This is a genomic window from Streptococcus merionis DSM 19192, from assembly GCF_000380085.1.
Taxonomy (GTDB): Bacteria; Bacillota; Bacilli; order Lactobacillales; family Streptococcaceae; genus Streptococcus; species Streptococcus merionis.
Map to the genome: position 1 here is coordinate 30,765 of NZ_KB904541.1, position 49,546 is coordinate 80,310.

The following is a 49,546-nucleotide window of genomic DNA, read 5'->3' on the forward strand; positions in this document are numbered from 1 at the left end:
GACTGAGCCCACAACCACTACTGAGTCGACGACCATGGCTGAGTCGACCACAGAGAGCACAACAGCGGCAACGACCAGAACGACTCGACCAGCGCCTAAGACTACAACATCTTCTACGACAGCGCAGACAACCACAACTAAGCCAAATATACCAAGAAATGGCGATAAACCATCTAAACCAAAACGGTCATTACCAAGCACAGGTGAAACGGTTGGTGTCCTTTCAGTAGCAGGATTGGCGCTCTTCTCGTTTGTTGGCCTTGCTTACTACCGCCATAAGAATTATTAGTGACTGAGGTTTAGTCCCTCATTGCTCTATGTGGTACTGAACTTCTGGATGTTTATCAAATTTATGGAGAGGGGTGGCAAAATAGGTTTCGATGAAATCATTTTGTTTCCCCCTTTTTTATGCAAATGTAGTTATATCACAAAAAAATATTAGCTAAAGGACTCAATTAAAAGGATAGTTCATGAAAACGAAATTTTTCTTAGAAAAGAGGAATCTGCAAGGATGCATAAGGTTAAGGTACTTTTAGGGACGGTTCTGCTCTTTTTAACACTATTGTTGACAGGACAGCCAGAGGCACAAGAACCTATCGTTAAACTCTCAGGCGGAGTGATGGTGGATGTGGCTAGGAGATATTACTCTCTAAACTCTCTGAAATCTATCATTGATACTGTTTCGGAGAATAAAGGAGACTTTGTTCATCTCCACTTGACAGATGATCAAAATTATGGGTTGGAGAGTCAGTTTCTCAATCAAACAGCTTCAAATGCAATCTATAATCAAGATGATCAAAGCTATACTAATCCTAATACGAATCGAAAATTTCTCAGTTATGGACAGTTGGCTGAGCTTAAAAGTTATGCGGGTTCAAAAGGCATCCGATTGATACCAGAAATTGACACCCCAGCTCATACAGGAGGGCTAAAGGCCTTGCTTCCCTACGCTGAGCCAGCAGTTACTAGTCAATTTAAGTGGGTATCTTGGGACGAAGATAGGCAACTAGATCTTGATGCAGCTACTACTCAGGAAGCTGTTAGACAGTTATATATGGAACTAGTCCGAGAATTGCCTGGCTTAGAGTATATCCATATTGGAGGCGATGAAATTTCTGGAGGACTTATACAAGGCCAGTCTTTCATTAGTCATGTGAATCAGTTATGCGACTATTTAGCAGGTCAAGGTATCAAAACTCAAATATGGAATGATAGCTTATCCCGTCAACTGCTACCTTCTTTAAATCGTAACGTTGAGATTGCTTATTGGGGGTATCTTCCTCACAGAAATCCAGATTTAGCAACAGCTTCTGACCTTAGTGATCAGGATTTTAAGCTCCTTAATTATAATGGGTATTATCTAGCTTTTGTTCCTAAGCCCTCAGAAAAACTTCAATCGGATGCCCTATTTGCAGCAAATGATATTCTAAAGACTTGGAATCTTTCCCAGTTTCATATGGATACGGGTGATTCCATTAATAGTTTAAAGAATGTCATTGGAGCGGCTTTTTCCATATGGAGTGAAGAGTCAGCTGGTCTGACTGACGAGGAGATATTTTCTGCCATGGGTAGTCCGATTCGAGCTCTTTTGACAGTTATCAATCAAGAAAATATAAAGAGAAACGAGAATACGACAACTACCACCACCGAGTCAATGACTGAGGCTACGACAACTATTACAACTGAGCCGACAACCCAATCAACCACAGAAAGTACGACAACTACTACAACCGAGTCAACGACAGAGACTACGACAACTGTCACAACTGAGTCAACAACTAAGTCGACCACAGAAGGCACGACAGAAACAACAACCCCTATCCCACCAATGCCTCAGCCTACAACGTCTCCTGAGACAAGTACAGCTACACATGCAACAACGACTAACCCAAGTACATCAAAAGATGGCAATAAACTGTCTAAATCAAAACGGATATTGCCAAGTACAGGTGAAACGATTGGTGTCCTTTCAGTAGCAGGATTGGCGCTCTTCTTGTTTGTTGGGCTTACATATTACCGTCACAAGAAGAATTAATTATTTTGAGTGTTCAGACACTAATGGATAGGTAAAGTATAGAAGAGTGGGAGAGACCACCATGATGGCTCCACCCTCACTCCCAAAGCGTGTAACTGTTGAAGATTACGTATAAAAAAGATTTTGATTTTTGAAATTCTTTATCATCTATTCTTCAAATTGATAAATTAAATATAAAAAGCGAACAAAACAGAATTCTGAGTATCAGAAAACTAATATTGTTCGCTTTTTATATTTAGGGTTGAACTTTTGTCCCAGGCTCCTGATGTTTTTAGTCAAAAGGCTTAATTGGACGGTTTCCGCCAGAGACAGGTATGCTAAATCTTACGAAAGGTATTTTAATCTAGCAAAATTCATCTAAAGTTTGGGTGCCTTCAAATAAGTATAGCAGAGAAGGGGCTTATCAAATCGAGCCTCCTTTTGACTTTTTTTGCTTTAATGGGAACTGAATCCTGCGCCGCTTCAGTCTTTCATATCATTTGACCCTTGCAAGTCGCCTGTGATACAATTTTAAGTACAGTGGAAACAGTGGTGGGAAATAGTATGGTAAAAAGAATGAGTTTCGTAATCACCAGCCTTTTAATTCTGAGTCTTAGCTTGGGAAACAGTAGGCAAGTTTTGGCTTTGGAAAGCCATTCTGAGTTGGAGCTTGCAAAGGAGATGGGGCAGGATTTGGAGGCTAAATACGCTCCAAAAGGTGGGTCGATTGTCGTTGATGCAGCGACTGGCCAAGTCTTATATGAACGTGAGGCTGACAAGCAGTGGCCTGTGGCTAGTCTAACCAAGATTATGACCCTGTACTTAGCTTATGAGGCATTGGAATCTGGTGAACTTTCAAGGGATATGACTTTTGAAGTCACTCAAAAGGATGTTGATATTTCTCAAATTTCTGCTCTTAGCAATAATACGATGGTTTTGGGAGCTCAATACACTTTTGACGAATTGGCCCAGCTGATGATGATTGTTTCATCTAACGCTGCGACCGTGCTGATGGCAGATACCATAGCGGGTGATGAGGGAGCTTTTGTTGATTTGATGAATGCTAAGGCTAAGGAGCTTGGCATGACACAGACGCAATTCTACAATGCTTCTGGCTCTAGCAATGAACTTCTAGGTGACTATGCCCCTGCTAATCAACCGAAAGACGGAGAAAATCAAGGGTCTGCTAGAGATTTTGCACTCTTAAGCTATCACCTGATAAAGGATTATCCGCAGGCCTTGAAAAACACAAGTCAGTACAATTTGAGTTTAAAAGAGGGTAGCGAGTATGAAGAAAGCTTTACAGCTCACCACCTTTCCCTAACAGGAGGACCGACAGCTTACGAGGGGACAGATGGTCTCAAGACAGGTTCTAGTGATAGTGCTGGTTATAATTTGGTGTCCACAGTTAAGCGCCAAGGGGTTAGGCTTATCTCTGTTGTTATGGGCGTTGGTGAGTGGCCTGATGACAAGGCTGAAGAAGCTCGCAATCGTCTCAGTAATGCTTTGCATGACGCTGTTTACAAAGAGTACACTTATCAGAGAATCTTGCCAAGAGGCCTTCAAACGATTAACGATAGAGCCATCGTTTTGGAAGAAGATCTCTATGCCATGGTCAGACGAGGTGAGGAGCTTGATTTTATTTTGGAGAATGGACAGGTAAGCCTAGATGATGACGTTGTTTACCTTAGCGAAGATGGTCAACGATCTAGCGTAGCTTACAGAAAATGGGTTGCTCCAAAACCTAATTTAGTTCAACTATTGCGACGTACTTGGCTAGGGATTACCTATCAATGGTGGTTGATCGGAACAGGATCGTTTATGTTATTGATTGTTGGGATTTACTTGTTACGGGGTGGCAAATTTTCAAGGAAAAGAAAAAGTAATCATTTTTGAGTTTCAAAGGATGTGAGTACTTTTTATACGAAAACGTCAACGATTACAAGCTTTGGAGTGAGCATGAAGCCACCATGGAGATGGAGGGTTGTCCCAACCTTTTTTCATTCAACGGTTAACAAACGAGACGCAATGATTAGGAGGTTGTATAAAAATATGGATAAGTTTTGTTAGCTAAAACAGTTAGATATTGGAAAGAAAATGAGCTTGAAACGGAAGAAGTTTTTAACTTAGGGATAGACTTTGACCAATATCTGAGCAGGTTAATCTAGACAAAAAAGTGAGAGGCAACGACAAAACACAGTAGAAGTTCTCATGCGTTTAGCGTGCCTTGGTTGCACGATACTTTAAAAAATATCAAAAGTTTGGTATAATGAGAAAAATGTTATTTATTGGAGGAAAATATGAACGGCTTAACACCGATTATTTTATTGCTGATGATGGGAGGGATGATGTTTTTCACCGCCCGTGGTCAAAAAAAACAGCAGCAAGCCCGTCTTGAAATGCTTAACAATGTGAAACCGGGTGACAAGGTGGTCACTATCGGTGGCTTGTATGGGGTGGTTGACAGCGTTGACACAGAGGTCAATACAGTCACCCTTGACATCGATGGCATCTACCTAACATTTGAACGCGCAGCCATTCGTACAGTAGTATCTGGTGGCGTTAGTGTAGAGAGTCTTTCACCTGCTGACCCAGCTGTGACACCAGCAGAAGGTGATTCAGAAGTAGAAGAAGGCTCTATCATCGAAGAATAAATGTAACAAAAAGCGCAGACTGCCCGTGTTTAGACGGTGGTCAGTGCTTTTTCTTTAGGAAAAGATGTGGTATAATGAAGAGTATTATACTATTTTCAGGAAAAGATTATGTTCAAATTTAAGATGAATCGCAAGTCTAAAGTGGAAGTGCCGCAGGTCGTACCGAAGCATATTGGGATAATCATGGATGGCAATGGCCGTTGGGCGAAAAAGCGGATGCAGCCTCGTATTATGGGACACAAGTCTGGGATGGAAGCCCTTCATAAAGTAGCAAAAGTAGCCAACGATATGGGAGTTCAGGTGCTCACGGTCTATGCTTTTTCCACTGAAAACTGGTCCCGTCCAGAGTCAGAAGTGACGTTTATCATGAATCTACCTGTGGACTTTTATGATAAATACGTGCCAGAATTGCACAGAAATAATGTCAAAATTCAGATGATCGGAGATACAGAGCGCCTGCCACAAGGGACTTTTGAGGCTCTCAAGAAGGCGGAGGATCTGACCAAGCTTAACACAGGCTTAATCCTGAATTTTGCCCTCAACTATGGTGGACGAGCAGAGATTATCAGTGCTGTGCAACAGATTGCTCAAGAGATTTTGGATGCCAAGTATAGTCCTGGAATGATTAACGAGCAACTTATTTCGGATCACTTGCAGACGCACACCTTACCGAGAACCTTACGAGATCCTGACCTTATTATTCGGACCAGCGGTGAGCTGCGCTTGAGCAATTTTTTACCATGGCAGGCAGCCTATAGTGAACTTTATTTTACAGATGTTCTTTGGCCAGACTTTGATGAGAAGGCCTTTAGAGACGCTATTTTGGCTTACAACAAGCGCCAACGCCGATTCGGTGGAGTTTAAACTAAGAAATAAAATGCACTAGAAAATCTGTTGGAGAATTGACGAGTTTGTGTCGGCGAGTAAGACGCTTTGGCTCAGGCTGAAAATGATCATTGTAACTGTGTGAATTGAGAGTGCGAGATCATTTCTTTTGGAACTGCGGTTTCCGCTTGATTTCCTGTTTTCTAAGTTTTGACAGTTTGACATTTGGTTTCAACCCCCAATGGTTTTTGGAACCAGTTAGAAGTTAGTTAGGGTAGCTAGGATTTTCATAGATATTGCGATATGACGTTTCAGGTGAGTGCAGGTCAAAGGCCTGTTCCTAAGCTATTTTTCGTATATTTAATCATAGATAGAACCTCTGTAAGAAGGTGGTGTAGGGGTTAGATGAAAAACTGAGAGAAGTCTCTCAGACTAAGGAGATTTGAAGATGAAGGATTTACAGAAACGCGTGATTTTCGGGGCTATCGCCCTAGCGATTTTTGTTCCAATTATGTGGATCGGCGGTGTCTTTTCACAGCTTGCTGTTGGATTTTTAGCGGTGATTGCTGTGACCGAGTTGCTTAAGATGCGTGGAATTGCACCTACCTCTGTTGAGGGGGTGTTATCCATGTTTGGGGCTTTGGTTCTGACCTTGCCGCTGGAAAACTATCTGCCCTTCTTGCCGGTGGGCGGAAACTATGCCGCTTTTGCTATTATTGTCTTCTTTGTGCTAGGAGCAACAGTTGTGCAGTTCGGCCAGTATACGTTTGACGATGCGGTTTATCCGATAGCCTCCAGCGTCTATGTGGGGATGGGCTTTCACGCTCTTATTCTGGCTCAGATGGACAGTCGCGCTAAACTTTTCTTTGCTCTCTTGCTGGTTTGGATCACAGATAGCGGCGCTTATCTCTTAGGACGTCAATTTGGTCGGCACCCCTTAGCGCCGCGCGTGTCTCCTAATAAGACTGTTGAAGGTTTTCTAGGTGGTGTTTTATCTGCGGTTATCTTTGCGGGGATTTACATGCTGATTTTTCCTGAGGTTAAGGCTGGCTATCATTATTTGATTATGCTGCTTTTAGTAGCTATCTTCTCAGCTTTTGCCCAGTATGGTGATTTGGTAGAATCAGCTCTCAAACGTCACTATGGTGTGAAAGATTCTGGGCGTGTGATTCCTGGTCACGGCGGGATTTTAGATCGTTTTGATTCTCTCATTTTTGTCTTTCCCATCATGCATTTCTTCGGTCTCTTTTAAGAAGAACAGAAAGGATAGGTAGTATTCTTTGATTTTAAATATTTTGGCTTTTATTTTTATCTTTGGCCTTATCGTGGTGATTCACGAATTCGGCCATTTCTATTTTGCCAAGAAGGCTGGCATTTTGGTCCGTGAATTTGCCATCGGCATGGGACCTAAGATTTTTTCCCATAGGGGAGAAGATGGAACCTTGTATACTATTCGTATCCTGCCTGTCGGAGGTTATGTCCGTATGGCTGGCTGGGGAGAGGATAGCACTGAAATAAAGACTGGTCAAGCTGCTAGCCTGACGGTCAATGAGGATGGTCTGGTAACACGGATTAACCTGTCTCAGAAGCAGGTTGACATGACTAGTCTGCCCATGAATGTGACCAGCTATGATCTTGAAGATCGACTTGAAATCACAGGCTTAGTTATCGATGAGACCAAGACTTATCCTGTTCATCATGATGCGACCATTGTTGAAGAAGATGGAACTGAGGTTCGAATCGCACCGCTCGATGTCCAATATCAAAATGCCAGCATACTTGGACGTGTGATGACTAACTTTGCCGGGCCTATGAACAACTTTATCCTAGGGATTGTGACCTTCACGATTTTGGTCTTTATGCAAGGGGGTGTCGCTGACACAAGCACCAACCAATTACGTGTGGTGGAAGGCGGAGCGGTCGCTGCGGCAGGTATTCAGACAGGGGACGCCATTACGCGGATTGGAGATTATCCGATTAGCAAATGGGAAGATGTCGTTGAGGCTGTCACACATTCTACGGAAAATACCTCAGATGCGCTGACACTTGATGTGACCTATAAGCATGATGGTCAGACCAAGACTGTGACTGTCACTCCCAAAAAAGAAAACGGTGCTTATTATATCGGGGTTCAACCTGGTATTAAGACAGGCTTGCTTGATAAGCTGGTCGGCGGTCTTAGCAGTTCTTGGCATGCAGCCTTTGCGATTTTAAATGCCCTGAAGAATATCATCGTCCGTCCGAGTCTAGACCAGCTGGGCGGGCCGGTGGCCATTTTCCAAGTCAGCTCCGAAGCTGTCAAGGGTGGGCTAGAGAGCATGCTGGAACTTCTAGCTCTCTTGTCAATCAACTTGGGGATTGTTAATCTGATCCCGATCCCTGCCTTGGACGGTGGGAAAATTGTGATCAATATCCTAGAAGCCATCCGTCGCAAACCGCTAAAAAAAGAGGTGGAAAGTACAGTCACGGTGGTTGGTGCCGTTTTCATGATTTTGCTTATGATTGCTGTGACTTGGAATGACATTATGCGCCTCTTCTAATCCCTTTTGAAAATCAAAAGAAGACCTGTTAACTCATCTTGAGAAACAGTTAAGAGAGACAGGCTTGCTCTAGCTCCCCCAAAAGTATGTGACTGTTGAAGATGACATATAAAAATCGTCATTTCGTTAAATCGATCGTGCCATCTTCACCTCAAAGTCTTGCAGCGAGTTTGACCTAGCTAAACCTTGTTTGTATTACTTATAAGTAATACAAACAGCAGAACTATAAACTAAAAAGGAAAACCATTCATGAAACAGTCTAAAATGCTGATTCCAACCCTACGTGAGATGCCAAGTGATGCTCAGGTTATTAGTCACGCACTCATGCTCCGAGCGGGTTATGTCCGCCAAATCTCAGCAGGTAGCTATACTTACCTACCACTTGCCAACCGTGTTATTGAAAAAATCAAGGCTATCATTCGTGAGGAATTTGATAAGATTGATGCGGTGGAAATGTTGGCGCCAGCCATGATTATTTCTGAACTTTGGAAGGAATCTGGCCGTTACGAAACTTATGGCGATGACCTCTTCAAGCTTAAAAACAGCGAGGGAACTGAGTTTATTATGGGACCTACTCATGAGGAAACCCTGACTGCCATTGTCCGTGACTCTGTCAAGTCCTATAAGCAATTGCCGCTGACCCTTTATCAAATCCAAGCCAAATACCGCAATGAAAAACGGCCGCGTAATGGACTCTTGCGGACCCGCGAGTTCATCATGAAGGATTCTTACAGCTTCCACGCGGACAATGCTAGCTTGGATGCTAGCTACTTGGATCACAAGAAAGCCTATGAAAATATCTTTGATCGGGCTGGCCTTGATTATAAAGCTATTATCGGTGACGGTGGGGCCATGGGCGGTAAGGATAGTCAGGAATTTATGGCTATCACACCTGACCGCACGGATTTGAACCACTGGGTGGTGCTTGACAAGTCTGTGGCTAGCCTAGAAGAATTACCAGAGGATGTACTTGAAGCCATCAAGGCAGAACTGCTCAAATGGTCTGTCTCAGGAGAAGATACGATTGCTTACTCTAGCGAGTCTGACTATGCCGCTAACCTTGAGATGGCAACAGACTTCTACAAGCCGAGTGGCAAGGTATTGGCGCAAGAAGAAATGGTTAAGGTAGAAACACCGGATTGTAAGTCTATTGACGAGGTGGCAGCCTTTCTCCAAATTGAAGAAGAGCAAACCGTTAAAACTATGCTGCTGATGGCGGATGGAGAGCCTGTCGTAGCGCTTCTGGTTGGCAATGATCAACTCAATGATGTTAAGCTTAAAAATCATTTGGAAGCAGGTGTACTGGAGCCTGCGACAGCTGAGGAAGCAAGAGCTTTCTTTGGCGCTGATTTTGGTTCGCTAGGTCCAGTTGGCTTGCCTGAAGGCACTCGTATCGTTGCTGATCGACGTGTTAAAGGTGCTCAGAACGTCGTTGTTGGTGCTAATGATAATGGTTATCACTACAAAGGCGTTAATCCAGAGCGCGATTTCACAGCTGAGTATGTCGATATCCGTGAAGTCCGTGAGGGAGAATTGTCTCCAGATGGTAAAGGTGTGCTCAAGTTTGCTCGTGGAATTGAGATTGGTCACATCTTCAAACTAGGCACACGTTATACAGAAAGCATGAATGGCCTGATCTTGGATGACAATGGCCGCGCGATCCCAATGATTATGGGCTGCTACGGTATCGGCGTCAGTCGTCTGCTATCGGCGGTTCTCGAGCAGCATGCCCGTCTCTTTGTTAATAAAACACCTAAAGGCGAGTACCGCTATGCTTGGGGGATTAATTTCCCTAAAGAATTGGCACCATATGACGTGCATCTGATTGAGGTTAACAGCAAGGATGATGCGTCAAATAGGCTCACAGCAACCATCGAAAAGCTCCTCCAAAAGGCGGGCTACCAAGTCTTGACCGATGAGCGCAATGAACGTGCTGGTGTCAAGTTCTCAGATAGCGATTTGATTGGCTTGCCAATCCGTGTCACTGTTGGTAAAAAGGCTGTTGACGGTATTGTTGAGGTTAAGATCAAAGCAACCGGTGATACTATTGAAGTCCACGCTGACAACTTGGTGGAGACCTTGGGTATCCTAAGTCAAGATAAATAAAGCGATGCAATGAGGTTGAGATAAAGTACTCGGCCTCGTTTCTTTTATCGTTTGTTCAGTCAACCCTGCGGGGTGAGGCAACGAAGTTACGACTTCTTATGCTTATTACGTCATCTTCAAAGGTTACATAACTTTTGTCGGTGAGAGCGAAGCCGTTTTAGTTGTCTATCTCACCCCCTTTTGGCATAAAGCTCAAGTTTTAGGGAGACCTAATAACATTGAGCTTATTTTTTTATTTTTTTGCCTAAAAACCCTTGAAAACACTTGACTTTTCGGGGGGGGGGGGGGGGGTAGAATAGTAGAGGTAGTTTAAATGCTAATACTCTTTGAAAATCAAAAGGATCCGTCGTCAACTCGTCTTGATGAACTTCAGTTCTATCTGCGACTTTGTTTCCTTGTCTACTTCTAATTTTCTTTGAGTATAAACATATAAAAGAAATGGAGTTTTTGATATGAGTAAAATTCAGAAATATCTACTATTGTTACTCACTCCCATAATGATATTTATGGGGTTAAGCACACCGCAGACTGTCAATGCAGATAGTGGCGTCGAATTGACCAAGGTTATTACAGATATATCCATTTGGGATGTCGGTAATGGTCAAACGTTAAATAAGGATGGTGCTGGTAATTATCAGCTGATCAAGGATAGTGCCTATCGCTTTGAAAGTCAATTTGACTTATCACATTATGATGGAAAGCTAAAGGATGGGGACTATTTTACCTTTACGATTCCAGCTCCAATTACAGTCGAAAACACTAATTTTGATTTAAAGGACAAAGAGACAGACGTAGCTGTCGGAGCAGCTGTTGTGACATCAAACGGCGAAGGCCAAGGTGGAACTGTTAAAGTCACTATGAAAAATTTGGCAGAATACCTCAAGAAAAAAGGAGGAAACCAGATTCAGGGTGTCAAAGGGACCTTTTATACTGAGTTTAAAGTCACACAAGTCTTAGATGGCAAAACCCTTTCTTATTCAGAATCAGAAACTTCGAAAGAAATTTCGCACACGATTTCAGTAAAAGAACGTGGAGAGAATGATTATACTGAAGGCATTAAAAAGGAAAACTTCGCTAAAATCCACGGGGTAATGAAAGAAGAGCATTGGGATTCTGCTATCTTAAATAAGAGCGGCGAGTACATGCATAAATGGACTCTCCGTGTCAATACAAATCAGTCTAGCTATGGGACGATTACCCTTAAAGACGCGGTTCCAGATGATTCTGCCCCTATGCAGTACATTCCAGAGTATATGGAAGTTCAAGCAGGTTATTTTGACTCTAGTCTCAATTTAAGAGGTAATAAGATTCTTAAAAAGGGTGAGGACTATGTGGTAGAGTACAATAGTTCCTATACTCAAATGACTTTAAAGATTTTAAATGCTTCTGCTAGACTAGCAGAAAATGGTAAACCTGCGACTTACAATGTTTATTATGCAACAACCTCTCCAGCCAATGGAACAAATGTTATCAATGAGTTGTCAATGTCTGGAGATGACAAAGAACTAACAACGAGCACAGAAAGAACAACAACGAAACATCGTGTCACACGTTCAACCAAGATTACAACAGGTGGAACCATTCAGCTTGACACAGGCTACCGAATTACGCTTTATAAAGAAGATGCTGAAACAGCACAGATGCTAAACGGTGCTGAGTTTGAAATTACCTCTCCAAGTGGCGAAAAAGAAACCGTTAAAATTGAAAAGGACGGTGTCGCTCAGTCGAAAGTTTATTCTGCTGAGGAAGTCAAAAAAGGGGAGTTTACGGTCGTTGAGACAAAAGCACCAAAAGGTTATGTTCTTGATCCAACTCCTTTTAAGGTAACGGTTGGTGAGAACGGAATTGTCCGTAGGGTAAAAAACACTAAGGAAAAAGTCTCTGTTCCTGTTACGAAAAAATGGGAAGATGGAGACAACCAAGATGGCAAACGTCCAGAAACTGTAACGGTTCAACTATATGCTAATGGAAAAGCCGTTGATGGACAAACCGTGACACTGAATGACGCAAATAATTGGACAGCCAAGTTTGAAAATCTGGCCAAGACAGATGATGATGGCAAAGAGATTAACTATACTGTTAAAGAAGTTGACGTCGATGGTTATACTTCTGAAGTATCAGGAGATGTTGCAAATGGCTATACCATTACAAATACTCATAAGCCTGAAGTAACTGAGATTTCAGGTAAAAAGACATGGAGCGACAATAATAATCAAGATAATAAGCGCCCAGACTCTATTACTGTTAATCTCTTAGCTAATGGCAAACAAGTAGCAACAAAGCAAGTAACGGCTGCTGATGAGTGGAAGTACAGTTTTAAGGACTTGCCAAAATATGATGCAGGTAAAGAGATTACCTATACCATTGAAGAAAGTCCAGTTGACGGCTATACCGTAGAAGTTAAGGGGTACGATATTTCAAACACTTACGCGCCAGCAAAAGTGGACATTGCTGGCACAAAGACATGGAATGATAACAATAACCAAGACGGTAAGCGCCCAGACTCTATTACCGTTAATCTCTTAGCCAATGGTGAAAAAGTAGCTAGTCAAGTTGTTACTGCTGACAACAACTGGGCTTACAGTTTTACCAATTTAGATAAGTACAAAGATGGCAAAGAAATTGTTTATACAGTCAGCGAAGAGCCGGTTGATGATTATACCGTAGAAGTTAAGGGGTATAACATCACAAATACGTACACACCAGAAGTGACTGAAATCAGTGTCGAAAAAGTATGGAATGATGCTGGTAACCAAGACGGTAAACGTCCACAAGCCATTACGGTTCAGCTGTATGCAAACGGTCAAGCACTTGTTGGCAAAACGGCAACATTAAATGATGCTAACGCCTGGCAAGCAACCTTCAGCAATCTACCAGCCAAGGAAGCAGGCAAAGATATTGTTTATACCGTGAAAGAGGTAGATGCACCTGCAGGCTATGTCACGACATCTTCTATTGCTGGTAACAAAGTAACGATCACGAATACGTACTCTCCAGCTATGACATCTATCTCAGGGACAAAAACATGGGATGATGGTGGCAACCAAGATGGAAAACGCCCAGCTTCCATCACAGTCAATCTTCTTGCCAACGGGCAAAAGGTTCAAAGCAAGACAGTTACAGAAGCAGATGGTTGGAACTATAGCTTTGATAATCTGCCACAATATGCGAATGGTCAGTTGATTACTTATACCATTGAAGAAGAAGCTGTTGTAGGTTATACCGCTACCATCAATGGTGCAAACATTATCAATAGCTATAGCCCAGAAAAAGTTAACATCGCTGTTCAAAAGAACTGGGATGATGCGGACAATCAAGATGGTAAGCGTCCAGATAAAATTACGGTTGAACTGTATGCGGATGGCACTCTAGTAGACAGTAAGGATATCACCCCAGCAGCAGACGGCACTTGGAAGACAGACTTTACGGGTCTTCCTAAATACAAGGATGGTCAAGAAATTGCCTACACCATTAAAGAAGTTGCTGTGGATGGCTATGCCACAACAATTGATGGTGCCAATGGTCAATACACTATTACCAATACTTACACTCCTGAAAAGGTAGCCTTGACAGGTCAAAAGATTTGGAATGACGGGAACAACCAAGATGGGAAACGCCCCGCTACTATTACCGTTGAATTGTTGGCAGATGGTACCCCAACAGGTATCACTGCAGAAGCTAGTGAAGCGACAAACTGGTCATATACCTTTAGTAATCTTGACCGCTACAAAGCCGGACAAGAAATCGTGTATACAGTGAGAGAAGTTGTTGTTCCAGATGGCTATACTGCAGCTGTCAATGGCATGAATGTGACAAACAGTCATACGCCAGAGGTGACAGAGATTTCAGGTCAGAAAACTTGGGATGATAACAATAACCAAGATGGCATACGTCCAGAAACAATCACAGTTCATCTCTTAGCTAATGGCGAAGAGACAGGACTTTCAGTTACGACAACAGCTGACAAGGACTGGGCATACAGTTTCAAAGATGTTGCTAAATACAAGGATGGCAAAGAAATTGTTTATACGGTCCGTGAGGATGTGGTTGCAGGTTATGACGCTAAAATTGATGGTTTGAACATCACTAATACGCATGTGCCAGAAGTTGTAACCTTAACAGGAACTAAGTCTTGGAATGATGGTAACAATCAAGACGGTATTCGTCCAAAATCCATTACAGTTCGCTTATTCGCAGACGGTAAGGATACGGGATTATCTGCAACAGTAACGAAAGATACAGATTGGACCTATAGCTTTAAAGATCTCCCGAAATATAAGGATGGTAAAGCAATTGTCTATACTATCCGTGAAGACAAAGTTTCAGGTTATGACGCTAAAATCGATGGTTTGAATATCACAAATACTCACACACCAGCAATCGTTAATCTGAAAGGTCAAAAGGTGTGGGATGATGAGGATAACAAAGCAGGTATCCGTCCGAAGTCAATTACAGTTCGCCTCTTAGCAGACGGTAAGGATACGGGCAAGTATGTTGTTGTGACGGCAGATTCTAAGTGGACATACAGCTTTAAGAACCTACCTAAGTATAAGAATGGTAAGGCTATTGTTTACACCATAAGTGAAGATCCAGTTGCAGGTTATACAACTAAGATTGATGGTATGACGATCACCAATACCCATAAACCAGACAAACCAACGCCTCCACCTTCTGAAGAGCCAAATAAACCATCTCCAAAATCAAAAGGTGGTAGAAAATCAGCTCTTCCTAAGACAGGAGAAGCCTCTTCGTGGCTCCTTGTCTTAAGTGGATTAGGACTTTTGGGAGTTGTCGGCTACTTTATCCGTAAAGGACCTAAAGCTTAAGTCAAGCACTGCGTCTTGTCAGTAAATCTAAAAATACAGGAAATTGGGATTACTTCTTATACGTAATCTTCAAAGATTACATGTTTTGGGGGTGTGGGCACAGCCATCATGGTGGTCTGTCCCAGACTCCTGGCCTCTCCTTTATGGAGTGGAAGTATAGGGTATTTAACTCTGACAAGACTATGGGATTTCCCTTGTGCTGAATTTGTCATATTTTGCGCTTGTTCTACATTTAGAGCAAGCGCTTTTCAGCGATATTATGACGGATGACACGGTAATAAATAGGTGGTTTTTAAGATGAGTAGGTTTGTTTTGAGTATCAGATTTCTTTTGACAAGTATGGTTAGACTGGACTTTATTTCTGATAAGTATAGTGGTTCGATAGGTCTCAGATTGGGCAGTATGTGATTCTCATAATAAAGCATGTTTTAGAGAGAAATGTAAACATTCTGTGAATTTTTTCGGATTGCTTTAGTGATTCCAAAGCTGGTCAATCTTTTATTTGCTGGTCAAATATGATAAAATAGGAGAAACTTTTTAAGCCATATCTGAGTGGACGATGGTGATAGAGATTTAGAGTTTCCTGAAAATAGGTGTCAAGATATTTTTGCATGTGACGGGCCACCTGAGAGATATGGTCGTCTGGTTAGGTAGATGATAGTTCTTCTTTCAAATTTTGCTACTGATAGGCTGGGAAAAAACAGACACAATAGTCATCCTTGTCACCAAGTATATCTACTACAATGCCCTGAATGGAGTTTTTATGTTATCTATTTTTGTTTTAGAAGATGATTTTTTACAACAGGGACGCTTAGAGCGGGCGATTGCTGAGACGGTAAAAGCTGGTCAGATCAAGTGCAAACGCTTGGAGATTTTTGGTAAACCGCAGCAATTGCTGGAGGCTGTGACAGAGACAGGGGACCACCAATTTTTCTTCTTAGATATTGAAATCAAGGGTGAGGAAAAAAAGGGCATGGAAATCGCGCGTGAGATTCGTGAAAAGGATCCGCGTGCGGTCATCGTCTTTGTCACGACGCATTCGGAATTCATGCCCCTGTCTTACAAGTACCGTGTGTCGGCTCTGGATTTTATTGACAAGGGCTTGAGCGAAGCTGATTATCAGGAAGCGGTCAGTTCTGTCCTTGAGCATGCTTATGCCAATATTAGTCAGACCGTTAGCCAAGATGCCTTTGTCTTTAAAAATGAGCACTCCCATGTTCAGGTGCCTTTTTCAGATATTCTTTACTTTGAGACGGCATCGACTGTTCACAAGGTCATTTTGACCACCAAGACAGGCATGTTGGAATTTTACGGTAAGGTCTCTGAAATGGCTAAGCTGGACGAGCGACTTTACCAAACACATAGAGCCTATGTGGTCAATCCTGAAAATGTGACTAGTATTGACCGTAAGAATTTTATGGTTCATTTTGGAAACGACGAATCTTGCTTTGTCTCTAGGATGAAACTCAAAGGCTTGATTGAGAGGGTCGAAAAATGAGTTTGTTACATCCCTTCCTTGTCTTGGTGGCAGATTGGTGGGTGAAGATGGTGGTTTTTTCCAATATTAGTCAGCTGAAAATGCCCCGCATCAAAGTCTTTTTAATTAGTCTAGCCATTGCTATGTTTCATCTTATTTCGCTTGATTGGACACGGTTTTTAGACCCCTTTTATCTCATCTTGGTTACAGTTCTTTTCTTAAAACCTGCCTGGAAAGTATCACAGTACCTTTTTTATGGGATGCTCCCTTTTGTCCTGACAGAGCTTTTTCAACGGTTGACCAATATTTATGAAGGTGTTCAAATGGTTATAGTCGATGGTGAAAAGGCTTGGCTACTAACTCTTGTTTCTGTGTTGAGTATTTTAGCCTTTCTTCCTATAGGTTATTTAGCGAGCAAGATTTTCCGGTTTGATTTTGTGACCTTCATGACTATCTTCCAACATCGGATTGGCAAGAAGGCAGGGCTTTTTATCAATCTAGCGCTCGCCTTTTATGGCTTGATTTTGTATCCTCTGATGTTGTCCAATAGAGAGGAGCAGAACTTTACTATCGTTTTTCAGACGAAAAACAGTACCAGCGAACTGAATCTTTTCCTGACTTATATTTATGTTTTTGGTGCTCTTCTTATTTACCTTAATTACAAGGCTAAGGAGTATCAGGATCAGGAACTGCAAAGGAGTAAAGATCAACAACTATCTGCTTTGAAGTCTTATAGTGAACATATCGAGGGTCTCTATAGGGAACTTCGTTCTTTTCGTCACGATTACACCAATGTTCTGACTAGTCTTAATGAAGCTTTTGAACAAGAGGATTTGCCAGCTGCTAGGGAAATTTACCAAGCTGTTTTAGCCCAGTCGGACAAACGATTCTATGACAACAAGTACGACATCGCCAATCTGGCTAACTTGACCAATAGTGCCATGAAATCAATCATATCCGCCAAACTTATGGAAGCTAGCAGTAAAGGGATTCATTTAACGATTGAGATTCCTGAGCCAATCGGCGATCCTGATATGGACTTGCTTGATGTGGTGACCTTATTATCTATCCTTTTGGACAATGCCATCGAAGCCAGCCAATTGGCAGAGCAAAAGTCGTTGGGATTTGCCTATTTTGCAGAAGGTGATAAAACCGTGCTTATCCTAGAAAATAGTACCGTAGAAGAACGCGTTAATGCCAAAACGATATATCAGTATGGACAGTCCAGTAAAGGAGACGGTCGTGGTATCGGCCTTGCTAATGTCAAGGATATACTGGCTAAATATCACCATATCAATCTTCAAACGGATAGCCGAGGTCATCACTTCACGCAGACCTTGATTTTCTAGTTATTGGTATTGATTAAAGAAGAGAGAGGGGACAGACAGCTATGATGGCTTCGTCCTCACCCCCAAAAAGCGTGTAAGCGTTGAAGATGACGTCTAAAAAATAATTCCAATCTCTTGTATGTTTAGATTGATTGGTTAGAGACAGTGGTTGGGAAAGTGAGAGTAATAATCCTTTAGCCCGAACTTAACAATAAAAGAGTGAGGATAGTCGGTTTCAATGAAATCACGACTACTGTCTCACTCTTATTTTTTAATATTCCATTTGTTTGAAATAGCGATAGGCCAGAACGATCAAGATGCTACTATATACAAGAGTAAGACACGTCGAACCAAGAAGTGAGACGATCAAACTTCCTATACCAGTGTAAGTATCATATGAAAAATAACCTGCTGGGATAAAGTAGAGGAAGGCGCCGCCAAGAACTTGAAAAATACTGAGTCCAAGACTAAAGGCAAAAGAGGCAGTCAGAGTTACACCTTTACCAAAGTAAAGGGACAAGCAGGCTGCTAACAAGATAGATAGAATACTCTCCATAATGAAAACCCAGCACATCATCCAAAAGGCAGCATTCTCAGCAGAATCTGAATTCCAAAAGTTAGGGCTAAAAATCGGTAGATGAATGAGGCGACCATAGTAGAGAGCGAACTGGCAAACCAAGAATAGTCCTAAAAAGATAAGCACAATGCTGATGAGGCTAGCAATCTTAGCCACAAAAATATCCCGGCGTTTTAAGTCTTTATAGAGAAAAAGAATGTGATTTTCCGCTTCGCCTTTAAAGACATTGTAGCTGAGAAGAAAGAGGGTTAAGGAAGGCAGAACAAAGTCGTTGACAGAGTTAATCAGTATATAGGCTACAGTTGATGCTGAAAACAAATAGCCTGAGTCTGAACTAAACCTCATGAAGTTGGATTTTTCGGGTAAAAAAGTAGACGCTAGGACCATGAGAGAATAAAGCACAGCGATTGAGAGATAAATTTTGGTTTCCTTACGTTTCCAAATACTGAGGAAAATGGGTTGAAATAAGGTCATGTGATACTCCTTGCTAATTGGGCAGACTAGTTTGCAGAGAAGACTTCTTTGAGATGGCTTTCTTTGACAGCGAGACTTTCAATCATATCATGCTGACCTAAGGTCGCAAAGAGATTATTGAGGTCTACTTGATCACCTTCAGTGGTAATGTCTAAAGTTCCCTCTTCTAGCGTGACAGTATCGTTTAGATAGGAATTTAAAAGACTGAGGTCTGCTGTTTCTTTGAGATGGATAAGAACACTTGGTTTGCTACTGCCGATAAATTCACTAGCCAGCTGACCAGCATCGATGTAGACATAACGTTGACAAAGGGCCTCTAGCTCCCCTAGCTGGTGGCTGGAAATCAGCATGGAAATCTGTCGTTCGCTGGACCATTTTTTTAAGATATTAATCAGATTTTGTACGCCGATTGGGTCCAATCCAACAAAAGGTTCGTCCAAGATAAGGAAATCAGGTTCTGCTACCATGGCGATGGCAAGAGCTGTCCGCTGCTTCATTCCAAAAGAGAAACCTTTTGGTTTCCGATTGCGAGCGTTCCAGAGCTCCAATAGTTTTAAGGTTGGTTCGATATTGCCATAGAGGTTTTCCTTGCCGTGTAGGCGGAGGTAAAACTTGAGATTATCTACTACAGTCATCTCTGGATAAAAAACTGGCTCAATCATGATGCCAAAATCAGCCAAGAGATTATCAGCTGTATGAATCTCGACGCCGTTGTAGAAGATTTTTCCCTCAGTCGGCTTGAGGGATTTGGCTATGAGTTTCATGAGAGTGGATTTGCCTGCTCCATTTTTTCCGATGAGACCGACAATTTCTCCTTTTTGGATTTCCATAGAGACATTTTTGAGCGAGTAAAAGTCATTTCCAGCGAATTTTTTTGAGAGGGTTTCGATTTTTAGCATGAGTGTGATTCCTTTTCTGTGATTAAAATTCCATTTTGTTAAAGTTACGACGGGCTGAGAAATAAGCGATAGCTAGATAGAGAATTGACAAGCCGAGACTAATCATCAATGCTGTGCCAAAGGACATTTTGCCAATCAGGTTTGGATAGGTGTTGGGAAACGTATAGCGAAAGCCATTAAGCAAGGGAGCAATCATGGCTGTCAGATTAAAGAGGACACCATATAATACCGCTTGTAATGTCCCTTTTTTGATAGAAACTGCTGCAATCAAACTGATTAAGATAAGATGGATTGCTACCGTTGCCAGCAATCGAAGGAAAATGGCAGAGCTTGTTCCCGTGACTGGCAAGAAATGTGCATCAATCCCATGACTTGGGATGATATAGAGATAGTAGATCAATAGACTAGTCAAAAAGGTCGCTCCAAAATAGAGGCCATAAATACCAAATAGACTGAGTAATTTAGCGTTAAAAATACTAGAACGTTTCAGATCTTTATAGAGAAAGAGGATGCCGGAATTAATCTCATCATGAAATACCGAGGAGACAATCAATCCCAAAATTAAGCTTGGCAAGATGAGCTGATATTGGGTTTCGATACTAGCATCAAAGAAAGCCATAGCGCTGCTCAGAAATTCTCCAGCCTGAGAAGCGCCTTGAATATCCTTTGAAAAGGCAGGAGTTAAAAGAGGTAGGATAGAAAAGGCCAGTAAGATAGCGACATCTCGTCTTTTAAAGACGGAGTGAAAGATAGGGGAGATAAGTTTCATAATCTATTTCCTCGATTGTGTTTTTTGATGAACCTAGTATAGCCCAGAAAAAGTTAAACCCGTCCATGATGTCATGAACGGTAATTTTTTTGTCATGAATGGCCGTTTTTGAATCGAGTGTCTCTGAAACTACTTTCAGAATTTGGGTAAAACGATCTTTTTCTGGTTGTAAATTCTAAATGGCTAACTAGTCTTGTCAAATCATTTTGTACGGGTTATAATACCAAGTATAAACGCTATCATAAATTAAAAAGAAAGGTGAAACTAGATGAGTAAGATTAGCAAGGAAGACCTGATTCATCAGATTCAAGGTGGGATTATCGTGTCTTGTCAGGCCTTGCCAGGAGAGCCCTTGTATACAGAAACTGGTGGAGTTATGCCGCTCTTAGCCAAGGCTGCCGAAGAAGGTGGCGCCATCGGGATTCGGGCAAATAGTGTCCGTGATATTAAGGAGATTCAGTCAGTGACAGACCTGCCCATTATCGGAATCATCAAGCGTGATTACCCACCTCAGGAGCCTTTTATCACTGCAACCATGAAGGAAGTAGACGAACTTGCTCTTTTGGAGCTTGCTGTTATTGCCTTGGATTGCACCAAGCGGGAACGTTTTGATGGTCTTGAGATTAGTGAGTTTATCCGTCAAGTTAAGGAAAAATACCCCGATCAACTTTTGATGGCAGATATCAGTGCCTTAGATGAAGGACTTACTGCCTATGAGGCGGGGGTTGACTTTGTTGGTACGACTTTGTCTGGCTATACGTCATATAGTCGTCAAGAAGATGGCCCGGACATTGAGCTAATACGGGCGCTTTGTGAGGCAGGTGTCGATGTCATTGCTGAGGGTAAAATCCATACACCAGAGCAAGTTAAAGAGATTCAAGCTCTTGGTGTTAAAGGGATTGTCGTGGGTGGTGCCATTACTAGACCAAAGGAGATCACTCAGCGCTTTGTAGCAGCGACTAAGGGTTAACTAAAAATATAGTTTAAGAGATTGGAGGGATTGATGATTTAAGCGGATTTATAACAAGATATAGTTGCGATTCCTTAGGGACAACACTTCAGTTACCATTCATTTTAACTGAACCTGAGTTAATATCTAGATAATAGTAGTTACAATATCCATAAGATCACCTCTAAAAACTTCCTCATTTCTCGAAATATGAGATAATAAATATAGCAAAGGGTTAGATTTTGCACTATTCACAGGTGAGGGACTTTGGCGGAACTTAGCGGTGATGCGTCAAACTATAACGGAAACGAGACGGAGTGCTTTTTATACGTAATCCTCAAAGATTACATACTTTTGTGGGTGAGGGCGAAACCATCATGGTTGTCTGCCTCAGCCTCAACCAATCTTTAGACCTTTTTCCATTTTCCACGGAGTTTTAACGCTCTTTGCATCTTAGTAATTGAATTCGGCCTAAAATCCTCGATAAATTCGAAAACCTCCTCAAGTCCAGAGACTTGTCGTCTGTTTTCTCATTTTTCCACGGATTTTTCACGGCCTCATATCTTAACCAACTGAACACGGGCTAAAATGCTAGATTTAGTTTGGAATGACTAAGACCGTAGTCGTCTGGGTTTTCTTCGATTTTATCTGTGAAAACCCTAGTCGTCCTGGTCGGGGTGCGTCAACGTCATCAAAGATGACTGACTTACCGCCATTTTCCATCGCATTTTTGAACGCCCTTTGTATCTTAATAAAAGGAGTCATCAAATGAAAAGATTTGTACATACACTACTTACTGGTGTAACACTCTTAGCCCTTGCGGCTTGCGGCAATTCAGGAGGATCAAGCTCAAACTCCTCAAAAGAAGCTAAAAATACTGACACCGCAAAAACAGAAATCACTTGGTGGGCTTTCCCAGTATTCACCCAAGAAAAAACGGATGATGCCGTTGGGACATACGAAAAATCCATTATTGCAGCTTTTGAAAAAGCGAATCCAGATATCAAAGTTAACCTTGAAACAATTGACTTTACTTCAGGTCCAGAAAAAATCACAACAGCCATTGAAGCGGGTACAGCACCGGATGTGCTTTTTGACGCACCGGGTCGTATCATCACTTACGGAAAAAATGGGAAATTAGCAGACTTGAATGACCTCTTCACAGAGGACTATATCAAGGATGTCAATAACGATAATATCATTCAAGCAAGTAAGGCTGGTGATACAGCTTATATGTATCCAATCAGTTCAGCACCATTTTATATGGCTATGAACAAGGCCATGTTGAAAGATGCTGGTGTGCTTGATTTGGTCAAAGATGGTTGGACAACAGAGGATTTTGAAAAAGTCATCAAAGCTTTGAAAGATAAAGGCTATAATCCTGGCTCCCTCTTTGCCAACGGTCAAGGTGGGGACCAAGGGAATCGCGCTTTCTTAGCTAATCTTTATAGCGGCAGTATTACCAACGCTGATGTTACTAAGTACACTACTGATGAGCCAGCGATGGTCAAGGCGTTGACAACTGTGAAAAAATGGATGGACGATGGTCTCATCATGAACGGTTCTCAATACAACGGTGGGGACGACATTCAAAACTTTGCTAACGGGCAAACCTCTTACACCATCCTTTGGGGACCAGCTCAAAATGGCATTCAAGCGCAATTGTTGGAGTCCAGTGGTGTAGAAGTTGTTGAAGTGCCATTTCCGTCTGAAGATGGCAAAGCAGCGCTGGAATACTTAGTAAATGGCTTTGCAGTCTTTAACAATGGTGATGCTGCTAAGGTTGAAGCCTCCAAGAAATTTGTCCAATTCATCGCAGATGACAAGGAGTGGGGACCTAAGAACGTGGTCCGTACAGGTGCTTTCCCAGTTCGTGAGTCATTTGGCAAACTCTATGACGATGAGCGTATGGAAACCATTAGCAAATGGACACAATACTATTCACCATACTACAATACTATTGATGGTTTTGCAGAAATGCGTGCCCTCTGGTTCCCAACTTTGCAAGCTGTATCAAACGGAGATGAAAAACCAGAAGCAGCCTTGAAATCATTCACAGAAAAAGCGAACGCAACCATCAAGCCAGCTAATTAACAAGACTATGCTCACCAATAGCTTCTTCTTTTTCAGAACTGGGATTAACTCTTCTGAAAAAGAAATGTAAAGGCTATTTTCGCCGCGATTCCTGTGATGATAAAGCACTTACTGCCTTATGTAGGGGCATAACAAGTTTCGTTTTCACCTCTGTGTTTAGGTGAGTTCTATGAGCTAGAGCTTTTGTTCCAGCCTTATGTCTACAAATCTCTGTGAAAACTGTTTTTACGTAATAAAAATAGTAAAATTAAAGTTGAGCTTAGCTCTAGGAATGTCTCCTTTTCCTCATGACAGTCTGTGTGTGCTGGAAGAGGAGACTTTTTTATCAAAAAGATTATTTTTCTGTTTTGAGAAAAGAATTGTTTTTAAGATAACAAGATAATACGAAGATGACATGCTATAAGAGAGGTATTTACTGTGCGAGTAAACAAAATTAGAATGCGAGAAACCGTTGTCTCCTATACCTTCTTGGCGCCGATTTTGGTTTTCTTTACCGTCTTTGTCTTGGCGCCGATGATGATGGGGCTGGTGACCAGCTTCTTTAGATATACCATGACCGAATTCACTTTTATCGGTCTGGATAATTATATCCGTATGTTCAATGACGAAGTCTTTATCAAGTCTTTGATTAATACGGTCATTATTGTGATCGGTTCCGTTCCTGTCGTGGTTTTCTTCTCCCTTTTTGTGGCAGCGAGAACCTACAATAAAAATGTGATTACACGCTCTTTCTACCGATTTGTCTTTTTCTTACCTGTCGTTACAGGTAGTGTAGCCGTGACGGTTGTTTGGAAATGGATCTACGATCCCCTATCAGGTATTTTGAACTTTGTGCTCAAGTCCGGTGGAATTATTGATCAAAATATCAGTTGGCTGGGAGACAAGCAGTGGGCGCTCTGGGCGATTATCATCATTCTCTTGACCACCTCGGTGGGGCAGCCCATTATCCTCTACATTGCGGCTTTGGGAAATATTGATAATTCCTTGGTGGAAGCAGCGCGTGTGGACGGTGCAACTGAGACTCAGGTCTTTTGGAACATCAAGTGGCCTGCTCTTTTGCCAACGACTCTCTACATCGCAGTTATCACAACCATCAACTCCTTCCAGTGTTTTGCGCTGATTCAGCTGTTAACCTCTGGTGGACCAAACTATTCAACCTCAACCCTGATGTACTACCTTTACGAAAAAGCTTTCAAGCTGTCTGAGTATGGCTACGCCAATACTATGGGTGTTTTTCTGGCAGTCTTGATTGCCTTGATTAGTTTTGCTCAGTTTAAGATTTTGGGCGATGATGTGAAGTATTAGGAGGACGCTTATGAACACGAAAAAACGAGAATTCTCTCTCTTTGGAGCGATCAGTAACGTTATCCTACTTTTACTGACGGTGCTCTTCATCTTTCCATTTTACTGGATTTTGACTGGAGCTTTTAAGGCCCAGCCAGACACTATCAAGATTCCTCCACAATGGTTTCCAGTAGCGCCAACGATTGAAAACTTTGAGAAACTGGTCGTCCAAAACCCTGCTTTACAGTGGTTGTGGAACTCGGTCTTTATCTCCTTGGCGACTATGATTTTAGTTTGTGCGACCTCATCACTAGCAGGCTATGTCTTGGCTAAGAAACGTTTCTACGGCCAACGCTTCCTCTTTAGCATGTTTATTGCAGCGATGGCTCTGCCCAAACAAGTTGTCCTAGTGCCTTTGGTGCGGATTATCAATTTTATGGGAATTCATGATACCTTAGCAGCGGTTATCCTGCCCTTGGTGGGCTGGCCATTTGGAGTTTTTCTGATGAAGCAGTTCTCAGAAAACATTCCGACAGAGCTTTTGGAGTCTGCTAAGATGGACGGCTGTAGCGAGCTTAGAACCTTTTGGAATGTTGCTTTTCCAATTGTCAAACCAGGCTTTGCTGCCCTTGCTATCTTTACCTTTATTAACTCTTGGAATGATTATTTCATGCAATTGGTGATGCTGACGTCACGTCAAAACTTGACCATCTCACTCGGTGTTGCAACCATGCAGGCCGAAATGGCAACTAACTACGGTCTCATCATGGCTGGTGCTGCTATGGCCGCCGTACCAATCGTCACTGTTTTCCTCATTTTCCAAAAATCCTTTACGCAAGGGATTACCATGGGAGCTGTTAAGGGGTAAAATTCTCTGACGGGGGAAAGGAAATAAAGAATAATCAGCGAGGATTTATATGATTTACGATCAGCTATCAGAACTCAGTAACTATCAGGGGTTACACCCAAATCTGGATCTGGCTTTGGAAAAATTACAGGAGATAGATTTAACCAGTCTTGATTTGGGACGGCAGGACCTTGATGAGGACAGGGTTTATCTGATAGTCCAAGAAAATAGATTGGACAAGGAAATTGGCCCAGATTTTGAAGTTCACCGTGATTATCTTGACCTCCATCTTTTGCTTGAGGGCAAGGAAATTGCCAAGTACGGATTTGGCGATCGCGAAGTGACCAAAATCTATACCTCGGAGACGGATTTTGGTCTGGAAAAATGTGAGCGGGAGCTGGACGTTGTCATTGATGCCGAGCACTTTGTCATCTATTTCCCAGGTGAAGCTCATCGACCAAACGTCCATGCAGGTGACGGTGATACTGTCAAAAAATGCATCGTAAAAGTGCTGGTAGATTAAGATACAAAGAGCATGTAGAAAGTGACTGAAAAAATAGAGAAAGGAAGGCTATGGGGAATAAAACAGAAAAATTAGTGAAGACCATTTTCGCTGTTGACAACGTCTTTGTCCGTGCTTGCGAACGGATCTTGGACTTGGTGGTGCTAAACCTCCTTTTCCTTCTGACCTGCCTGCCTGTCCTGACAATCGGTATTGCAAAGATGAGTTTGTATCAGGTGCTTTTTGACCTTAAACGTCAGAAACGTCTACCAGTCATAGCAAGCTATCTGCAAGCCCTCAAACGCCACGCAAAACAAGGCTTCAAGCTAGGACTAATGGAACTCGTATTGGTGGGCTTTTGCCTACTGGATCTGGTCCTGGCCCATCACCATCCTTTATCAGGTGCTCGCTTGATTCAAGTCATGGCTATAGCCATGCTGATCCTAGCAACAGGAATTTTTCTTTATGTCTACCCCATGGCGACACGGTTTGAGATGTCCATTAAGGCGCTGTTCAAGACTGGCTTTCTGTTTGCGGGTCTTCATTTTCCTTGGACTTTTCTCATGCTGGGTATCATCATCTTCTTAATGACCTTACTTTACACAACGTCTTTGACTTTCCTGCTGGGGCTTAGCCTCTTGGTTGTGATAGGCTTCTCCTGTCTAGGTTATGGTCAAATTATTGTTATGGAAAGAATCTTTCAAAAATACCCTCTTGAAGGGAAAAATTAATGAGGCAAAGAAGCACTGACTGCAGTGTTTCTTTTTTTCCAGCTCTATTTTCAAGAGGGGCTATCTATCGCCTGACTGAAAGTACTTTCAGTGTGGACAATAAACTTTAGAAATTCTGATAGTACAATCTAAATGGTTAAAATCTATTGTCAAAAGGTTAAAAGGATTCTATAATAGACGATGTAAGCGGTGTCATATAAAGAAAGAAAACGGAGGAATTTAATTGGTGCGATAAGTAAGTCAAGTGTAAAAGGTTTAGTTTCCGAATGGATTTATTTATCGAATCTTTGAAGGGGGTATAAAAATGCTTGCCTATAAAAATTTTGGAGGTGCAGAGTCAATTTGATTAAGGAAAAGGAGGTGGCTAGCAAAAATGATAATCACTAGAATAGATGACTTGGATGTTTACCAGAACGTCAATCCATATTTTATAGACCTTATAGAGTTTTTACATACGAATAATATTTATGCTATCTCAGAAGGGCCTATCAAAATCAAGGGAGAACAACTGTTTGGGAACTGTTTCAAGTACCTTGCAGATGGAAGATGTGGAGAGTTCTTTGAAACACATCGTAAATATCTAGACATTCACGTTGTTTTAGAAAATTGTGAAGATATGGCAGTATCCTCAATAAATAGCGCTAATCTTACGAAAGACTATGACGATGAGAATGATATAGAGTTTTATGAGGGAAAGGTGGAGCAGTTAGTCCATTTGACACCCGGTGATTGCTTGATTACATTTCCGCAGGATTTTCATCAACCTAAGATTCGTGTCAACGATGAATTAGTTAAAAAAGTTGTTTTTAAGGTTGCATTAAATTGACCAAAAAGGAAAGAGGACAAAATGAAAAAATTCAAAAAAATGATGAGTGCATTTGGTCTTGCACTCGCTTCTCTTGCTGTTGTAGCTTGTTCGTCAGGAAATAATGAGCAAGCCAGTAAGTCTGCTGATAAAGGAGAGCTATCTGGTGAAATTGTGATGTGGCATTCCTTTACCCAAGGGCCGCGCTTGGAGTCTATTCAAAAATCAGCTGACGAGTTCATGGAAGAAAATCCTAAAGTAAAAATTAAGATTGAAACTTTCTCTTGGAATGACTTTTATACAAAATGGACTACCGGCTTAGCGAATGGGAATGTGCCAGATATTAGCACAGCACTACCGAACCAAGTTATGGAGATGATTAACTCGGATGCCATTATACCGTTAAATGATACAATTGAGTCAATTGGTGCAGATCGCTTTAATGAAGCTGCATTAAATGAAGCTAAGGTAGGCTCAGACATGTATTCTGTACCACTCTATTCTCACGCCCAAGTCATGTGGGTTCGGACAGATTTATTAGAAAAACATCATATTGAAGTTCCAAAAACTTGGGACGAGCTTTATGAAGCTAGTAAGAAATTGTCCACAGACGGGGTTTATGGAATGTCTGTTCCGCTAGGCACAAATGATTTAATGGCAACACGTTTCCTAAACTTTTATGTCCGTAGCGCAGGCGGTAGCTTATTAACAAAAGACTTAAAAGCCGATTTGACAAGTGATCTTGCTCAAGAGGGGATTAAATATTGGGTGAAAATGTATAATGACGTTTCGCCTAAAGATTCGTTGAATTTCAATGTGTTGCAACAAGCGACATTATTCTATCAAGGTAAAACAGCTTTTGACTTTAACTCAGGTTTCCATGTAGGCGGTGTTGAGGCAAACAGTCCGCACTTGCTAGATCATATTGATGCTTATCCGATTCCAAAAGTAAAAGCTAGCGATAAAGATCAGGGTATCGAGACATCTAATATCCCAATGGTTGTCTGGAAAAATTCAAAACATCCTGAAGTAGCTAAGGCATTTATTGAATACCTGTATCAAGAAGAAAATTACCTTGAATTTCTAGATGCTACTCCAGTTGGTATGTTGCCAGCGATCAGCGGTATTTCAGATCTGCCAGCTTACAAAGAAAATGAAACACGTCAAAAGTTCCAACATGCAGAAGAAGTGATTCTGGAGGCTGTTGCTAAAGGGACTGCTATCGGTTTTGAAAATGGACCGAGTGTACAAGCTGGTTTGATGTTAAATCAACATGTCATTGAGGAAATGTTCCAAGATATTATCAGTAATGGAACGGATCCTAAAGAAGCAGCTGAAAAAGCCGAGAAGAAATTGAATGATTTATTTGAAACAGTTGCTGTTGATGTCAATTAGACACGATAAAATGGCTACGGTGACAATACTGTAGCCATCTTTTAATAGAAGGAGTACGAATGGTTAGAGACCGTAATTTAACACGTTGGATTTTTGTTTTACCAGCGATGATTATTGTAGGGTTACTCTTTGTTTATCCGTTTTTTTCAAGTATCTTTTATAGTTTTACTAATAAACACTTGATTATGCCTAACTATCGCTTTGTTGGTTTGGACAATTACATTAATGTACTCAATGACCCAGATTTTTTTACAGCGTTCTTTAATTCTCTAAAGTGGACTGTCTTTTCACTTGTAGGCCAGGTGTTGGTAGGGTTTATTTTAGCTATTTCCCTTCATAGAGTTCGTCGCTTTAAAAAATTGTATAGAACGCTTCTCATTGTTCCATGGGCCTTTCCAACAATTGTTATTGCCTTTTCTTGGCAGTGGATTTTAAACGGAGTTTATGGCTATCTTCCTAATTTAATTGTGAAATTAGGGCTGATGGATATGGCACCTGCATTTTTGACAGATAAAACATGGGCTTTCATTTGTTTAGTGGGAATCAATATATGGTTTGGTGCACCGATGATCATGGTTAATATCTTATCGGCACTCCAAACCGTTCCACAGGAGCAATTTGAAGCTGCAAAAATTGATGGTGCTTCAAGTTGGCAGGTGTTTCGCTATATAACTCTCCCGCATATTAAAGTTGTCGTGGGATTGCTAGTCGTTCTCAGAACAATCTGGATTTTTAATAATTTTGATATTATCTACTTGATAACGGGTGGTGGACCGTCAAATGCTACGATGACTGTTCCAATTTTTGCTTATAATTTAGGTTGGGGAACAAAGCTCATAGGTAGGGCTTCGGCAGTAACAGTCTTACTTTTCCTCTTTCTCTTAGCAATATGTTTCATTTACTTCAAAGTAATTAACAAATGGGAAAAGGAGACTAGATGATGAAGAGAAAATCACAATGGTACTTAGACTTACTATCCCATGCAATATTAGTTATTGCAACCATTATAGCTATTTTTCCATTAGTGTGGATTATTATTTCATCCGTTAAAGGAAAAGGAGAATTAACACAATTTCCAACACGTTTTTGGCCGCAGAATTTTACATTTGACTATTTTGAGCATGTTATCAATGATTTGAATTTCATAACAAATATCAAAAATAGCTTGCTTGTCGCGTTATCGGCCACTGTCATCGCAACGGTTGTGTCTGCAATGGCTGCCTATGGCATTGTTCGCTTTTTCCCAAGATTGGGAGCAATTATGTCAAAATTATTGGTGACAACCTATATTTTCCCGCCGATCTTGCTTGCTATTCCCTATTCTTTAGCGATTTCTAAAGTTGGCTTATCCAATAGTCTTTTGGGGCTCATGATTATTTACCTGTCCTTTAGCGTTCCATACGCGGTTTGGATCTTGGTAGGTTTCTTCCAGACCGTTCCAGTAGGGATTGAAGAGGCTGCTAGGATTGACGGGGCCAATAAGTTTGTGACTTTCTATAAAGTGGTTCTTCCGATTGTTGCACCAGGTATTGTAGCAACTGCGATCTATACCTTTATCAATGCGTGGAATGAATTTCTTTATGCGCTTATCTTGATTAACGATACAAGTAAGATGACAGTTGCCGTAGCTCTCAGATCTTTGAATGGTTCAGAAATTCTTGATTGGGGAGACATGATGGCTGCATCTGTTATCGTTGTTCTGCCTTCAATAATCTTCTTCTCACTGATCCAAAATAAAATTGCAGGTGGCTTATCTGAAGGTTCTGTTAAGTAGATTTATAAGATAGTGGAGTTTATTTATGAATGACAGAGTTGCCAAATCATCGTATTGGGTTGCTCTTTGAAAAATACGATTCTTGGTCACGGAATGAATTACACTTGACGGATGTTGTCCAGTATGTTGATTATGATATTAACGATTTATTAAAATAAAGGAGAAATTATAATTATGGTTAAATATGGTGTTGTAGGAACAGGTTACTTTGGAGCAGAATTAGCTCGCTATATGCAAAAAAATGATGGTGCCGAAATCACTGTCGTATATGATCCAGAAAATGCTGAAGCTGTAGCTGAAGAACTGGGAGCTAGGGTTGCTTCCTCTATTGATGAGTTGGTAGCTTGTGAAGATGTTGACTGTGTCATTGTTGCATCTCCTAATTATCTTCATAAAGAACCAGTCATTAAGGCTGCACAAAACGGAAAGCATGTTTTTTGCGAAAAGCCAATTGCACTTTCGTATCAGGACTGCCGTGAAATGGTAGATGCTTGTAAAGAATACGGAGTGACTTTTATGGCTGGTCATATCATGAATTTCTTTAATGGTGTGCATCATGCTAAGGAATTGATTAATGAAGGTGTTATTGGTGACATTCTCTTCTGTCATACAGCGCGCAACGGCTGGGAGGAAATGCAACCGTCTGTATCTTGGAAAAAAATTCGTGAAAAATCAGGTGGTCATCTTTATCACCATATCCATGAATTGGACTGTGTGCAATTTTTGATGGGAGGACTACCTGAGACGGTGACAATGACAGGTGGAAATGTTGCTCATGAAGGAGAAAATTTTGGTGATGAAGATGATATGATCTTTGTTAACATGGAATTTCCAGGTAAAAGATTTGCTTTGCTAGAGTGGGGTTCTGCTTATCGCTGGGGAGAGCATTATGTTCTTATTCAAGGAACAAAGGGTGCCATAAAAATCGATATGTTCAACTGTAAGGGAACCCTTAAAGTTGATGGCAAGGAAACTTATTTCTTAGTGCATGAATCTCAGGAAGAAGATGATGACCGTACGCGCATCTACCATAGTACAGAAATGGACGGTGCAATTGCTTACGGTAAGCCAGGTAAGCGTACTCCAATGTGGTTAGCTTCGATTATTGATAAGGAAATGCAGTATCTTCATGCTATTATGCAAGGAGAACCAGTAACAGAGGAGTTTAAGAAATTGCTGACTGGTGAAGCGGCTTTGGAGGCAATCGCAACTGCAGATGCATGTACTCTGTCTATTAATGAAGATAGGAAAGTTAAATTATCCGAGATTGTTAGTAAATAATTAACTTTTAAACAATATTATAGGGTTACTGTACTTACGAATTGTAAGAGTATCAAGTATTTCCTCCAAAAAGATAACTCTTGATTAATGAGTATGTCATCTAATCCGTATAGCTCTATTGCCAACCAAATGTTATCAAAATCTGACTTAGCATAATATTTGATAATACGAGAGTATTGTATCTCAAAGAAAAGAAGGACTATCATGACCGATTTAACCAAATACCATGGGATTATTCCTGCATTTTACGCCTGTTATGACGACGAGGGCAATATCAGCCCTGAGCGTGTTCAAGCCTTGACCCAATTTTTCATTGATAAGGGAGTCAAGGGGCTCTATACTAACGGTTCGTCTGGCGAATGTATTTACCAGAGCGTCGAGGATCGTAAGGTCGTTTTGGAAAATGTTATGAAGGTTGCCAAGGGCAAGCTGACCATCATCAACCATGTGGCTTGCAATAGCACCCGTGACAGTATTGAGCTGGCTAAGCATGCAGAAAGCCTTGGGGTTGATGCGATTGCAGCTATTCCGCCGATCTATTTCCGCTTGCCAGAACACTCCATTGCCAAATACTGGAACGACATCAGCGCGGCAGCTCCAAATACGGACTTTATCATTTACAATATCCCGCAGCTCGTTGGCGTTGCTCTCACGCCAACCCTCTACCGTGAAATGCTCCATAATGAGCGTGTGATCGGGGTAAAAAATTCGTCCATGCCTGTTCAGGATATTGAGATCTTTGCTTCCCTTGGTGGCGAGGATCATGTGGTCTTTAATGGTCCGGATGAGCAGTTCCTTGGTGGTCGTCTGATGGGCGCAACTGGTGGTATTGGAGGTACATATGGCGCTATGCCAGAACTCTTCCTAAAGCTGGATAGCTTGATTGCAGACAAAGAGCTGAGTACGGCTCGCGAGTTACAGTACGCGATTAACCACATCATTGGTCATATGGCTTCAGCGCGTGGCAATATGTACGGTATTATCAAAGCCGTCCTCAAAATCAATGAAGGCTTGGAGTTGGGTTCTGTACGTGAGCCTTTGATGCCAGTCAGCGAGGAAGATGCTTCCGTCGTAGCAGAAGCTGCCCGCCTGATTCGTGAGGCCAAGAAGCGTTTTTGCTAGCTTTTATGAGGAGGTGTTGAATGAAAACTTATGTTGCCATTGACATTGGAGGAACCAGTATCAAGTATGGCCTGATAGATGAGACGGAGACCTTACTGGAAGGCCGTGAAATGCCAACGGAGGCGCATCTGGGTGGACCGGGAATCATGGCTAAAGTCAAAGAAATTGTTTCCGATTACAAGGCCAAGCATGATTTGGCTGGGATTTGTATTTCCTCAGCTGGTATGGTTGATCCTGACAAGGGTGAGATTTTTTACTCGGGCCCACAGATTCCAAACTACGCTGGAACAACTTTTAAAAAAGATCTGGAAGAGGCTTTTGGTATTCCCTGCGAGATAGAAAATGATGTTAATTGTGCAGGCCTGGCAGAGGTTAGGTCTGGCAGTGCTCAAGGGAGTCCTGTGGCAGTTTGCTTGACCATCGGCACAGGGATCGGGGGTTGTCTGGTCATCGAGGGTCAGGTCTTCCACGGCTTTAGCAATTCGGCCTGTGAAGTGGGCTACATGCAGCTTAAGGATGGTGCCTTTCAGGATTTAGCTTCAACGACAGCTCTCGTTCAGTATGTGGCTGACCAGCACGGGGAGTCTTTCGAGCAGTGGAATGGCCTGCGCGTCTTTACGGAGGCGACCGAGGGAAATAGCGACTGCATGGCAGGCATTGAACGGATGGTAGACTATCTGGCCCAAGGCATTGCTAATATCTGCTATGTGGCCAATCCTGAAAAGGTCGTGCTGGGCGGCGGTATTATGGCTCAGGAAGCGATTTTAAAACCTCTCTTGCAAGCTGCTCTTAACAAGTATTTGGTGTCAAGTTTAGCTGAGAAAACGACATTGACCTTTGCCCAACATCAGAATACGGCAGGCATGTTTGGAGCTTACTACCATTTCCACAATCAGCAAAAGCTTAGAAGAGGAGAAGTGTAAATGTTTGATACCATGTCTTTGGAGGCCATGCAGACCTATCGTGGCCGCCAAGAGGTGCCTGAAGATTTTGATCAGTTTTGGGAGAGGCAGCTTACCTCCCATAGAAACCTGCCAGAGTTTGAGTTGATTGAGCAGGACTTCAAGGTGCCCAATGCTCGGTTTTACGCTCTGACGTTTACAGCGGCTAATGGCTCGCGTATCTTTTCCAAGTGTGCTTTTCCAAAGTCTGATAAGCCAGTGCCTGTGCTCTTTTACTTCCATGGCTATCAAGGTCAGAGTCCTGATTGGACGGAAAATCTCAAGTTTGTCGCAGCAGGTTATGGTGTGGTATGCATGGATGTGCGTGGTCAGGCTGGTCGTTCGACGGATCAGGGGCAGTTTGATGGCATGACTGTCAAGGGGCAGGTTATCCGCGGCGCAGTAGAGGGTCCGGAACACCTCTTTTACAAGGATATTTATATGGACGTTTACCAACTGATTGAGATTGTGGCTGGTCTAGACTTTGTCAATAGCGATAAACTCTACAGCTATGGGGCCTCGCAAGGCGGAGCCTTGGCTTTGGTGGCAGCTGCTCTCAATACACGCATCAAGCGCGTGGTATCTATTTACCCGTTCTTGTCAGATTTCAAGCGTGTTATGGAGCTCAATGACGTCAACGAGCCTTACAATGAACTGTTTCGTTATTTCCGCTTCTCGGATCCTTTCCATGAGACGGAAGACGAATTTCTTCATACACTGGGCTACATTGATGTCAAAAATCTAGCTCATCGGATTCAGTGTCCCGTTCATATGGTGACAGGCTTGAATGACATTATCTGTCCACCATCAACCCAGTTTGCTATTTACAACCGTTTGACCTGCGATAAGGACATCAAACTTCTCCCAGACTACGGCCACGATGGACTTCATGTCAAGGTCAACGATTACGTCTTTGACAAACTCTTCGGGACGAGCGTTTTGGGAATGTCATAACAAGTGAAACCAGCCAAGTGCTGGTTTTGTTTTTTAATAAAAACAGCTATACAGTTGACATGTATAGTTTGATGATGTATAATTATTGTATAGTTTAACTATATATTTTGACGATATAATGGAGAAATAGATGAAGCGTAACAAGCACTTGCCCCTAACGGAGACGACTTACTATATTTTGCTGGCTTTGATGAAGCCGGCTCATGGCTATGTTGTCATGCAGATAGTGGAGGAACTGAGTGGTGGGGATGTCAGGATTGCGGCTGGTACCATGTACGGAGCCATTGAAAATCTGCTCAAGCTTAAGTGGATCAAAGCAGTTCCTAGTGAGGATAAGCGTCGTAAAGTTTATCAAACTACAGTTACAGGACGAGAGATGGTGGCATTAGAAACTGCTCGTATTCGACAGCTCAGCCGTTTGGCTCAAGATTTAGGATTTTAGGGAGAATACAATGAGAAAATACAACTTATTTGCTGATCCAAGTCAAGAAGAAGTCTGGATCAATGACGTTCAGTCTCAAGGTTATCAATTGGTCAAGGTTGTTCCGTGGTTGTTTTGTTATGATTTTGAACCGTCCAATAATCCCAAGAAAGTCAGAATTGATTATTGGGAGTTTTATACAACAAAGCGTTTAAAACAATATCAGGCCTTCTTTGATGATGCGGGTTGGGAGAGCGTGGCAGGAGGTTTATTTGGGGGACAGCAGTATTTCAAACAAAAAGCTGATACGAGTGATGAAGAAATCTTCTCAGATAAGGAATCACGTCTTGCTATGCAGAAAAGAATCCTTGATATGGCCCTGTCAGCAGCGTTTATTAGCTTCTTTTATGTCAGTATCATGCTTAGTTACAAAGGGGTTGGTTTGGCAGATTATTTTGTTCCTTCACGATGGTTTTTGACACAAGGCATTTGGCAGATGCCTAAGAATCTCTTGTGGAAAGCGGTTTTATTTGAGCTTCCGTTTGCTCTGTTAAGAATTTTACCGTTTTACTTTTTTGTGGGAAGTACTTTTTTCTATTTCTATCGATATATTAAATTATCTAAGATTATCAAAAACGAGACCTGAACGATTCAGGCCTCTTAATTTTTCGGTGGAAAGGTATAGTCGTTGAAGATGGCTTCTTTTTTCTCACGATTGATTTCGAGGAAAAAGGCGTAGAGGATATCGAGCAGAAAGAGCATGGGAAACTGTGGGGAGATTCGTTTACCGTAGTCCAGTTGGCGGACAGCAGCCAAGGGAACAGCCTCTGTAAACTCGTCATGGTAGTAGGCAGCCCGACTGCTAAAGAGAACGGTCTTAGCACCCTTGTCCTGAGCAGCTTTGAGACTGTTCATCACGGTTGCAGTTTGCCCAGATAGGCTAAAGCCAATAACCAAACAGTTGGGTTCTAGGATACTGATAGTCCAAGTAAAGCTGTCTTGCTCTGTCAGGGCTTCGCAGATAACCCCCAGCCGCATGAGTCGAAGTTTCATTTCTCTGGCGACAAGACCAGAGCTGCCTTGACCAAAGAAATACACCCGATCAGCATCTTCGATGAGTTGAGCAATGCGTTGCAATTGGTCTTCGTCAATCAGTTGGTGGCTCTGTCGGGTGATGTCTTCATAGTCCAAGAGAACACGCTTGGTCAGCGGGCTTTGCACCTGCTGAAAGGACTGTTCTACAGACTCTCGTGAATTGAGATACTCAAAGACAAAGGCCCGATAGCCTTGGAAACCACATTTTTTTGAAAAACGGGTCAGAGTAGCCTGCGAGACATGAAGTTCTTCTGCCACATGTTGGGAGGAGAGGTCGTCTGCGATCAAGGCTTGATCGATGAAATACTGGGCAATGCGAGCCTCAACCTCAGTCATAGCAAGCATATGTTTCTCAATTGTGGCAATAATGTTCGCCGATTTGGTCATAATCTTATCCTCGAAAACCCTTCTAGGGCTATTATATCATATTTTTATAAAAGCGCTAACAGGGATGATGGCACGGGAGCGAGTTCCCTATGTGAATGCGGAATCTAGCCTATGAAATAGGTATTATCGTGTTCTCCAACTCGAAAACAGACTCTATTTGTGGTAGAATAGAGGAGCGATTCATATGATGAAAACTTAAATCTAACAAGGTTACTTTTCTTCATGGTTGTTGATTTTCGACGAGTAGAAACACTTAGGAGTTGGCTATGTCAAATACCTTTAAATTGCTGATGGCTCAGATTAATTTACCGCTGGATTTGCAAGAATCGAGTGCGTTTTCGGGTGCTGAAATTACTTCTGTCCAGTTGCACAAGCTCAGTAAGCACTGGGAGTTTCACTTTACCTTTGACCAGCTTCTGCCGATCGCTAGCTACCAAGCCCTTAAGCATGGACTTGTGGCCACCTTTGAAGCATTGGGCAATCGTGTCAGCTTTGACATTAAGGTCAAGGATCTCCTCACAGCTTCTGATTTGGTGCAAGACTATTACCGTCAAGCTTTTTCGGAAGAATTATGCCAGAGTATCGGTTTTAAATCAGTCTTTCAGCATCTTGAGGTCGGTTTGACAGAGGGAACCCTGACGATCAAGGGGCCTGAAACCATTAGCAATCCCCATTTTCAGAAAAATCACCTGCCAAATCTAGAGCGTCAGATGGAGCGTTTTGGGTTTGGTGCAGTTCGTGTAGCTCTGGATGTCTGTGAGGAAATGACCCAGACCCAGCAGGCGGACTATGTGGCCAAGAATGACCAGATTGTCCAAGCGGCCAATGAAGAAGCGCTCAATGCTCTAGCTTCCTTGGACAAGCAAGCGCCTCAGGCCCAGCCAGAGACTAAACCAGCCTTCGACTTTGGAGAGGCAGCCAAGATCCGCAAGTCCAATGCCAAGTTGGACAAGGCTGATATCACGCCTATGGTGGATGTGACGACTGAGGAAAACCGTCTAGTCTTTGAGGGGCTGGTATTTGCGGTGGAAACCAAGGTTACTCGGACTGGTCGTTGCTTGATTAATTTTAAAATGACGGACTATACCTCGTCTTTTGCCTTGCAAAAATGGGCCAAGAACGAAGAAGAAGCTCAGAAGTTTGACATGATCAAAAAAGGCGCCTGGCTTCGCGTACGGGGCAATATCAGTCTCAACCCTTTTACGAACGATCTTAACATGAACGTCCAAGACATCATGGCAGTGACCAAGCCTGGCCGAAAGGACCTTATGCCTGACGGGGAGAAGCGAGTTGAGTTTCACGCTCATACCAATATGTCAACTATGGACGCTTTGCCAACGGTGGAGGATCTGGTTGATCGCGCAGCTGATTGGGGGCATACGGCTCTGGCCATCACAGATCACGGCAATGTTCAGTCCTTCCCACACGGCTATAAGCAAGCCAAGAAGCGTGGTATCAAGCTGATCTATGGTATGGAAGCTAATATCGTTGAGGACAGTGTTCCCATTGCTTACAACGAAGCTGATGTCACTCTGTCTGAAGCGACTTATGTGGTTTTTGACGTGGAGACGACAGGGCTTTCAGCGATCTACAATGACCTGATTCAGATTGCAGCATCCAAGATGTACAAGGGCAATGTCATCGCTGAGTTTGACGAATTTATCAACCCTGGCCATCCATTGTCCGCCTTTACGACGGATTTGACGGGAATTACTGATGAGCATGTCAAGAACGCTCGTCCGCTAGAAACTGTCCTCAAAGCCTTTCATGATTTTTGTGACGGAACGGTTCTGGTTGCCCACAATGCTAGCTTTGATGTGGGCTTCATGAATGTCAATTACCAGCGCCATGGCTTGCCCGAAATCAGTCAGCCAGTTATCGATACGCTGGAGCTGGCTCGTAATCTTTATCCAGAGTATAAGCGCCATGGTCTAGGGCCTTTGACCAAGCGTTTTGGCGTATCCTTGGAGCACCATCACATGGCCAACTACGATGCGGAAGCTACAGGGCGCTTACTCTTTATCTTCTTGCGCGAGGCGGCTGAAAAGCATCATCTGACCAACCTTAACCAGCTCAATACCCAGCTGATTGCGGCGGATTCTTACAAGAAAGCTCGGGTTAAGCACACAACCATTTATGTTCAAAATCAGGTTGGTCTCAAAAATATGTTCAAGTTGGTCAGTCTGTCCAACACTAAGTATTTTGAAGGAGTGCCACGGATTCCGCGGACGATTCTTGATGCTCACCGAGAAGGTTTGCTTTTAGGGACAGCCTGCTCAGATGGGGAACTGTTTGATGCGGTGATGTCTAAAGGGATTGACGAGGCGACCAAGGTGGCGCGTTACTATGACTTCATCGAGGTCATGCCACCAGCTATCTATGCGCCCTTGATTGCTCGTGAACAGGTTAAGGACGAGACCGAGATTCAGGAAATCATCAAGGCCATGATTGAAGTCGGCAAGCAGCTGGATATGCCTGTTCTTGCAACAGGAAATCTCCATTATCTGGATCCTGAGCAGGAAATTTATCGCGAGATTATTGTGCGCAGTCTCGGTCAGGGAGCGATGATTAACCGTAATATCGGTCACGGAGAAAATGCCCAACCAGCTCCTTTGCCCAAGGCGCATTTCCGCACGACTAATGAAATGTTGGACGAGTTTGCCTTCCTAGGCAAAGATTTGGCCTATGAGCTGGTCGTGACCAATACTCAGGCCATGGCTGAGCGTTTTGAAACTGTTCAGGTGGTCAAGAGTGACCTTTACACGCCATTTATTGAGCGTGCGGAGGAGCGGGTCGCTGAGATGACTTATGAAAAGGCCTTTGAACTTTATGGCAATCCTTTGCCAGACATTGTTGACCTACGGATTGAAAAAGAGCTGTCCTCGATCTTGGGGAATGGTTTTGCTGTGATCTATCTAGCGTCTCAGATGCTGGTGCATCGCTCCAACGAGCGAGGTTACTTGGTTGGATCACGGGGCTCTGTTGGTTCTAGTTTCGTGGCTACCATGATTGGGATTACCGAGGTCAATCCGTTGTCTCCTCATTATTATTGTCCTGATTGCCAGTATTCAGAGTTTATCACAGATGGGACCTATGGTTCAGGCTTTGACATGCCCAACAAGGACTGTCCGAAATGTGGAACGCGCCTGAAAAAAGATGGGCAGGACATTCCTTTTGAGACCTTCCTAGGCTTTGATGGGGACAAGGTTCCTGATATTGACTTGAACTTCTCAGGTGATGACCAACCCAGTGCTCACTTGGATGTCCGTGATATTTTTGGAGCTGACTACGCCTTTCGTGCTGGAACCGTTGGTACGGTAGCGGATAAGACAGCCTATGGTTTTGTTCGTGGTTATGAGCGAGACTATGGGAAATTCTACCGCGATGTGGAGGTGGAGCGCTTAGCGGCAGGTGCTGCTGGGGTCAAGCGGACAACTGGCCAGCACCCAGGCGGGATTGTCGTTATTCCAGACTATATGGATGTCTATGACTTCACGCCGATTCAGTACCCTGCTGATGATACTTCAGCAGAATGGCAAACGACTCACTTTAACTTCCACGATATTGACGAAAATATTCTCAAACTTGACGTTCTGGGGCATGATGATCCGACCATGGTTCGCAAACTCCAAGACCTCTCAGGGATTGATCCCAATACCATTCCAGCCGATGATCCTGGAGTGATGGCTCTTTTTTCAGGAACCGATATTCTTGGAGTGACTCCTGAGCAAATCGGAACTCCGACAGGCATGCTGGGGATTCCAGAATTTGGGACCAATTTCGTTCGGGGTATGGTTGAAGAGACTCATCCGACTACTTTTGCAGAACTCTTGCAATTATCAGGTTTGTCTCACGGTACCGATGTTTGGCTGGGAAATGCTCAGGATTTGATTCGCGCTGGCATTGCCGACCTATCAACAGTTATCGGCTGTCGGGACGACATTATGGTTTATCTCATGCACGCTGGTCTTGAACCGAAGATGGCCTTCAATATCATGGAGCGGGTGCGTAAAGGCATGTGGCTTAAGATTTCCGAAGAAGAGCGTAATGGCTACATTGATGCCATGCGAGCCAACAATGTACCTGACTGGTATATCGAATCTTGTGGAAAAATCAAGTACATGTTCCCTAAAGCCCATGCGGCGGCCTATGTGATGATGGCCCTGAGGGTGGCTTATTTCAAGGTGCACCATCCCATCTATTACTACTGTGCCTACTTCTCCATTCGTGCCAAAGCTTTTGATTTAGCGATCATGTCAGGAGGCCTTGCTCGCGTCAAGGCTAAACTTGCTGAGATTGCAGAGAAAAAGAAAAATAACATGGCGTCGAATGTAGAAAATGACCTTTACACCACCCTTGAAATTGTCAATGAAATGCTGGAGCGGGGCTTTAAATTCGGTAAACTTGACCTTTACAAGAGCGATGCGACCGAGTTTTTAATTGAAGGAGATACTTTAATTCCACCATTTTCTGCTATGGACGGTCTCGGAGACAACGTTGCCAGACAAATTGTTCAAGCGCGCAGCGAGGGAGAATTCCTCTCAAAAACGGAACTCCGCAAACGTGGTGGTGTGTCTTCAACCCTAGTTGAAAAGATGGATGATATGGGAATTCTGGGCAACATGCCTGAAGATAACCAGCTCAGTCTCTTTGACGATCTGTTTTAAGAACTAAATATTATAAGTAAGTTAGGAAAAAGAATGAAGCAACAAAGCGTATTAATGTATCTTTTAAAATTACTGGGAATTATTATTCTAGCAACCTTGGTCTGGGTACTTATCTTCTCATTTACTATAACACCAGAAGAAAGTGACATAGCTATAGAGCCTTTCCAAGGAGCATCCTTTGTATTTGGCGTGTTGACAGCGATCATTCTATCTTTCTCGCTTCACTACAACAAAACGCGTCACTTGGAGCAGAGAGTCGATGCCTTCAAGAGCAATATTGAGATTGTCGAAGAGCGAAATAAAAAGCTGCTGAATCAAGCAAATCGCCTTGTTGAAAAACATCAGAATAAAGAAAAAGAAGCCATTGTTGATGTGATGCAAGCCCAGAGCACGACTAGTCGTAAAGAAGCTACTCACCCTCTGAAAGGTAAACAAATTGAAACATCACAAGAGTTTGGTCAGTTTTTGAAAAGCATGCCACAATTACGGATGAATGAAAATATCGAAAAATTACTGAACGCTATCTTTGATACCGAAAATCAATTAGCACAGAGTAGGGTAGACTACAATACAACGGTTGAAACCTATAATTCAGCCATCCACCAGCTACCGATTAGCTTATTTGCAAAGTTGCTAAAACTGAAAGATAAACCTTATTATCAGCTATCGCAGTCTGCTGAGGAATTTACAGATGAGATGTTAGGCCTATGATAATCGAAGTTTGCGCAGGTTCACTAAGCGATTGCGTGGCAGCTCAGGCTGCAGGTGCGGATCGTATTGAGCTCAACCAAGCCCTACACTTGGGCGGTTTGACCCCGAGTTTAGCAACACTTAAGCTGGCTAAAGCTCAGGTGGATTTACCCATTATCTGCATGGTTCGCCCTCGTGGGGCAGGCTTTTGCTACTCAAAGACTGAAAAAGAAGTTATGCGCCTAGAGGCCAAGTTTTTGCTTGAAGCAGGTGCGGACGGCCTCGCCCTTGGCGCTCTGACCTCCGATGGTCAGCTGGATCAACCCTTTGTGTCTGAGATGATTGCCCTGGCCCATAGCTACGGCGCTGACTTCGTCTTTCACCGCGCCTTTGATGTGGCTTCGGATGTTTGGGAAATAGCAGAGCAGCTGATCGCACTTAGCTGTGACAGGATTTTGACCTCAGGTCAGGCAGCGACAGCCCCAGAAGGCTGGGAAATTTTAGCTCAGCTTCAGACCAAATATGGTCAGCAAATGGATTTCTGTATGGGAGCTGGAATCAATGAGACCAATGTGCGCGATCTGGTTGAGAAAACAGGCATTCGCCAAGTCCATGCTAGCTTTAAGACTTGGCAAATAGACCCGACCAGTTCAGGCCACACCGTGGATTACAGCTATGGACAGCCAAATGCCTATGATAGTGTTTCTGAGGAAAAAATCCTAGCCTTGAAAAAGACCCTGTCGGCAGGACAAGATGAGGAGTAGTGAGATGCTTGCTAACTAGACGCACCTCGTGTGATAGGGTGATTTCCTGCTCAGCTATTTTCCAAAGCAATCATGGAAATGCTGTGAAAACTTGACCTTATGCGTCTTTGACGGTTGACAAATTCTTGAAAAACGGAGATAATATAAGAAAAGAAAACGTTTTTGATGGAGGTGCCTATGCAGATTACCAAACGCAGTGGACAGGTTGTGGACTTTGATCCCGATAAGATTTACCAAGCCATTTTAAAGGCAGCTCAGACTGTTTATGTCCTTGATGAAAAGTTGCGCCATGACTTAGCTGAAGTGACTAAGAAAGTAGTGTTGGACTTGAGCGAGGCACAGGCAGAACGCCCAACCATCAGCATGGTCCAGTCTCAGGTAGAGTATCGACTGCTAGACGCAGGTTTCTTTAAAATTGCTCAGCACTACATTGAATACCGCCTCCAGCGTGATCTGGAACGCATCGGGTTTGATGACCAATATGCTGTACATTTACGTTTCGACCAGTTGCGGTAGATGATTTTAGAGGGGATTTTGCACGGCAGAATGACCGTTATTACAGTGGACATTTGTATCAGAGTGCCCTATCTCATATTCTAAAATTACACGAGACAGCGGCCATTTTTACTAATAAGCAGCTCATTGTGTGTGATGGTCAAGGTTTAGGTAAGAAGATTGAGATTTACTCATTACCCTATTCATCCATCAACAGGTGGTCCACAGAAAATGCTGGAACCTTGGATTTCAATGCTGAAGTGGAACTTTGGACGAGATCTGGTCACCTTAAAATCAAACTGATCTCTTTTGAAATAAACAAAAAAGAAGTGAGGTAGAAGTCGTGATTTCAATGAAATCGACTAGCCTCACTCTTTTATTTCTAAGTTCGGACTAAAATAAGCCACTGGATTGATTATTTGGCTCTCACCCCCGAAAGGTTGGGAGTAGGATTTGTTGGCTATGCCAACTCAGTCTTACCCTTGCGTCAAACTGTTCAAACTATCAAAAAGAAACGAGGCTGGGCATTTTTTGCTCAGCCTCGTTCGTTTGTCTTAATGTCTCTTACTCGATAAGCAGCATGCCTTCCTTAACAGCAAAGGGATTGTCTTGGTTAATGCGGTCGTAGAACATGATCCCATTGATATGGTCGATTTCGTGCTGAACAACGATAGCGTTGTAGCTTTTGAGTTTGAGGCGCTGCTTATCACCATTTTTATCAATGTACTCTACCGTTACGCGACTATTGCGCACAACGTAACCTTCGACCTCACGATCGACAGATAGGCAGCCTTCGCCATTTGCTAGTGCAGCCTCTTGAATGGAGTGGGCAACGATTTTAGGGTTGTACATGATGGCTTCAAGAGAATAAGCTTGCGCTGGTGGATTGCCTTCTTCATCTTCTGGGTTCGGTACCAAGCAAGCAATGATGCGCTTTGAGATGTCCAGCTGTGGAGCAGCGATACCGACACCACCGCGTAAGCCCAATTTTTCAGCCATGACAGGATCCTGAGAATGCTTGAGGAACTGCATCATCTTTTCGCCTAGGATAATATCCTGATCAGTCAGCGGAAGTTCCACCTCCTCAGCCACTTGGCGCAAGGTTGGATTTCCTTCGCGGATAATGTCATCCATATCAATCAGATGGCTCGCGCGCGTTAGTTTTTCAATAACAGTCATAGTTTCTCCAGTCTTGTAAAAATTCTTAACTTTATTATATCACAAAAAAAAGGGTTGAAAAGTTTAGAACTTGTCTTCACACCTATCAAACACATGAAAAAATCAATCATCGAAAAGAGATTGAAAATACATGTCTGTTAGTATTTTTTAACTTCATACTTTCGCTAGAAAATCAGCATAAATGACTGGAAAGAGGAAATTTTCTTGAGAGGAAGTGGGAAAGAACTCGAGCAATCAAAAAAGAGTTCGTTTTCCCACCCCTGCAAAGTTACGGTGGTAACACTGGTTCAAACCGAAAGGACCCTCGTCTTGCCCTTTCCAACAGTAAACGTTAATCGCAGTAGCTGATTGGCTTCTCATTCACCTCCTTCGTAGGTTCTAAAAGTTGATTATCCATGTATTAGAGCCTAATCAGCAGTGGTTCATTGGCGCTAAAGCACCTAATGACCTGTGCAGGGGTAAGACTAAGTTGGCATGGCTAACAAGTCTTACTCCCAACCACTGCGCTGAGATGTTTACGCAAACGATGAGAGGTGAGATTGGCCTTTTTATACGTAATCTTCAACGGTTACATGCTTTGAGGGTGAGGGCAAAGCCATCATGGTTGTCTTGCCCAGCCTCTTCGCTGTTTCAAAATATGCTCATCCATTTTAGAAAAAGCAGGGCAATTTTTCTTCATGCCTTTGTTCCATCAGTAGGTCGTGTTTTTAAGACTTTTATGAAAGAGGCCTGTGCAAAGATGACTTCAATCACTGACCAACGGTCTAAGCAATAGAGATTTTTGGGGTTCCTTTGTGTTTTACGGTGAATTCCTGTATAATCTAAAGCATTAGAAAAACAAATGTTAGGAAAACCATGCAACGTCTACTCGAAAAAATTAGTATTCTCTCCCTGTCGCTCATGTTGGTCTCAACCTTTGCCGTCTCACCAGCTATTCCGGCTATGATTAGCCATTTTGGACACACTGGTTACCAGCCTCAACAGGTTGAATTCCTCATCACAGTAACTTCCTTTGCGATTATGGCTAGCCTCTTCCTCAATCCACTTTATATGCGCGTTTTGACGGAACGGCAGATTATTAGCCTAGGTCTCATTTTAGTCGCGATTGGTGGCGGTTTGCCTTTATTGACTCAGCTTTATCCTGTGATTTTTGCAGGTCGGATTCTACTAGGTATTGGCCTTGGCATGATTAACGCGCGCGCCATCAATATCGTCAGCACCCACTATGTTGGCAAGGAGCGCCTACAAATGATGGGCTGGCGGGGGTCTATGGAAGTGCTTGGCTCAGCCAGCTTGACTGCCTTGGTTGGTGGTTTGCTGGCCTTTGGCTGGCATAAAGTCTTTGCTATCTACCCTTTAGCTCTCATTATTTTGGTGCTTTATCTACTCTATGTACCTCAGGATTCGCCGTCAAAAGTAGCGGAAGCGTCGCTACCCAAAGGTAATCTTTCTGCTGAGCAATGGCGTCAGGCACTAGGATTAGCCTTTATCGCCTTTTTTGTCATTAATGTCAACTCCGCTCTGACACTAAAAATCCCTACGATTGTGCAAGTGTCTGGTCTAGGAACAGCCCAGCAGGCTAGCTTGATCCTCAGCGCTATGATGTTAATGGGGATTTTAGCAGGTATCGCCTTTGGTAGTTTGATTGGACAGTTAAAAGATCGATTGCTGGGACTATCTGTCCTGATTTTTTCGACCTGTATCTTACTGACGAGCCTGTCTACCAGCCTTGTCTTGTTATCTCTTAGTGCAGTGATTTCAGGCTTCTTCTACAGTATTATCCTGACTGTCGTCTTCAACAAGGCCTCTGAAAAGACGCCCAAGCACCTATTAAATACAGTCATGACAGTTGTTCTGGTAGGTTGCAATTTGGGTGGTGCGACATCGTCTTTGGTTCCGCCCATCTTGGAAAAACTCAACCAGCATTCAAGCGGAGCTTTTGGTATTTATGCTATTCTAGGCATCCTATTAGGAGGTGTTTTGCTGCTAAAGTCAAAGGAGAGAAGAGGATAAAAATAATTTTGCTTAATGGATTTTATAGCAAAAAGAGGACCTTTACGAGACCTCTGAAAAAACGTTTAGAGATAAACTGTTGAAACCAGAAGCGGACGAATGCCATCTTTGTTAATGTTTGCTTTTGGAGTAACTAGCATTCATGCTTTTCAATTTACCAATTTTGCAACAGGAAAATAAGCGTATCCTCGTTTGCTGAAGCAGATACAGTGATGGTCTGACCAACTAAGAGGGAGCTGTTTTTAGACGTAATCTTTAGCGATGATATGCTTTACAGATGAGGAAGAAATGCTCTTTTATTTCCCTACTTCAAATAGCTGAGCCCAGCTTCTATCATCTCAATTGCTAAGGACCGATAATCCCCAATCAAATTGTAAATGGAATCCTCGCTAAGAATAGCATGATTTGCTTCGGCTGGGAAGTTTGGGAGATTCGAAGCATCGTAGTCCGCCATCCAGTCCTGATCATAATAGTCCAATAAGGTATTGTAGCTATTCTTGCTAGCCTTCAAGAGATGAAGTTGTGCTTTCATTTCATCTAACTGCGCAAGACTGACATTGTAATGCTCACCCATTTCCTTAATACGTTTCCATTGTTCCATCAAATCACCTGCTTTCTGATCTTTATTTTATTGTAAGGGAAAGATGAGGAGAGGTCAAGAAGAATTCAGAGCAGAAGCATTTGACAAAAAAGGCAAATATTGCTAGAATACTAGGTGTCGTCTTGAGCGGCAGAACTTTTTCTTGGTTATAGGCTGCCAACCTATCACTCGGATAAAGTAGTAAACAAAAAGGAGAACAAACTCATGGCAATCTCAAAAGAGAAAAAAAATGAAATCATTGCACAATATGCACGTCACGAAGGTGACACAGGTTCAGTAGAGGTTCAAGTTGCTGTCCTTACTTGGGAGATCAACCACCTTAACGACCATATTAAACAACACAAAAAAGACCACGCTACTTACCGCGGTTTGATGAAGAAAATCGGTCGCCGTCGTAACCTCTTGGCATACTTGCGTAAGACAGACGTTAACCGTTACCGTGAACTGATTAACTCACTCGGACTTCGTCGTTAATGTTAATAAAGATAAAAAGCTTTGCGAGTTGGCAAGGCTTTTTATACTCTTTACCTTTAGGGAAGTTACGAAGCCAAAATTCAAGTCCAACTTAGCCAGCGTGTAACATTTCTCTGAGAGCTTTGTAATCCAATACTTTCTTAGGATAGTTATTTATCCAATTTTCAATGAATGCGACCTGTTTTTGGGTCGCATTCTTGCTTCCCTTGGGCAGCCAACGTCGAATCAGTCTGTTATGATTCTCATTGGTTCCTCTCTCCCAAGAAGCATAAGGGTGGGCATAGTAAATGTGCTCAGGATCAAAAACATCAGATAACCGACCGAACTCCGTCCCGTTGTCAGCCGTGATAGAGTGGATCTGATACTCTCGTAGAATGGTTCTCAAGGCTTGATTGACGGAAGAGGCAGACTTATCAGGAATTAGCCGAATGATTTGATAACGGCTTTTTCTGTCGGTTAGGGTCAGTAAACACTCGTTTTTAGCTCGTGTTTGAATAAGCGTGTCAATCTCAAAATCCCCTACCTTCTCACGCTTATTGATACTCTCTGGCCGCTCCTCAATAGACTTTCCAGTTAGCTTAAGGTTAGGACTAGATTGTTTCTTCTTAGCTTTCGCTTTTCCAGGATAAAGCAGTGCCTCTTTCCCAATTCCTAGATGACCCTGTGATGAATCCAGTAATAGATAGTGGCTTTTACCTTACCAGACTTGATCATCATTTCAGGCGGGTATTTCTGCTTAATATAGTGAACAATCTTTTCCTTAAATTCCTTAGTTAGGGAGGGCTGTTTAATGGAGCGCTTTCGGCTTTCTTCATAGGTCATCTGTGCTCTGTCGGCTGAATAGGCCTTTTTGAATCTTCTTTAGCACTTTTTCCTAGACTAACTTTCTCTAATCTCCTGGGATCTCACGATTGGACTGTCCTTCTTGACGCCAACGTTCAATCTTTCTACGGTCAGCTAGTGTTAACTGTTTTCCTTTTTGGTGTATAATAGTTTTGCATCTCAGAGTCTTTCTAATTGTTGTTTTGGTCGATTACATTGATATCTCTCTGCGACGTTTGTTTCAGGTGTCTAACTTCATTTTAGGCCTTTCAGATTTAACCAATTGGAAAAAAATAAAAAAAGATAAGCAAAAAGTGTTGACAAGAAAAAAAGTAGGTGATATACTAAGATAGTTGTCTCGAGAGCGGGACGCATAAGACCATTGAGAACTAAATAAGACGAACCAAACGTGCAGGGTGGATTTAAGCAATTAAATCCGTCAAAAAAACAATAAACGGAAAAGCCAGAGAGCTTGGCCGGACAAACAAATTTAAATGAGAGTTTGATCCTGGCTCAGGACGAACGCTGGCGGCGTGCCTAATACATGCAAGTGGAACGCTTCCTTCTTACCGAGTGTTTGCACTCACCAAGAAGGAAGAGTCGCGAACGGGTGAGTAACGCGTAGGTAACCTGCCTGGTAGCGGGGGATAACTATTGGAAACGATAGCTAATACCGCATAAGAGGGTCTAACACATGTTAGGAGCTTAAAAGAAGCAACTGCTTCACTACCAGATGGACCTGCGTTGTATTAGCTAGTTGGTAGGGTAAC

The 49,546-nt window shown here is 42.7% G+C and carries 40 protein-coding genes, 1 rRNA gene and 2 pseudogenes; 36 read left to right on the forward strand and 7 right to left on the reverse strand.

Translation table 11 applies throughout. From position 1 onward, the window contains the following. The 11 genes from A3I5_RS12220 to A3I5_RS0103970 all read left to right on the forward strand — a co-directional run. Positions 1–289: LPXTG cell wall anchor domain-containing protein (locus tag A3I5_RS12220; protein ID WP_211207789.1), on the forward strand; the 289-nt coding region annotated here is incomplete at its 5' end. Between the two features lie 222 nt (positions 290–511). Next, positions 512–2,035: a family 20 glycosylhydrolase gene (locus tag A3I5_RS0103925; protein ID WP_018373320.1), complete on the forward strand. Its 1,524-nt coding sequence runs from the start codon at positions 512–514 to the stop codon at positions 2,033–2,035. Positions 2,036–2,578: 543 nt separating this feature from the next. Next, positions 2,579–3,910, forward strand: a complete 1,332-nt coding sequence (locus A3I5_RS11585) for a D-alanyl-D-alanine carboxypeptidase family protein (protein ID WP_083903293.1) — start codon at positions 2,579–2,581, stop codon at positions 3,908–3,910. 404 nt (positions 3,911–4,314) lie between these two features. Beyond that, positions 4,315–4,668 carry a preprotein translocase subunit YajC gene (gene yajC, locus A3I5_RS0103935; protein WP_018373322.1) on the forward strand — a complete coding sequence of 118 codons (354 nt, stop codon included), beginning with the start codon at positions 4,315–4,317 and terminating at the stop codon, positions 4,666–4,668. 108 nt (positions 4,669–4,776) lie between these two features. Further along, entirely contained in the window at positions 4,777–5,532 is a 756-nt protein-coding gene (gene uppS / locus A3I5_RS0103940; RefSeq protein WP_018373323.1) for an undecaprenyl pyrophosphate synthase, read from the forward strand. Between the two features lie 409 nt (positions 5,533–5,941). Then, positions 5,942–6,745, forward strand: a complete 804-nt coding sequence (locus A3I5_RS0103945; protein ID WP_018373324.1) for a phosphatidate cytidylyltransferase — start codon at positions 5,942–5,944, stop codon at positions 6,743–6,745. A gap of 31 nt (positions 6,746–6,776) precedes the next feature. Next, positions 6,777–8,033, forward strand: coding sequence for an RIP metalloprotease RseP (gene rseP, locus A3I5_RS0103950; RefSeq protein WP_026216912.1), 1,257 nt, complete (start codon positions 6,777–6,779; stop codon positions 8,031–8,033). A gap of 249 nt (positions 8,034–8,282) precedes the next feature. Next, the gene (locus tag A3I5_RS0103955; protein ID WP_018373326.1) at positions 8,283–10,139 is read left to right on the forward strand and encodes a proline--tRNA ligase; all 1,857 of its coding nucleotides are present in this window, start codon (positions 8,283–8,285) and stop codon (positions 10,137–10,139) included. A 452-nt stretch (positions 10,140–10,591) separates the two neighbouring features. Beyond that, the gene (locus A3I5_RS11590; protein ID WP_248686390.1) at positions 10,592–14,965 is read left to right on the forward strand and encodes a Cna B-type domain-containing protein; all 4,374 of its coding nucleotides are present in this window, start codon (positions 10,592–10,594) and stop codon (positions 14,963–14,965) included. 763 nt (positions 14,966–15,728) lie between these two features. After that, positions 15,729–16,463 (forward strand): response regulator transcription factor, encoded by a 735-nt coding sequence (locus tag A3I5_RS0103965; protein ID WP_018373328.1) that lies wholly within the window; start codon positions 15,729–15,731, stop codon positions 16,461–16,463. Beyond that, a complete protein-coding gene (locus A3I5_RS0103970; RefSeq protein ID WP_018373329.1) occupies positions 16,460–17,791 on the forward strand; it encodes a sensor histidine kinase in 1,332 nt (443 codons plus the stop codon). Before A3I5_RS0103965 ends, A3I5_RS0103970 begins: the two co-directional genes overlap by 4 nt. Before the next feature lie 250 nt (positions 17,792–18,041). Here A3I5_RS0103970 and A3I5_RS0103975 read toward each other — a convergent pair whose 3' ends face one another. The 3 genes from A3I5_RS0103975 to A3I5_RS0103985 are packed head-to-tail and all read right to left on the reverse strand — an operon-like array spanning position 18,042 to position 20,489. Beyond that, positions 18,042–18,821 carry a hypothetical protein gene (locus A3I5_RS0103975; RefSeq protein WP_018373330.1) on the reverse strand — a complete coding sequence of 260 codons (780 nt, stop codon included), beginning with the start codon at positions 18,819–18,821 and terminating at the stop codon, positions 18,042–18,044. A 26-nt stretch (positions 18,822–18,847) separates the two neighbouring features. Further along, positions 18,848–19,720, reverse strand: a complete 873-nt coding sequence (locus tag A3I5_RS0103980) for an ABC transporter ATP-binding protein (protein ID WP_018373331.1) — start codon at positions 19,718–19,720, stop codon at positions 18,848–18,850. Positions 19,721–19,742: 22 nt separating this feature from the next. After that, positions 19,743–20,489 carry a hypothetical protein gene (locus A3I5_RS0103985; RefSeq protein WP_018373332.1) on the reverse strand — a complete coding sequence of 249 codons (747 nt, stop codon included), beginning with the start codon at positions 20,487–20,489 and terminating at the stop codon, positions 19,743–19,745. 268 nt (positions 20,490–20,757) lie between these two features. Here A3I5_RS0103985 and A3I5_RS0103990 point away from each other — a divergent pair, with 268 nt between their 5' ends. The 17 genes and pseudogenes from A3I5_RS0103990 to A3I5_RS0104080 all read left to right on the forward strand — a co-directional run bounded on the left by A3I5_RS0103990 (position 20,758) and on the right by A3I5_RS0104080 (position 36,235). After that, positions 20,758–21,459 (forward strand): N-acetylmannosamine-6-phosphate 2-epimerase, encoded by a 702-nt coding sequence (locus A3I5_RS0103990; RefSeq protein ID WP_018373333.1) that lies wholly within the window; start codon positions 20,758–20,760, stop codon positions 21,457–21,459. 747 nt (positions 21,460–22,206) lie between these two features. After that, positions 22,207–23,532, forward strand: coding sequence for an ABC transporter substrate-binding protein (locus A3I5_RS0104000; RefSeq protein ID WP_018373335.1), 1,326 nt, complete (start codon positions 22,207–22,209; stop codon positions 23,530–23,532). A 417-nt stretch (positions 23,533–23,949) separates the two neighbouring features. Beyond that, positions 23,950–24,837, forward strand: a complete 888-nt coding sequence (locus A3I5_RS0104005; RefSeq protein WP_026216914.1) for a carbohydrate ABC transporter permease — start codon at positions 23,950–23,952, stop codon at positions 24,835–24,837. Positions 24,838–24,847: 10 nt separating this feature from the next. Then, positions 24,848–25,684: a carbohydrate ABC transporter permease gene (locus A3I5_RS0104010; protein ID WP_018373337.1), complete on the forward strand. Its 837-nt coding sequence runs from the start codon at positions 24,848–24,850 to the stop codon at positions 25,682–25,684. A gap of 49 nt (positions 25,685–25,733) precedes the next feature. Then, positions 25,734–26,186 carry a NanQ anomerase/TabA/YiaL family protein gene (locus A3I5_RS0104015; protein ID WP_018373338.1) on the forward strand — a complete coding sequence of 151 codons (453 nt, stop codon included), beginning with the start codon at positions 25,734–25,736 and terminating at the stop codon, positions 26,184–26,186. 50 nt (positions 26,187–26,236) lie between these two features. Then, positions 26,237–26,896, forward strand: a complete 660-nt coding sequence (locus tag A3I5_RS0104020; protein WP_018373339.1) for a DUF624 domain-containing protein — start codon at positions 26,237–26,239, stop codon at positions 26,894–26,896. 373 nt (positions 26,897–27,269) lie between these two features. Further along, complete coding sequence (locus tag A3I5_RS0104025) at positions 27,270–27,722, forward strand: YhcH/YjgK/YiaL family protein (protein WP_018373340.1); 453 nt, start codon at positions 27,270–27,272, stop codon at positions 27,720–27,722. Between the two features lie 21 nt (positions 27,723–27,743). Continuing rightward, on the forward strand, positions 27,744–29,096 hold the full coding sequence (locus A3I5_RS0104030) for an ABC transporter substrate-binding protein (RefSeq protein ID WP_018373341.1): 1,353 nt from the start codon (positions 27,744–27,746) through the stop codon (positions 29,094–29,096). Between the two features lie 59 nt (positions 29,097–29,155). After that, on the forward strand, positions 29,156–30,037 hold the full coding sequence (locus tag A3I5_RS0104035; protein ID WP_018373342.1) for a carbohydrate ABC transporter permease: 882 nt from the start codon (positions 29,156–29,158) through the stop codon (positions 30,035–30,037). After that, on the forward strand, positions 30,037–30,870 hold the full coding sequence (locus A3I5_RS0104040) for a carbohydrate ABC transporter permease (RefSeq protein WP_026216915.1): 834 nt from the start codon (positions 30,037–30,039) through the stop codon (positions 30,868–30,870). The genes A3I5_RS0104035 and A3I5_RS0104040 overlap by 1 nt, the downstream gene beginning before the upstream one ends. 29 nt (positions 30,871–30,899) lie before the next feature. Continuing rightward, positions 30,900–31,028, forward strand: a pseudogene (locus tag A3I5_RS12970) (hypothetical protein); the annotation flags it as partial. Positions 31,029–31,044: 16 nt separating this feature from the next. After that, positions 31,045–32,151 carry a Gfo/Idh/MocA family protein gene (locus tag A3I5_RS0104050; RefSeq protein WP_018373345.1) on the forward strand — a complete coding sequence of 369 codons (1,107 nt, stop codon included), beginning with the start codon at positions 31,045–31,047 and terminating at the stop codon, positions 32,149–32,151. A 204-nt stretch (positions 32,152–32,355) separates the two neighbouring features. Then, entirely contained in the window at positions 32,356–33,273 is a 918-nt protein-coding gene (locus tag A3I5_RS0104060) for a dihydrodipicolinate synthase family protein (RefSeq protein WP_018373347.1), read from the forward strand. A 20-nt stretch (positions 33,274–33,293) separates the two neighbouring features. Beyond that, on the forward strand, positions 33,294–34,196 hold the full coding sequence (locus A3I5_RS0104065) for an ROK family protein (RefSeq protein WP_018373348.1): 903 nt from the start codon (positions 33,294–33,296) through the stop codon (positions 34,194–34,196). After that, complete coding sequence (locus A3I5_RS0104070) at positions 34,197–35,168, forward strand: alpha/beta fold hydrolase (protein ID WP_018373349.1); 972 nt, start codon at positions 34,197–34,199, stop codon at positions 35,166–35,168. 130 nt (positions 35,169–35,298) lie between these two features. Then, positions 35,299–35,610: a PadR family transcriptional regulator gene (locus tag A3I5_RS0104075; RefSeq protein ID WP_018373350.1), complete on the forward strand. Its 312-nt coding sequence runs from the start codon at positions 35,299–35,301 to the stop codon at positions 35,608–35,610. 10 nt (positions 35,611–35,620) lie between these two features. Then, positions 35,621–36,235, forward strand: coding sequence for a DUF2812 domain-containing protein (locus tag A3I5_RS0104080; protein ID WP_018373351.1), 615 nt, complete (start codon positions 35,621–35,623; stop codon positions 36,233–36,235). 14 nt (positions 36,236–36,249) lie between these two features. On the opposite strand, the gene A3I5_RS0104085 is transcribed toward A3I5_RS0104080, so the two are convergent. Next, entirely contained in the window at positions 36,250–37,071 is an 822-nt protein-coding gene (locus tag A3I5_RS0104085) for a MurR/RpiR family transcriptional regulator (protein WP_018373352.1), read from the reverse strand. Between the two features lie 266 nt (positions 37,072–37,337). On the opposite strand from A3I5_RS0104085, the gene A3I5_RS0104090 reads away from it, so the two are divergent. The 5 genes from A3I5_RS0104090 (at position 37,338) to A3I5_RS11595 (ending at position 44,025) form a co-directional block, all read left to right on the forward strand. After that, positions 37,338–41,738: a PolC-type DNA polymerase III gene (locus A3I5_RS0104090; protein ID WP_018373353.1), complete on the forward strand. Its 4,401-nt coding sequence runs from the start codon at positions 37,338–37,340 to the stop codon at positions 41,736–41,738. 33 nt (positions 41,739–41,771) lie between these two features. After that, positions 41,772–42,449: a LemA family protein gene (locus A3I5_RS0104095; RefSeq protein ID WP_018373354.1), complete on the forward strand. Its 678-nt coding sequence runs from the start codon at positions 41,772–41,774 to the stop codon at positions 42,447–42,449. Then, positions 42,446–43,192 (forward strand): copper homeostasis protein CutC, encoded by a 747-nt coding sequence (locus A3I5_RS0104100; RefSeq protein ID WP_018373355.1) that lies wholly within the window; start codon positions 42,446–42,448, stop codon positions 43,190–43,192. The genes A3I5_RS0104095 and A3I5_RS0104100 overlap by 4 nt, the downstream gene beginning before the upstream one ends. A gap of 177 nt (positions 43,193–43,369) precedes the next feature. Then, entirely contained in the window at positions 43,370–43,708 is a 339-nt protein-coding gene (locus A3I5_RS0104105) for an ATP cone domain-containing protein (protein WP_018373356.1), read from the forward strand. A gap of 128 nt (positions 43,709–43,836) precedes the next feature. Further along, entirely contained in the window at positions 43,837–44,025 is a 189-nt protein-coding gene (locus tag A3I5_RS11595) for a PH domain-containing protein (protein ID WP_408640761.1), read from the forward strand. A gap of 226 nt (positions 44,026–44,251) precedes the next feature. On the opposite strand, the gene def is transcribed toward A3I5_RS11595, so the two are convergent. Then, entirely contained in the window at positions 44,252–44,866 is a 615-nt protein-coding gene (gene def / locus A3I5_RS0104115; RefSeq protein WP_018373358.1) for a peptide deformylase, read from the reverse strand. Between the two features lie 855 nt (positions 44,867–45,721). On the opposite strand from def, the gene A3I5_RS0104130 reads away from it, so the two are divergent. After that, positions 45,722–46,879, forward strand: a complete 1,158-nt coding sequence (locus tag A3I5_RS0104130; RefSeq protein WP_018373361.1) for an MFS transporter — start codon at positions 45,722–45,724, stop codon at positions 46,877–46,879. A gap of 304 nt (positions 46,880–47,183) precedes the next feature. On the opposite strand, the gene A3I5_RS0104135 is transcribed toward A3I5_RS0104130, so the two are convergent. After that, on the reverse strand, positions 47,184–47,480 hold the full coding sequence (locus A3I5_RS0104135; RefSeq protein WP_018373362.1) for a DUF4298 domain-containing protein: 297 nt from the start codon (positions 47,478–47,480) through the stop codon (positions 47,184–47,186). Between the two features lie 204 nt (positions 47,481–47,684). On the opposite strand from A3I5_RS0104135, the gene rpsO reads away from it, so the two are divergent. Continuing rightward, on the forward strand, positions 47,685–47,954 hold the full coding sequence (gene rpsO / locus A3I5_RS0104140; protein WP_018373363.1) for a 30S ribosomal protein S15: 270 nt from the start codon (positions 47,685–47,687) through the stop codon (positions 47,952–47,954). A 91-nt stretch (positions 47,955–48,045) separates the two neighbouring features. Here the strand turns inward: rpsO and A3I5_RS11600 are convergent. Beyond that, positions 48,046–48,955, reverse strand: a pseudogene (locus A3I5_RS11600) (IS30 family transposase). A gap of 311 nt (positions 48,956–49,266) precedes the next feature. Here A3I5_RS11600 and A3I5_RS0104150 point away from each other — a divergent pair. Continuing rightward, positions 49,267–49,546 (forward strand): 16S ribosomal RNA (locus tag A3I5_RS0104150); the annotation flags it as partial.

Coding starts and splice junctions, on each gene's coding strand:
- A3I5_RS0103925 (WP_018373320.1), top strand. CDS start 512: ATGCATAAGGTTAAGGTACTTTTAGGGACGGTTCTGCTCTTTTTAACA.
- A3I5_RS11585 (WP_083903293.1), top strand. CDS start 2,579: ATGGTAAAAAGAATGAGTTTCGTAATCACCAGCCTTTTAATTCTGAGT.
- yajC (WP_018373322.1), top strand. CDS start 4,315: ATGAACGGCTTAACACCGATTATTTTATTGCTGATGATGGGAGGGATG.
- uppS (WP_018373323.1), top strand. CDS start 4,777: ATGTTCAAATTTAAGATGAATCGCAAGTCTAAAGTGGAAGTGCCGCAG.
- A3I5_RS0103945 (WP_018373324.1), top strand. CDS start 5,942: ATGAAGGATTTACAGAAACGCGTGATTTTCGGGGCTATCGCCCTAGCG.
- A3I5_RS0103955 (WP_018373326.1), top strand. CDS start 8,283: ATGAAACAGTCTAAAATGCTGATTCCAACCCTACGTGAGATGCCAAGT.
- A3I5_RS11590 (WP_248686390.1), top strand. CDS start 10,592: ATGAGTAAAATTCAGAAATATCTACTATTGTTACTCACTCCCATAATG.
- A3I5_RS0103965 (WP_018373328.1), top strand. CDS start 15,729: ATGTTATCTATTTTTGTTTTAGAAGATGATTTTTTACAACAGGGACGC.
- A3I5_RS0103970 (WP_018373329.1), top strand. CDS start 16,460: ATGAGTTTGTTACATCCCTTCCTTGTCTTGGTGGCAGATTGGTGGGTG.
- A3I5_RS0103975 (WP_018373330.1), bottom strand. CDS start 18,821: ATGACCTTATTTCAACCCATTTTCCTCAGTATTTGGAAACGTAAGGAA.
- A3I5_RS0103980 (WP_018373331.1), bottom strand. CDS start 19,720: ATGCTAAAAATCGAAACCCTCTCAAAAAAATTCGCTGGAAATGACTTT.
- A3I5_RS0103985 (WP_018373332.1), bottom strand. CDS start 20,489: ATGAAACTTATCTCCCCTATCTTTCACTCCGTCTTTAAAAGACGAGAT.
- A3I5_RS0103990 (WP_018373333.1), top strand. CDS start 20,758: ATGAGTAAGATTAGCAAGGAAGACCTGATTCATCAGATTCAAGGTGGG.
- A3I5_RS0104000 (WP_018373335.1), top strand. CDS start 22,207: ATGAAAAGATTTGTACATACACTACTTACTGGTGTAACACTCTTAGCC.
- A3I5_RS0104010 (WP_018373337.1), top strand. CDS start 24,848: ATGAACACGAAAAAACGAGAATTCTCTCTCTTTGGAGCGATCAGTAAC.
- A3I5_RS0104015 (WP_018373338.1), top strand. CDS start 25,734: ATGATTTACGATCAGCTATCAGAACTCAGTAACTATCAGGGGTTACAC.
- A3I5_RS0104020 (WP_018373339.1), top strand. CDS start 26,237: ATGGGGAATAAAACAGAAAAATTAGTGAAGACCATTTTCGCTGTTGAC.
- A3I5_RS0104025 (WP_018373340.1), top strand. CDS start 27,270: ATGATAATCACTAGAATAGATGACTTGGATGTTTACCAGAACGTCAAT.
- A3I5_RS0104030 (WP_018373341.1), top strand. CDS start 27,744: ATGAAAAAATTCAAAAAAATGATGAGTGCATTTGGTCTTGCACTCGCT.
- A3I5_RS0104035 (WP_018373342.1), top strand. CDS start 29,156: ATGGTTAGAGACCGTAATTTAACACGTTGGATTTTTGTTTTACCAGCG.
- A3I5_RS0104040 (WP_026216915.1), top strand. CDS start 30,037: ATGAAGAGAAAATCACAATGGTACTTAGACTTACTATCCCATGCAATA.
- A3I5_RS0104050 (WP_018373345.1), top strand. CDS start 31,045: ATGGTTAAATATGGTGTTGTAGGAACAGGTTACTTTGGAGCAGAATTA.
- A3I5_RS0104060 (WP_018373347.1), top strand. CDS start 32,356: ATGACCGATTTAACCAAATACCATGGGATTATTCCTGCATTTTACGCC.
- A3I5_RS0104065 (WP_018373348.1), top strand. CDS start 33,294: ATGAAAACTTATGTTGCCATTGACATTGGAGGAACCAGTATCAAGTAT.
- A3I5_RS0104070 (WP_018373349.1), top strand. CDS start 34,197: ATGTTTGATACCATGTCTTTGGAGGCCATGCAGACCTATCGTGGCCGC.
- A3I5_RS0104075 (WP_018373350.1), top strand. CDS start 35,299: ATGAAGCGTAACAAGCACTTGCCCCTAACGGAGACGACTTACTATATT.
- A3I5_RS0104080 (WP_018373351.1), top strand. CDS start 35,621: ATGAGAAAATACAACTTATTTGCTGATCCAAGTCAAGAAGAAGTCTGG.
- A3I5_RS0104085 (WP_018373352.1), bottom strand. CDS start 37,071: ATGACCAAATCGGCGAACATTATTGCCACAATTGAGAAACATATGCTT.
- A3I5_RS0104090 (WP_018373353.1), top strand. CDS start 37,338: ATGTCAAATACCTTTAAATTGCTGATGGCTCAGATTAATTTACCGCTG.
- A3I5_RS0104095 (WP_018373354.1), top strand. CDS start 41,772: ATGAAGCAACAAAGCGTATTAATGTATCTTTTAAAATTACTGGGAATT.
- A3I5_RS0104100 (WP_018373355.1), top strand. CDS start 42,446: ATGATAATCGAAGTTTGCGCAGGTTCACTAAGCGATTGCGTGGCAGCT.
- A3I5_RS0104105 (WP_018373356.1), top strand. CDS start 43,370: ATGCAGATTACCAAACGCAGTGGACAGGTTGTGGACTTTGATCCCGAT.
- def (WP_018373358.1), bottom strand. CDS start 44,866: ATGACTGTTATTGAAAAACTAACGCGCGCGAGCCATCTGATTGATATG.
- A3I5_RS0104130 (WP_018373361.1), top strand. CDS start 45,722: ATGCAACGTCTACTCGAAAAAATTAGTATTCTCTCCCTGTCGCTCATG.
- A3I5_RS0104135 (WP_018373362.1), bottom strand. CDS start 47,480: ATGGAACAATGGAAACGTATTAAGGAAATGGGTGAGCATTACAATGTC.
- rpsO (WP_018373363.1), top strand. CDS start 47,685: ATGGCAATCTCAAAAGAGAAAAAAAATGAAATCATTGCACAATATGCA.